We start from the raw sequence: 56,725 nt of genomic DNA, 5'->3' as shown, positions 1-56,725 counted from the left end.
AAAGGATTATGAGTCCTCTGCTCTAACCGACTGAGCTATAGGCCCTCAGTAAGTGCCCGGATTATAACGAGGGTTTTGAAAGCGTGCCATCCGAAAGATCAGACAGTGCTATGCGAAGAAACGTCGCTGCGAACTCGTCCGGTGGCAACGGCAGGCTGACGATGTAACCCTGGATCTGCTCGCAGCCCTCTGCTGCCAAGAAGCGCTGCTGCGCCTGGTTCTCCACGCCCTCGGCAATGATCGTCAGCTGCATGCTGCGCCCGAGCGCGATGATGGCGCGGGCGATGGCGGCGTCATGGGGGTCGTCCGGCAGGCCGCGAATGAACGACTTGTCGATCTTGAGGATATCCAGCGGCAGGCGCTTGAGGTAACTCAGCGATGAGTAACCGGTGCCGAAATCGTCGATCGCCAGCTGCACGCCCAGCTGTTTTAGCTGATGCAGAATGGCCAAGGCTTCTTCGGCCTGGCTCATGATGAAGTTCTCGGTAATCTCCAGTTGCAGGTCGCCCGCTTTCAGCTGATACACCTTCAACAGGTGCTCGATGCGCTTGGCGAGGTTGGGGTGGCGCAGCTGCGCGCCAGCCAGGTTGATCGACAATGGCCCGAAGGCTTGATAAGCCTTTTTCCAGCGATGCATCTGCTGGCAAGCCTGCTCCAGCACCCAGTCGCCCAGCTGCAGGATGGTACCGTTCTCTTCGGCCAGGTGAATGAAATGCTCGGGCGGTACTTCGCCGAATGTCGGGTGGCTCCAGCGAACCAGTGCTTCGGCCCCGACCAGGGTCTGGGTCTTGAGGCTCAGCTTGGGCTGGAAGCTCAGGCTCATCTCGTTGCGCTCGATGGCGCGACGCAGCTCGTGCTCCATGGCGATGCGTTCGCTGGCCTGTACGGTCAGGTCCCGGGTGTAGGCTTCCACGCGATTGCGGCCTTTGGCCTTGGAGCGGTACATGGCGGCGTCGGCGTTGCGGATCAGCGTGGCGACGTCGGTGCCATCCTGCGGGTAAAGGCTGATGCCGATGCTGGCGCTGGTAAAGAACTCATGCTCGCCGGCCTGGAACGGGGCGACGAAGCAGGCCAGCAACTTGCTGGCGATGGCATGGGCATCGCTGGGCTTATGCAGGCCGGGCAGCAGGATGATGAACTCGTCGCCACCCAGGCGGGCCACGGTGTCGACGTCGCGCACCTGCTCCTTGAGGCGCTGGGCGATGCCTTTGAGCAACAGGTCGCCGACCGGGTGGCCGAGGCTGTCGTTGATGTGCTTGAAGCGGTCCAGGTCGAGGAACAGCACAGCACCCTGCCGGTTGGACACCTGAGCGCAGGTCAGCACGGCCTGCAGCCGGCTTTCGAAGAGGGCGCGGTTGGGCAGGCCGGTCAGTGGGTCGTGGTGGGCCTGGTAGTCGAGTTTGGCCTGGGCGTGCTTGAGGCTGGAGATGTCGGCGAACACGGCAACGAAGTGGGTGATGTTGCGATCATTGTTGCGAACGGCGCTGATGGTCAGCCAGCCGGGATACAGCTCGCCATTCTTGCGCTTGTTGTAGATCTCGCCCTGCCAGTGACCTTCTGCGGTGAGCTGGTGCCACATGGCGGCGTAGAAGGCACTGTCGTGCTGGCCAGAGGCGAGCAGGCGCGGGGTCTGGCCGAGCGCCTCGATCTCGCTGTAGCCGGTGATCTCGCTGAAGGCACGATTGACTGCACTGATGCGCTGGTCGGTGTCGGTGATCAGCACGCCTTCTGCGGTGTTTTCGAACACGGTGGCAGCCAGTTGCAGTTTTTCCTGCATCAGGTGGCGTTCGGTAATGTCGCGGGCGATGGTCAGCATGCAGTCGACACCACTGATCGGCAGTGGCCGGGCCGAGAGCTCGCAGAGGCGAATCTGCCCGTCGCTGCGGCGCAGGTGGCAGCTGAAGTCACGCACAAAACCATCGCGACCCAGTTGGTCGATCAGGCGTTTGCGTTCGTTGAGGTCGACCCAGATCCCCAGGTCGAAGGAAGTCTGATCGATAGGCTGGTTGAATTCATAACCGGTCAGGCGGCAGAAGCCTTCGTTGACTTCCAGCAGCAGGCCGTCGCTTTGGCGCGACAGCAGCAGGCCGTCAGGCGACGCGTGGAAAGCCTTGGCGAACTTTTCCTCGGAGGTCTGCAATTGTTGTTGGGTTTCCTTGAGCTGGCTGATGTCGCGAACCGCCACGACCAGCGCCGGGGTACCGTCGAGCTCGAAGGTTTCGGCCGAGGTCAGGCCGGTGAACAACTGGCCGTTGCTGCGGCGGAAAGTCATTTCAAGGTTGCGGATGCCACCTTGGTGCAGGCGTTCGAGAAGCCTCGGGCCCATGCCTTCGACCCCCCACAGGTTGAGCTCGGTAGCGGTACGACCGATAACCTCGCCCGGTTTCAGGCCGATCTGTTCTTCGAAGGCTTCGTTGACCTCGAGCAGCACGCCATCACTATGCCGTGCGATCAGCAGAATGTCCGGGCACTGCTCGAACACCGAGGCGAACTTTTGCTCCGACAGACGCAGGGCGTCTTCGGTGCGTTTGGTCTCGCTGATGTCGATCATCAGGCCCCGCATCACCGGCCGGTGGCCATGTTCGATCATGCTGACGATGTTGCGTACCCAAAGCGCCTGGCCGTCGGCGCGTAGCACGCGGTAATCGAGGCTGTGATCACGCCCCGCGGCGGTTTCGCTTTCGCAGAAGGCCTGGGCCCAGAGTGCATCGTCGGGGTGCAGGATGCTGCGCCAGAAGCCGGGCTTGAGCCAATCGTGCAGCGGGTAGCCCAACAGGTCCTCGGCATGCGGCGAGACATAACTGTAGGTGAAGTCGTTGGCGTCGGCCTCCCAGGCGATTGCCGACAGGCTCTCGATCAGGCCGCGGTAATGGTACTCGCTGCTGCGCAGCTCCTGCTCCAGGGCGATACGCCTGGAAATTTCCGAGCTGAGCCGGCGATTGATACGGATGACCGCGGCGAGAATGGCGATCAGCAGCAGGACGGCGGGCAGCCCATAGAGCAGCGTGTCGTGCCAGAAGCTTCGCTGGTCGACCACGGCGCCGACCCAGCGCTGCTGGATATGGCTGATCTCTTCGCTGGACATGTCGGCCATCACTTTGTCGAGGATGCCGACCAGTACCTGCTGGTCACGGGGCGCGGCCATTGCCAATTGATAGCGATAGGGTGTGTCGCCGCTTACATACAACCCTTCGAGCTTGAGCTGGCGCAGGCTCCAGATGCTGGAGGCGAGGTCACCGACCACCGCGTCCACGGCGTCGGTGGCCAGAGCCTGCAGGGTCGAGTTGACATTCGGCATCGCCACCAGGTTCAGGTCCGGGTGGTGGGTGCGGAGCAGTTCATGGGGCGCATAGTTTTCCACCACAGCGATCTTCAGCCCGTACAGGTCCTTGAGCGTGCGCGGTTGCGGGCCGCCTTCATGGGCCAGGATGACGATGGGGAAATCGAGGTAGGGACGGGTGAACGCGAGGTAGCCCTGGCGTTCGGGTGTCGACATGATGCCGGGCAGCAAGTCGATGCGGCCTTCGCGCGCCTGCTGCAGCACTTCGGTCCAGCTGCTCGGCTCGACCGGTTTCAGTAATACGCCCAGGCGATCCTGGAGCAGGGCGATGTAATCGGCGGCCAATCCCTGGTACCGGCCCTCCTGGTCACGAAACTCGAACGGTGGCCAGGAAGCGTCGACGCCCAGTCTCAACTGCGGGTGGGCAGCGAGCCAGGTTTTTTCCTCGTCTGTCAGGGTCAGGGCGCCGGCCGTTGTGTTCCACAGCATCAGGAGCAGCAACAGAATGGCCGGCTTCGGCAGCATAGCGGCCTCGCATTCAGTTGGTCTGAAGTCGAGTGTAGACGGGCATTCAGCCAGCCGAGTAGCCGATCACAACTATTTGTCGGATAAGAAAAACCCCGGCCTGGGCCGGGGTTCGTCATCACTCGTCGAGGAAGGAGCGCAGATGCTCGCTGCGAGTCGGGTGGCGCAATTTGCGCAACGCCTTCGCTTCGATCTGACGGATCCGCTCACGGGTCACGTCGAACTGCTTGCCTACCTCTTCAAGGGTGTGGTCGGTGTTCATGTCGATACCGAAGCGCATGCGCAGCACCTTGGCTTCGCGTGCGGTCAGGCCCGAGAGCACGTCACGGGTCGCTTCCTTGAGGCTTTCGACCGTGGCCACGTCGATCGGGGACTGCATGGTCGAGTCCTCGATGAAGTCGCCCAGGTGCGAATCTTCGTCGTCGCCGATCGGGGTTTCCATGGAGATCGGTTCTTTGGCGATCTTCAATACCTTGCGGATCTTGTCCTCAGGCATTTCCATGCGCTCACCGAGCTCTTCCGGGGTCGGCTCACGGCCCATTTCCTGCAGCATCTGGCGGGAAATACGGTTGAGCTTGTTGATCGTCTCGATCATGTGCACCGGAATACGGATGGTGCGCGCCTGGTCGGCGATCGAGCGGGTGATCGCCTGACGGATCCACCAGGTGGCGTAGGTCGAGAACTTGTAACCGCGACGGTACTCGAACTTGTCCACCGCCTTCATCAGGCCAATGTTGCCTTCCTGGATCAGGTCGAGGAACTGCAGGCCCCGGTTGGTGTACTTCTTGGCGATGGAAATCACCAGACGCAGGTTCGCCTCGACCATTTCTTTCTTGGCGCGGCGGGCTTTCGCCTCGCCGATGGACATGCGGCGGTTGATTTCCTTGATTTCGGCGACGGTCAGGCCGGTCTCGGTCTCGAGGTCGATCAGCTTCTGCTGGCAAGCGACGATGGCGGCGTCCTTTTCACCCAGAGCAGCTGCCCACTTGGTGTTGCGCTTGGCCAAATCACCGGACCAGGTCTGGTCGGTTTCATTGCCCGGGAACAGGCGCAGGAAGTCCGCACGCGGCATACGGGCATCACGCACACACAGCTGCATGATCGCGCGCTCTTGCTGACGCAGGCGGTTCAGGGCATCGCGCACACGCTCGACCAGGACGTCGAACTGCTTCGGCACCAGCTTGATCGGCATGAACAGGTCAGCCAGGGCCTGCAGGGCCTCGATGCTTTCCTTGCCGTCACGGCCGTGCTTTTTCAGGACCTTGGCGGTGGCCTGGAGCTGATCGGCAACGGCACCGAAGCGCTGGGCTGCGACAACCGGATCGGGACCGCTTTCGGTCTCTTCCTCGTCATCGCCCCCTTCGCTTTCCTCGTCTTCGTCGTCCGACTCTTCCTTGGCCGCAGGCGCCTTGGCACCAGGTACTGGCACTTCGTCGGTCGGTGCGGCAATGTTGTCGTCAGGGTCGATGTAACCGCTGAGAACGTCGGACAGGCGGCCGCCCTCGGCGGTGACGCGGTCGTATTCGCCGAGGATGTAGTCGACAGTACCCGGGAAGTGAGCGATGGCGCCCATGACTTCACGGATGCCTTCCTCGATTCGCTTGGCGATTTCGATTTCGCCTTCGCGAGTCAGCAGCTCGACGGTACCCATTTCGCGCATGTACATGCGCACCGGGTCGGTTGTGCGGCCGATATCGGTTTCAACTGCCGCCAACGCAGCAGCGGCTTCTTCGGCCGCGGCTTCGTCGGTGTCGGCTTCCGCCAACAGAAGGGCATCCGCATCCGGAGCACTCTCGAATACGTTGATCCCCATGTCGTTGATCATGCGGATGATGTCTTCCACCTGTTCCGGATCTGAAATATCCTCAGGCAGGTGGTCGTTGACCTCCGCGTAAGTCAGGTAGCCCTGCTCACGACCGCGGGTGATCAACTCTTTGATACGAGACTGCTGTTGCGCTTTTCCGGACATAACACCCTATCCACTGAAGGTCTTGGCGGGCAAAAAACAAGCCGAGGATTATACCCGAGCATGGGCCTCACGCGCCAGATGAGGTCGGCGTTTGTGCGGGAACATTCCGGCTCAGCAGGGCGAGGAGCTGTGATTTTTCCTCGCTGGTCAATTCGCTTTGACGTGATTTCCTGAGCAGTTGTTCCAGGCTGCGCTCGCGTTGGCGGGCGGACAAGCTAGTTATAGTGTCGAAAAACTGTTGTTCAAGGTTGTCGGCCACGATCAACCATTCCTTTTCGGCCAGGGCCCGCAGCAGGCGGCCTTGTTCAGTGCCGTGCCAACGTGCGATCAACTGCATTGAGCTTAGCCCAGGATTCTTCTGCGCAGCTTCGATCAGGGCCACCAGCAGCTGGCTGTACAGGTGTTCTTCGTCGGCGAAGTGGCTGGCATCCTCGACCTTGCCGGCCAGCAATGGATGGTGCAGCAAGGTGCGCAGGGCGGCCAGGGTCGGTGGTTCGACCGGTGCCGGCACCCGCGGCGGTGCTTCGTCGCGCTGCTGCCATGGCTTGCCACCCTTGCGGTTCTTGTCCCAGGGCTTGTCGCCCCACTGCTTCTTGCCCCCGCCTTTGTTTGGCTTCCACTCCTGTTGCTGATGAACGGGGGCGTAGTCCGGCTGTGGCAGGTCGCCGTAGTCGGGGGTGTAGCTGGCCATGGCATCGTAGTCATAGCCTGGGTCGTAATCTGGCACGCTGCTGGTCGCCGGGGCCTGCTGCGCCAGTTGCTCGACCTGCTGAGGGTCGAGGCCGGTGATTTCCTTCAGGCGGTTGCGCATCAGCTGACGCAAGTTGGCACCGGGGATCTTTTCGATCAACGGTGCAGCCAGGGTGGCCATGTGGGCCTTGCCTTCCAGCGAGCGCGGGTCGGCTTCGTTGCTCAGTTGCTCGAAGAAATAGTCGGCCAGTGGCTGTGCGTGCTGGTTGATCCGGGCCATGAAGGCATCGGTGCCTTCGGCGCGTACCAAGCTGTCCGGGTCTTCACCTTCTGGCAGGAACAGGAAGCGCGCACGGCGGCCATCCTGCAGTGCCGAGAGGGTCGATTCCAGTGCCCGCCAGGCAGCCTTGCGCCCCGCCTGGTCGCCGTCGAAGCAGAACAGTACGCTGGGCACTACGCGGAACAGGCGCTTGAGGTGCTCTTCGCTGGTCGCGGTGCCGAGGGTGGCGACGGCATTGCGCAGGCCTTGCTGGGCCAGGGCGATCACGTCCATGTAGCCTTCGACGACGATTATCTCGTCGAGGTTGCGGTTGTGCTTGCGTGCCTCGTACAGCCCGTAGAGTTCCTGGCCCTTGTGAAACACCGGGGTTTCCGGTGAGTTGAGGTACTTGGGCTTGTCGTCGCCCAGTACCCGGCCGCCAAAAGCGATGATGCGCCCACGGCTGTCGCGGATCGGGAACATCACCCGGTCGCGGAAGCGATCGTAGCGTTTGCCGCTTTCGGCATTCTCGATCAACAAGCCGGCGTCGATCATCACCTTTTGCTGCAGGCTGTCGGCGCCCAGGTGTTTGAGCAGGTTGTCCCAGCCCGGCGGCGCGAAGCCCAGGCCGAAGTCACGGGCGATCTCGCCAGACAAGCCACGGCCCTTGAGGTAGTCCACCGCTGCCTTGCGGGTCGGATGGCTACGCAGGGCCTGGCGGTAGAACTCCGAGGCGGCATCGAGCAATGGGTACAGCGGCGAATCGGTTGGCTGGCGCGGCTTGTTGTCGCGACGGCCTTGTTCCCTGGGCACTTCCATGCCGGCTGCGCGGGCCAGTTCCTCGACGGCCTGGGGAAAGTCCAGGTTGTCGTGGTCCATGACGAAACCAAGGGCGTTGCCGCCGGCACCGCAGCCGAAGCAGTAATAGAACTGCTTGTCTGGGCTGACCGTGAATGAAGGGGTCTTTTCCTTGTGAAACGGGCAGCAGGCGGAGTAGTTCTTGCCGGTTTTTTTCAGCTGAACGCGCGAACTCACCACATCGACAATATCGAGGCGGTTGATCAGGTCGTCGATGAAGCTTTGGGGAATCAGCCCGGCCATGGCAGTCTCGTCATCTGGCAACTGGCAAGTCTAAACGCTAACGGGGCGAGTGATGCTAGGGGAAGTGCGAGGGAGTGTGTGCTCGTCGCCAGCCTCCGGCTTGCCGGGGGCTCGTCAGTCAGGACGTGCACGACTGGCCGAAACCAGATCTGACGCTTTGAAACCATTTGCCCGCTGCAAGTTGCTGCAGGCACCTTGGGCTAGCTGCTCAAGGCCAAGCAAACCGCTGCCATCGGCCCGGCAGTGAGCCGGGCAGGGCAGAAGCTCTTGCGTAGAACGTCTGTATTAGTACAGGCGAACGGCGCGGCGCTGTTCGCGCTGAACTTTCTTGGCGTGACGCTTAACAGCTGCAGCTGCTTTGCGCTTACGCTCGGCGGTCGGCTTCTCGTAAAACTCGCGGCTACGAACTTCAGCCAGTACACCGGCTTTTTCGCAGGAGCGCTTGAAACGACGCAGAGCTACGTCGAAGGGTTCGTTCTCTTTAACTTTGACGGCTGGCATCCAGGGCTACCTTAATTCATTACCGGGGTAGACGTGCTCCTGGCAAAACAAAGGTGTGCTGGAGAACGTCGGTTTTCAAGGGTTGCGGATGTTAACCCTTAGTACGCCGGAATGCAAAGCCTCTGATCGAAAACCGCTGGTCGGCACCCGGCACGGGGACTATCATGCGCGGCTTCGAATTCAGCCCCCACAAGGGACGAGCCCATGCTAGTACTGGGATTGGAAACATCCTGCGACGAAACCGGCGTCGCATTATACGACAGCGAGCGCGGTTTGTTAGCCGACGCGCTGTTCAGTCAGATCGACCTGCACCGCGTGTTCGGTGGCGTGGTGCCCGAGCTTGCCTCGCGTGACCACGTCAAGCGCATGCTGCCGCTCATCCGCCAGGTGCTGGAGGAAGCTGGCTGCGTCGCCACCGAGATCGACGCCATCGCCTACACGGCCGGCCCTGGCCTGGTCGGTGCGCTGTTGGTTGGCGCCTCGTGCGCCCAGGCCCTGGCTTTCGCCTGGGATATCCCGGCGATCGGTGTGCATCATATGGAAGGCCACCTGCTGGCGCCGATGCTGGAGGAAAACCCTCCCGAGTTTCCGTTCGTCGCTTTGCTGGTTTCCGGCGGCCACACCCAGCTGGTGCGGGTGGATGGCATCGGCCAGTACGAGCTGCTGGGCGAGAGCCTCGACGATGCTGCCGGCGAAGCGTTCGACAAGACCGCCAAGCTGATCGGCCTCAACTACCCGGGTGGGCCGGAAATCGCGCGCCTGGCCGAGCGGGGTGTGCCTGGGCGCTTCGTGTTCCCGCGGCCGATGACCGATCGGCCGGGCCTTGAGTTCAGCTTCAGTGGCCTCAAGACCTTCGCCCTGAACACCTGGCAGCAGTGCAAGAATGCTGGCGACGACAACGAGCAAACCCGTTGCGACCTGTCCCTGGCTTTCCAGCAGGCGGTGGTGGAGACTCTGACCATCAAGTGCAAGCGCGCCCTCAAGCAGACTGGCCTCAAGCGCCTGGTCATCGCGGGTGGCGTGAGCGCCAACAAGGCCTTGCGCGCCTCCCTGGAAGACATGCTGGCCGGTCTCAAGGGCAACGTGTACTACGCGCGGCCACAGTTCTGCACTGATAACGGTGCGATGATCGCCTATGCCGGTTGCCAGCGTCTGTTGGCCGGGCAGCAGCAGGACTTGGCCATCAGCGTGCAGGCACGCTGGCCCATGGAGCAGCTGCCGCCGCTGTGAAGGCGTGCGGGCGCGTCAGAAATGCCTTTCGCGCCCGGCAAACAAGTCGCGCAGATTGTTGCGGTGGCGCCAGACGATCATCACCGTCAGCACGGCGATCGGCAGCAGCGCCTCCGGCTCTCGCCAAGCCAGAAGTGGCAAGGTCAGCGGGGTTGCCACAAGCGCCGCCAGCGAGCTGGTGCGAGTGAGATAGAAGGTCAACAGCCAAGCGCCGATGGCCAGCAGTGCGGCTGGGAAATACAGGCCCATGAGCATGCCCGCGGCAGTGGCGACGCCTTTGCCGCCGCGGAAGCGGAAATACAGCGGGAACAGGTGGCCGAGCACTGCGCACACGCCGACCCAGGCTTGCTCTTGCAGGCCAAGGCCGGCAGCGCGGGCGAGCAAAACCGGCAACAGCCCCTTGCACAGGTCGCCGAGCAGGGTCAGGATCGCCAGTTTACGGCCCGCCAGGCGTAGCATGTTGGTGGCGCCGGCATTGCCCGAACCGCTGGAACGAGGGTCCGGGCTGCCCGAAAGGCGGCTGAGGACGATGGCGAAGGACAGCGAGCCGAGCAGGTAGGCGAGCAACGCCAGTAACCAAAACATGCTAACTATTCCGGGCGAGGACGCCCTGATTCTAACGGCGCCAGTCGCCCTTGTCGTGCTGTGGAGAGAAGTGCTTGGACAGAGTGTTCATCGAAGGCCTGGAAGTCGATACCGTCATCGGCGCCTATGACTGGGAACGGGATATTCGCCAGTGCCTGCGCCTGGACCTGAGTTTTGCCTGGGACAACCGCCCGGCAGCGGCCGGTGATGACCTGAACCTGGCACTCGACTATGCCAGTGTGTCGGCGCGGGTCCAGGCATTTGCCGAGCAGGCGCGCTTCGAACTGGTGGAAACCTTCGCCGAGCGCCTGGTGGCCGCGCTGATGGAAGAGTTCCATATTCCCTGGGTGCGGTTGAAGCTGACCAAGCCGGGGGCCGTTCCCGCTGCCCGCGGCGGTGTTGGCGTGGAGATCGAGCGCGGATGTCTCTGAACACCGTTTACCTGGGCCTTGGCAGCAACATTGATCGCCACCAGCACCTGTGTGCGGGGCTCGATGCGCTGGCGGCCATTCTCAGTGACATGCAGTGTTCCCCGGCATTCGAGAGCCAGGCGGTGGGGATCAAGAGCGGGCCGTTCATCAACTTCGTGGTCACCGGCAAAACCGGTCTGCCGCTGATGGAGCTGGATCGCCGGCTCAAGTTCATCGAGGCGGACAATGGTCGCTATGCCCCGGATCGCAAGGGCCTGCCGCTGGATATTGATGTGCTGATGTACAACGATTTGCACGGCACCTTCGATGGGTTGGTACTGCCCAGGGCAGAGATCCTGAAGAATGCGTTTGTGCTGTGGCCGTTGTCGCTTTTGGCGCCGGAGCTGGTGCACCCTGGGGCAGGGAAGAGCATGGCGCAGTTGTGGCAGGAGGCGCGGATCGATCAGGTGCTGGCGCCGGTCGCGTTCGAATGGCGGGGGTTGCAGCTGACTCAGGCGTGAGCCCGTGCCGGCCTCTTCGCGGCATTAGCCGCGAGGAGGCCCGCGTGGTCAGCCCTGCTTGTAAGCCTCGAGCGCTTTGAGTCGCTCGCCTTTGAGGGCCTCGCCCAAGCCCTGACCGGTCAACCCGGCTTGCACCAACGGTTTCACATCCACTGCCCGGGCTGCGTTGGCTGCCCCCCGCAGATAATCGCCCTGTGGATAACTTTCACAGGTGGCCATTGCACACGCGGCAATGAAATCCTCGAAACGCTGCGGCCGCCGATAAACGTCGAACTTCTGCAACATTTCCAGCAAATTTGCAGGTGCCAGCTGCAAAGCGTTGTCGGCCTGCGCGGCAAACTCAGCCACCAGCACGGCCAGTTCCTGGCATTCACGCGGCGCCTTGAAACGCTGATTGAGTGCTTTGATCGCCGCTGGCTCCAGCCCTCGCAACAAGCACGCCCAGCGCACAGCCAGCGGCTGTTGACGCTCTGCCGCCCGGCGCAGGGCAACCAGTGTGTGCGCAGGCTGCTCCAGCTCAGGCATCAACTCGTTCAAAGCGCCACAGGCCTGCAATACCTGGATGAACACTTGCGGCTGACTTTCCATCAGCGCCCGTTCGATCTCTTTCCAGCTACGTTCGGCTGTCAACGCCTGCAATTCGCCCGATTCGGCGATCTGGCGCATCAGCGCCAGTGTTTCATCGGCGACCTTGAAGCCCAAGGGGGCGTAACGTGCGGCAAAGCGGGCAACACGCAGCACACGTAAGGGATCTTCGGCGAATGCCGGGGAAACATGGCGCAGAATGCGTTGTGCAAGGTCGGCCTGGCCATGGTAAGGGTCGAAGACCACGCCCTGTTCATCCTCGGCCATCGCATTGATGGTCAGGTCGCGGCGGATCAGGTCTTCCTCCAGCGTGACGTCCGGGCTGGCGTGAAAGGTGAACCCGCCATAACCGCGTCCGCTCTTGCGCTCTGTGCGTGCGAGGGCATATTCCTCGCCGGTCTCTGGATGCAGAAACACCGGGAAATCAGCGCCGACCGGGCGGAAGCCCCGGGCATGCATTTCCTCGACCGTGGCGCCGACCACCAGCCAGTCGATATCACTGACCGGGAGCCCGAGCAGGCGGTCGCGTACTGCGCCGCCGACTTTGTAGATGTGCATGTGCAGCCTCCATTACTGCCCACAGGATAACCTGTTGGCAGTAATGGCGGTGCATCAGAGGTGGTGGATGACGGCGAGGTCCATGCGCCCGTAGTCGCCGCTCTCGGCATGTTCCCCGCGCGGCGGCATGTGATGGGTCTTGACCACCTGGTCACCCTGTACGGTCTCCAGGTGGATATCGAAGCCCCACAAGCGGTGCAGATGCTTGAGCACTTCCTCGGTGGAGTCGCCCAGCGGTTTGCGGTTGTGCTGCTGGTGGCGCAAGGTCAGCGAGCGGTCGCCGCGGCGGTCGATGCTCCAGATCTGCACGTTGGGCTCGCGGTTGCCCAGGTTGTACTGGGCAGCCAGTTGCTCACGAATGATCCGGTAACCCGCTTCGTCATGGATGGCCGGTACCAGCAGGTCGTCGCGCTGGTCGTCATCGAGGATGCTGAACAGCTTCAGGTCCCGCATCACCTTGGGTGACAGGTACTGCAGGATGAAGCTCTCGTCCTTGAAGCTGCTCATGGCGAACTTGATGGTAGAAAGCCAGTCACTGCCGGCAATGTCGGGGAACCAGTGGCGATCTTCCTCCGTCGGGTTTTCGCACATGCGGCGGATGTCGGTGTACATGGCAAAGCCCAGTGCATACGGGTTGATGCCGCTGTAGTACGGGCTGTCGAAACCGGGCTGGAACACCACGCTGGTGTGGGACTGCAGGAACTCGATCATGAAGCCTTCAGTGATAAGGCCTTCGTCGTACAGGTCATTCATCAGGGTGTAGTGCCAGAAGGTGGCCCAACCTTCATTCATCACTTGGGTCTGGCGCTGTGGGTAGAAGTACTGCGCGATCTTGCGCACGATGCGCACCACCTCGCGCTGCCAGGGTTCGAGCAGCGGAGCGTTCTTCTCGATGAAGTAGAGGATGTTTTCCTGCGGCTCGGAGGGGAAGCGGGCATCGTCGCGGTCACCGCCTTTGTCCGCAGTCTTTGGGATCGTGCGCCACAGGTCGTTGATCTGCCGCTGCAGGTGCTCTTCCCGGTCTTTCTGACGCCGGCGTTCTTCCTCGGCGGAGATCGGATAGGGGCGCTTGTAGCGGTCCACCCCATAGTTCATCAGCGCATGGCAGGAGTCGATCAGGTCCTCCACGGCGTCGATGCCGTGGCGTTCCTCGCACTGCGCGATGTACTGCTTGGCGAACACCAGGTAATCGATGATCGATGTGGCGTCGGTCCAGGTGCGGAACAGGTAATTGCCTTTGAAGAAGCTGTTGTGGCCATAGCAGGCGTGGGCAATCACCAGTGCCTGCATGCACATGGTGTTCTCTTCCATCAGGTAGGCGATGCACGGATCGGAATTGATCACGATCTCATACGCCAGGCCCATCTGGCCCCGGCTGTAGGACTTCTCGGTACTGAGGAACTGCTTGCCGTAGGACCAATGGTGGTAACCCAGCGGCATGCCGACGGACGCGTAGGCATCCATCATCTGCTCGGCAGTGATCACCTCGATCTGGTTGGGGTAGGTGTCCAGGGCGTAACGCTCGGCCAGCCGACTGATTTCCCGATCGTAGGTCTGGATCAGTTCGAACGTCCACTCGGACCCGGTGGATATGGGTTGGCGTCTCTGTGCTCTGGCGGTCATGTGGCTAACCTGCGCTGGAAGAGTTCACGGAAGACCGGGTAGATATCGCCGGCCGATACCAACTGCTGCTGGGCGAATGTGTCGGGGAAGGCTTCGCCGATTCGCTCGTACTCGTACCACAACGCCTGGTGCTCACGGGGGGTGATCTCAACGTAAGTGTAGTACTGCACATGCGGCATGATCTGCTTGGACAGGATCTCGCGGCAGATCGGCGAGTCGTCGTTCCAGTTGTCGCCGTCGGAGGCCTGGGCGGCATAGATGTTCCAGTCGGCGGCCGGGTAACGCTCAGCCATGATTTCCTGCATCATCTTCAGCGCACTGGAGACGATGGTGCCGCCCGTTTCCCGGGAATAGAAGAATTCTTCCTCGTCGACTTCGCGGGCGCTGGTGTGATGGCGGATGAACACCACCTCGATCCGGTCGTAGTTTCGCTTGAGGAACAGGTACAGCAGGATGAAGAAGCGTTTGGCGATGTCCTTGGTGGCCTGAGTCATCGAGCCGGACACGTCCATCAGGCAGAACATCACCGCCTTGGAACTGGGGTTGGGTTGCTTGACCAGCAGGTTGTACTTGAGGTCGAACGTGTCGAGGAAGGGCAGGCGGTTGATGCGTGCCTTGAGCCGTTCGATTTCCTGTTCGACTTCCTGGATATCGGTGAAGTTGTCGGGTTCTTCGATCTTCAGCCGGTCCAGTTCCTTCTGTGCTTCGCGCAGCAGCGCACGGCTGCTGCCGGTCAGGGCGATGCGCCGGGCGTGCGCCGAGCGCAGGGTACGGACGATGTTTATGCGTGATGGGTTGCCCTCGTTGGCGATGCCAGCACGCACGGTCTTGAAGGTGTCGGCGCCGGTCAGGTGGCGTTTGACCAGGTTGGGCAGTTCGAGGTCTTCGAACATGAATTCGAGAAACTCTTCCTGGGTGATCTGGAAGACGAAGTCGTCCATCCCCTCGCCGGAGTTGCCGGCCTTGCCGCGGCCCCCGCCGCCCCCGCCGCCTTGTGGCCGAGGGATATGCTCGCCAGCGGTGAACTCCTTGTTGCCTGGGTGGACGATGGTCTGCTTGCCGCCCCGACCATGGTGCAGCACCGGTTCATCGATGTCCCGTCCCGGAATGCTGATCTGTTCGCCATGTTCCATGTCCATGATGGAACGGCGGCTCACGGCCTCTTCGACGGCCTTCTTGATGTGTTCACGGTAACGCCGCAGGAAGCGCTGGCGGTTGACCGTGCTCTTGTTCTTGCCGTTCAGGCGTCGGTCGATAACGTAGCTCATGGTCCCTCCGGTAGCTGGGAGCAGCTGCAAGCCACAAGCTTCAGGCTGCCGGAATCAGCAGCCACCGCTGCTTGAAGCTACGGCGCCGGGCTTGCGCTCGGCGCTGGGCAGCTTGAAGCGAGCGGCTTGTAGCTTGCCGCTTTATTGCGATTTCCTGACCCGCAGGTACCATTCCGACAGCAGGCGCACCTGTTTGTCGGTGTAGCCACGTTCCACCATCCGCGTGACGAAGTCGTTGTGCTTCTGTTGGTCCTCCTTGCTGGCCTTGGCGTTGAAGCTGATGACCGGCAGCAGGTCCTCGGTGTTGGAGAACATTTTCTTCTCGATCACCACCCGCAGCTTCTCGTAGCTGAGCCAGCTCGGGTTCTTGCCGTTGTTGTTGGCACGGGCACGCAGCACGAAGTTGACGATCTCGTTGCGGAAATCCTTCGGATTGCTGATGCCTGCCGGTTTCTCGATCTTTTCCAGTTCTTCGTTGAGGGCGATGCGGTTGAGAATCTCGCCGGTTTCCGGATCGCGGTATTCCTGGTCCTGAATCCAGAAGTCGGCGTACAGCACGTAGCGGTCGAAGATATTCTGACCATACTCGCTATAGGACTCGAGGTAGGCCGTCTGGATTTCCTTGCCGATGAACTCGATGTAGCGCGGTGCCAGGTACTCCTTCAGGTAGCGCAGGTAGCGCTCGCGTACTTCGGCCGGGAACTGTTCCTGCTCGATTTGCTGTTCCAGCACGTACAGCAGGTGCACCGGGTTGGCTGCCACTTCGTGCGGGTCGAAGTTGAACACCTTGGAGAGAATCTTGAAGGCGAAGCGGGTCGACAGGCCGTTCATGCCTTCATCGACCCCCGCCGCATCGCGGTACTCCTGGATCGACTTGGCTTTCGGGTCGGTGTCCTTGAGGTTTTCGCCGTCGTAGACGCGCATCTTCGAATAGATATTGGAATTTTCCGGCTCCTTCAGGCGTGAGAGCACGGTGAACTGGGCGAGCATCTTCAGCGTGTCTGGCGCGCAATGGGCTTTGGCCAGCGAGCTGTTGATCAGCAGCTTGTCGTAGATCTTGATCTCGTCGCTCACGCGCAGGCAGTACGGCACCTTGACGATGTAGATCCGGTCGATGAACGCCTCGTTGTTCTTGTTGTTGCGGAAGGTGTGCCACTCCGATTCGTTGGAGTGGGCCAGCAGGATACCGGTATAGGGAATGGCCCCAAGGCCCTCGGTACTGTTGTAGTTGCCCTCCTGCGTGGCGGTGAGCAAGGGGTGCAGGACCTTAATCGGCGCCTTGAACATTTCGACGAATTCCATCAGGCCCTGGTTGGCCCGGCACAGAGCGCCCGAATAGCTGTACGCATCGGCGTCGTTCTGCGGGAATTCCTCGAGCTTGCGGATATCGACCTTGCCGACCAGGGCGGAGATGTCCTGGTTGTTCTCGTCGCCCGGCTCGGTCTTGGCGATGGCGATCTGGTTAAGGATCGAGGGGTACAGCTTCACTACCCTGAACTTGCTGATATCACCGCCGAACTCCTGCAGGCGCTTGGTGGCCCAAGGCGACATGATGGTGTTCAGGTAGCGCCGCGAGATGCCGTACTCCTCCTCGAGAATGGCCCCGTCTTCGGTGGCATTGAACAAGCCCAAGGGGGACTCGAACACTGGCGAGCCCTTGATTGCGTAGAAGGGCACCTTTTCCATCAACTGCTTGAGTTTCTCGGCCAGCGACGATTTACCGCCGCCTACCGGGCCCAGCAGATAGAGGATCTGCTTCTTCTCTTCCAGGCCTTGGGCGGCATGGCGGAAGTACGAAACGATCTGGTCGATGCACTCTTCCATGCCATGGAAGTCGGCAAAGGCCGGATACCGGCGAATGACTTTGTTGGAAAAGATTCGCGACAGCCTGGAGTTGGTTGAGGTGTCGATCAGTTCTGGCTCACCGATGGCCAGCAACAGCCGTTCAGCCGCCGATGCGTAGGCACTGCGATCCTCTTTGCACAGCTCGAGGTACTCCTGCAGCGAGAGTTCTTCCTGGCGCGTAGACTCGAAGCGTTGTTGGAAGTGGCTAAAAATGCTCATGACGTCACCTCGCTCGATACGTGGAGACGACGCCGGATCAGTCAGCTGATGCTGGCATGCAACCGGGTTCGCCGATTGCTGTATACCCCCCAGAACACCCTGAAACGCTACCGATGACCCGCACGCCGGTGTACCGGCTCTCCCCTTTTTTTGGATGGCCTGCGCTTAAGAATAGTTGGTTATCCGCAAGGTCAAGGGCGCGCAGTGCAGAAGTTACGAACGACCGTTCGTCAGGTGGGCTGCGAGCCCGCGTGGGGCGCGGGCTGCAGTAAATATGAAAAAATTATTCGGCAGCGCCTTGAGCGGTCTCTGCCGGGTAGGTGGCGCGCCACAGTTCGAAGCCGCCATCGACGCTGTACACGTCGGAGAACCCTTGGCCGACCAGGTAGGCCGCTGCGCTCTGGCTGGAGTTACCGTGGTAGCAGACCACCAGGGTCGGGGCATCGAGGTCGGCATTGCGGATGAACTCGGCGACCGAGTGGTTATCCAGATGCTTGGCACCGGTGATGTGGCCAGCGGCAAAGGCTTGCGGGTCGCGAATGTCGACGACTACCGCACCTTGCGCGCGCAGTGCAAGGGCCTGCTCGGGAGGGATGCGCTTGAATTCGCTCATGGTACGGCTCTCTTCAGGGTTGATCGTTCAGTGTAGTGGGTTGCGCCGGCAGACGGATATTGCCGTCGTCGGTGCAGTCGCAGCGGTGGTATTCACCGCTGTCAACGTTGTACAGGGTCATGGCGCCTCCCCACACGCAGCCGGTGTCCAGGGCGATGATGCCAGGCTCGTCGACCTGGCCCTGGAGTGCAGCCCAGTGGCCGAAAATGATCGTCACGTGGCGGGAGCGGCGGTCTTTGTGGGCATACCAGGGTTTGTACCCCTTGGGGGCGGTGCCCAGGCCTTCCTTGCTCTTGAGGTCGAGCTTGCCTGCGGGGGTGCAGAAGCGCATGCGCGTAAGGTAATTGGTGATGACCCGCAGGCGCTCGATACCGGAGAGGTGTTTGCTCCACTTGTTCGGCTCATTGCCGTACATGCCATCCAGATACAGCTGCAGACGGCCGTCGTCGCGCAGCACTTCTTCGACTTCCGCAGCGAGCTTCAGGGCCTGGCCAAGGGTCCACTGTGGCGGGATGCCAGCATGAACCAGGGCGATGCCGCGGGGCTCGTCGTAATGCAGCAGCTTCTGCTGGCGCAGCCAGTCGAGCAACTGATCGGCGTCCGGCGCCTCGATGACCTCGCGCAGGGTGTCGCTCTTCTTCAAGCGCTCGACATTTTGCCAGGCAGCCAGCAGGTGCAGATCATGGTTGCCCAGCACGCACACCAGTGACTGGCGGATCGAGTAGAGGTAGCGCAGGGTTTCCAGCGACTCGGGGCCGCGGTTGACCAGGTCGCCGACCAGCCAGAGGCGGTCGACCGCCGGGTTGAAGTTGACCCGCGCGAGCAGGCACTTGAGCGGACCAAGGCAGCCTTGCAGGTCTCCGACGGCGTAGGTAGCCATCAGTGCAGCGCTCCAGGCACCGCGAGGCGGAAGGGTGCGATGTCGGCTTCGAAGCGCTTGCCGTCTTCGGCGAACATCTCGTAGCTGCCCTGCATGGTGCCGACGCGTGTGCTGATCACCGCGCCACTGCTGTAGGTGTGGCTCTGGCCAGGTTCGATGGTCGGCTGCTGGCCGACCACGCCGGCACCGCGCACTTCCTCGACTTCGCCATCACCGTTGGTGATCAGCCAGTGGCGTGACAGCAGCTTGGCTTTGACCAGGCCGTTGTTCTGCACGGTGATGGTGTAGGCGAAGGCGAAGCGACTGCTTTCGGGGTCGGATTGGTCTTTCAGGTAACGGGTCACGACGCTGACGTCGATCTGATAGCGAGGGTCGGACATGCAAGGGCCTTGGGCGAACTGACGCAATAATGCAGTCTAGGCCATTGGCGGGGGGGAGGGCCAGCGGTGTAGGGGCTTGGGGGATTGCATCGTCATTGCCGGCCCCTTCGCGAGTAAACCCGCGATGAGGCCGGCAGCCGTATCAGGCTTGCTGGTCGGCCAGCTGATCGGCCAGGCGCACGAAGGCTGCCAGGTCGAGCTGTTCAGGGCGCAGGCTGCCATCCACGCCGGCGGCCTCGATGGCGGCGCTGTCGAGCAGGCCTTTCAGGGTGTTGCGCAGGGTCTTGCGACGCTGGTTGAACGCTTCACGCACCACCTGCTCCAGCAACCGTGCATCCTTGGCCGGGTGCGGCAGCACGTCGTGCGGCACCAGGCGCACGATTGCCGAGTCGACCTTTGGCGGCGGGTTGAACGCGCCTGGGCCGACGTTGAACAGGTGTTCCACGCGGCAGTGGTACTGGACCATGATCGACAGGCGACCCCAATCACCCCCGCCTGGGCCGGCAGCCATGCGCTCGACCACTTCCTTCTGCAGCATGAAGTGCATGTCACGGATCAGTCCGGCGTGGCTGAGCAGATGGAAGATCAACGGCGTAGAGATGTTGTACGGCAGGTTGCCGACCACCTTCAGGCTGCGTGATGGTACACCCAGCTGGTTGAAGTCGAACTTCAACGCATCGCCCTGGTGCAGGCGGAAATTATCGCGGCCAGCGAACTTATGCTGCAGGATCGGGACCAGGTCCTTGTCCAGCTCGACAACGTCCAGCTGGGCGCCACTGCCCAGCAAGCCTTCGGTCAGGGCGCCCTGGCCCGGGCCGATTTCCAGCAGGTGTTCGCCGGCCTTGGCGTTGATGGCGCGCAGGATGCGGTCGATGATGCCTGCATCGTGCAGGAAGTTCTGGCCGAAGCGCTTGCGGGCCCGGTGTTGGTATTGCTCGTTCATGGTCGGTTCTCGGCCATCTGGTAGGCGGTTTCCAGGGCTACGCGCAGGCTGCCGGTGTCGACCTTGCCGCTACCGGCGAGGTCCAGGGCAGTGCCGTGGTCGACCGATGTGCGGATGATCGGCAGGCCCAGGGTCACGTTGACGGCTGCGCCAAAGCCTTTGTACTTGAGTACGGGCAGGCCCTGGTCGTGGTACATCGCCAGCACCGCATCGCAGTGCTCCAGATATTTGGGGGTAAACAGGGTATCGGCCGGCAGTGGGCCGCGCAGGTCCATGCCTTCGGTGCGCAGGCGGGCCAGCGTCGGCTCGATGATGTCGATTTCTTCGCGGCCAAGGTGGCCGCCTTCTCCGGCATGCGGGTTGAGGCCGCAGACCAGGATGCGCGGGTTGGCGATGCCGAACTTGTCGCGCATGTCGGCGTGCAGGATGCGGGTAACCCGCTCTACACGTTCGGCAGTGATGGCGTCGGCAATGTCCCGCAGCGGCAGGTGCGTGGTCACCAGGGCAACGCGCAAGCCACGGGTGGCCAGCATCATCACCACCTGGGCGGTACGGGTAAGGTCGGCAAGAAATTCGGTATGGCCGGAGAAGGCGATACCGCTTTCGTTGATCACGCCCTTGTGCACTGGCGCGGTGATCATCCCGGCGAATTGCCCGTCAAGGCAACCTTGGCCGGCACGGGTCAGCGTTTCCAGCACGAACGCCGCGTTGGCCTTGTTCAGCTGGCCCGCCACCACGGGCGCAGCCAAGGGTGTATCCCATACGTACAGGCTGCCGGCAGGCGCAGGCTGGTCAGGCCATTGGCCTGGCGCTACCGTCAGCAGGTTGACCGCCAGCCCCAGCTGCGTGGCCCGCTCGGCGAGCAGGTCACGGCTGGTGATGGCAATCAGGGGATGGGGCTGGGCGTCGGCGGCGAGCAGCAGGCACAGGTCAGGGCCTATGCCGGCTGGTTCGCCGGGGGTGACGGCGAAGCGCAGGGGCTTCACTTCGCGGCCTGGTCAGCGCCAGGCAGCTTGATTTCAACGTAGGCTTCGTCGCGGATCTGGCGCAGCCAGGTCTGCAGCTCTTCGTCGTACTTGCGGTTGCGCAGCACGTTCATGGCCTGTTGCTCACGCGCCTGTTCGGTGCTGTCGGTAGCGCGACGGCCCAGCACTTCCAGGACGTGCCAGCCGTACTGGGTCTTGAATGGCTTGGTCACCACGCCTTGCTGGGCGTCGGCCATCTGCTCGCGGAACTCCGGCACCAGGCTGTTCGGGTCGACCCAGTTGAGGTCGCCGCCGTTGAGTGCCGAACCTGGGTCTTCCGAGAAGCTCTTCGCCAGTTCGCCGAAATCTTCGCCGTTCTGGATACGCTCGTACAGGCGCTCGGCCAGCTGCTTGGTGGCTGCTTCGCTGCGGATTTCGCTCGGCTTGATCAGGATATGGCGCACATGCACTTCGTCACGCAGCACGTTCTCGCCGCCCCCGCGCTTCTCTTCGAGCTTGAGCAGGATGAAGCCGTTGGGGATGCGGATTGGCTGGGTGATGTCGCCGACTGCCATGCTGCTCAGCATCTTGGCGAAGTCCGGTGGCAGCTGGGCCGCTTTACGCCAGCCCATTTCGCCACCTTCCAGGGCGTTTTCGCTGGCCGAGTTGGCAATCGCCACCTGGCCGAAGTCGGCGCCCTGGCGCAGTTGCTGGTACAGCTCGCCGACCTTGCGTGCAGCTTTCTGGATGTCGTCCGAGTTGGCGGCTTCCGGGGTCGGGATGAGGATGTTGGCCAGGCGGTACTCTTCCGACATCTGCATCTTGCCCATGTCCGAGGCGAGGAAGTTCTTCACTTCCTGCTCGGACACCTGGATGCGCTCGGCAACCCGACGCTGACGCACGCGGCTGATGATCATCTCGCGCTTGACCTGCTCACGGGCGTCGTCGAACGACAAGCCGTCATGGGCGAGGGCGGCGCGGAACTGCTCCAGGGACATGCCATTGCGCTGGGCAATGGTACCGATGGCCTGGTTCAGTTCTTCGTCGGTGATGCGGATGCCCGAACGCTCGCCAATCTGCAGCTGCAGGTTCTCGACGATCAGGCGTTCCAGTACCTGCTGCTCCAGTGCGCCGGTCGGTGGTACGCCACCGCCGCGCTTGGCGATGGTCTGCTGCACCTCGTGGACGCGCTGGTCCAGTTGGCTCTGCATGACCACGTCGTTGTCGACGATGGCCACCACGCGGTCGATGGGTTGTACCGCGGCATGCACCGCGCCACTCAGCAATGCAGCGCCCAGCAACACCGGGCGCAGTCGATCAATAAGCTTGGTCTTCACGTGTACGGTAACCTTGAATGCCTTGGTCGAGGAACGATTCGACTTTATTACCCACTACACCACCGAGGCCTTTCAGCACGATCTGCAGGAAGATGCCGTGGTCACCCTTTTCGTTTGTCGGGGTAGCCTGGCTAAAGTCGTCGGCGTCGATCCAGTAACGGTTGATCAGGCGCAGCTTCCAGCAGCAGTTGTCGTACTCGAAGCCACCCATGGCTTCCAGGGTACGGTTGCGGTTGTAGTCATGCTGCCAGCGGGCGATCACGCTCCATTGCGGCACGAGCGGCCAGATGACCGAGAAGTCGTGCTGCTGGATCTTGTAGTAATCCTTGATGAAGTTGTCGGTACCCGGTGTGCCATAGTCGCCGCCGCCCACTTTCCAGGTACCGGTGGTGGAGTCATAGGCGATGGTGTCATTGCGGTAGCGATAACCGAAGTTGACCACCTTGTTCGGGTTGTCTTCAGGCTGGTAGTGGAACATCGCGCTGCCCGAACGGGTGCTGCGGCTGTCCGGGTCCCAGTTGAAGTCCGAATTGAAGCGCCAGTCGCGGTTGAAGTAGTAGTTGTACAGCAACGCGTACGGCGACACGTCCGACTGCGAGTCCTTGCGGGTACGGTAGTCGATGCCGGGCAACTGGACCTTGCGGTCCTTGAAGTAGTAAGCCTGGCCGATGCTGAAGTTCTGACGCTCGAAGCCGTTGTCCTCGATCCAGCGGGTGGTCACGCCCAGCGACAGCTTGTTCTCGTCGCCGATACGGTCGGTGCCGGAGAAGCGGTTGTCACGGAACAGCGAGTCATAGCTGAACAGCGTTTCACTCGTGTCGAACAGCGGGATGTCCACCTGATCCTTGTAAGGAACGTAGAGGTAGTACAGGCGCGGTTCCAGGGTCTGACGGTAATTGGTCCCGAACAACGACGTATTGCGGTCGAAGTAGAGCCCACTGTCTACGCTGAGAATCGGGATGTCGCGGTTCTGATTGCTCTTGAAGTCGCCGAACAGGTCGCGGGTGGCATCGCTGCTGTTGGCAACGTCGGTTTTGCCCTTGCCATCCAGGTCCAGATCATAATGGGTGTACATGTACTTCAGCTTCGGCGTGATGTAGCCGTAGCTTGCGTTCATGGGCAGGCTGATCGACGGTGCGACGTTCAGGCGGGTACCGTTGGCACGGGCAACACCGAACAGGTTTTCGTCGAGTCGACGGCCTGCGGCGCCTGCGCTGAAGTCCGGGTTACCATCTTTGTCAGTGACGAAGTCGTTCTTCAGGTCACGATCAAAGCGTACCGCCTCCGTCTCGTAGCCGAAATTCAAACCGCCAGGCTGGAACGGCAGCGCACCATTGAGAGTAATCTGCGGCAGCTTGTTGTACGGGGTGATCTGCGACAGGGTCGCCATCTCGTACGCTTGCGCATTCAGGCGGGCGGTGTAGGTGTCACCACGCCAGGTCAGGGCACCTTGCTGGTTGACCACGTCCCGGCTCTTGACGCCGATCTGGTCGGTTTCCAGGTCCTGGAAGTAGAACGGATCGCTGATATCGGTGTAATCAACTTCAGTCATCAGGCGCTCGTCCAAGCCACCCTTGTGCTGCCAGTTGATCATCCAGCGTTCTTTCTTGTAGTCCGTCTGCAGCTTGCGATCGTCGTCCTCGTCGTTGAGGTAGCCGCCGCCGAACTGGCCTTCGCTGGACTTGGTCAGGTAGCGGAACTCGCCTTCCATCAGCAGGCCGCGCTTGGTCATGTAGCGCGGGTACAACGTGGCGTCATAGTTGGGCGCCAGGTTGAAGTAGTAAGGCGTGACCAGCATGAAGCCGGTGTCGCTGGTGCTGCTGAACGACGGCGGCAGGAAGCCGGACTGGCGACGGTCGTCGATCGGGAAGTAGATGTACGGTGTGTAGAGCACCGGGAAATCTTTGACCCGCAGGGTGACGTTGGTCGCGGTACCGAAACCGGTCGCCGGGTTCAGGGTGATGTTGTTGCCCTTCAGCTGCCAGGCGTTGCTGCCCGGTTCGCACGTGGTGTACGTACCGTCCTTGAGGCGGATGATGGCGTTTTCGCCACGCTTGGCGTACAGGGCGTTGCCGCGGATGTGCGACTTGTGCATCACGTATTCGGCGTTGTCGACCTGGGCTTCGCCGGTGTCGAGCTGGATCTCTGCCTGGTCACCGACGACCAGCGAGCCGTTGTCGCGGATCTTGACGTTGCCCTTGAGCTCGCCACGGTTCTCGGCCTGGTACAGGTTGGCTTCGTCGGCTTCGGCCTGCATGCTGCCCTGGCGCATGACCACGTCACCGGCGAGGGTAGCGATCTGCTGCTCCTGCTGGTACTTGGAGACCTTGGCGTTGATGTAGGTCGGCGACTCGTCCTTCGGCGTGGAGTCGGCCATGCCCGGGCGGGTCGGCTCGATGTACGCACCGCCGCAATACGGGCCGGTTTCGGCCAGCTGGGCGGCAGTGAGCTTCTCGCGTGGAACCCAGTCGAGGTGGCTGTAGTCTTCGCTGCGCGACTTCAGGCCACGGCCCTTGGCCTCGGTGACCAGCATCGGCTTGTCAGCGCTCTCGGCCTCGGCCGGCTCGGCTTCGCTGCCGGAAGTGAGCGCAGCACCTTCGTGCACCGGGCGCGGAGGCAGGTTGTTGGCTGGGGTCTTGGGCTTGCAGTCCCAACCACCGGAGGCGGACACTTGGCAGTCGAACTGCTCGGCAGCCACCACATAGGAGGTGGCAAGAGGTTGCATGGCCAGCAGACCGCCGGTTACCAGCAACGGAAACTTTCTACGAAACGCGGGGGATTTCAATGCCATCTTATTAGTCCGGGCTTCCTGCGTGCCATCTGCCCGCGTGTGGGGCCGCACGCCTCTCGATGGTCTGAAAAAGATGCTGGATAATAAAGCATGACCCGCTTGACGGCTAGGGCCGTCGGAGACCCTTGTAATGCCTGAACACGATGTACGCCTGCAACAACTGACTGTCTGGCTCCATGAGCAGCTCGATCGACTTTTCCGCGACAACGCCTGGGGCGAGGTGCCCGAGGGCAGCCTGACCGCCGCCAGCAGCGACGCCAGCTTCCGCCGTTACTTCCGCTGGCAGGGGGCGGGCCACAGTTTCGTGATCATGGACGCGCCGCCTCCGCAGGAAAACTGCCGACCATTCGTCGCCATTGACCATCTGCTGGCCAGTGCAGGCGTGCATGTGCCGCAGATCCATGCGCAGGACCTGGAACGCGGCTTCCTGTTGCTGGGTGACCTGGGCCATCAGACATACCTGGACATCATTCAGGCCGACAACGCCGATGGCCTGTTTGCCGATGCGATTGACGCCCTGCTGGCCTTCCAGCGTCTGCCAATGGACGCGCCATTGCCCAGCTACGATGACGCCTTGCTGCGCCGCGAAGTCGAACTGTTCCCGGAGTGGTACGTGGGCCGTGAGCTTGGCCTGGCCTTCACGCAAGCGCAGAAAGCCAGCTGGCAGCGCATCAGCCAGCTGCTGATCGACAGCGCCCTGGCCCAGCCCAAGGTGCTGGTGCACCGTGACTACATGCCGCGCAACCTGATGCAAAGCACCCCGAACCCAGGCGTGCTGGACTTCCAGGACGCAGTCTATGGCCCGGTCACCTACGACATCACCTGCCTGTTCAAGGACGCTTTCCTCAGCTGGCCACAGGCGCAGGTCGAAGTCTGGTTGCGCAGCTACTGGGACCAGGCGCGAGCCGCCGGTATTCCGGTGCAGCCGGCATTCGACGATTTCCAGCGTGCCAGTGACCTGATGGGCGTGCAGCGCCACCTCAAGGTGATCGGTATCTTCGCGCGAATATGCCATCGTGACGGAAAACCGCGTTATCTGGCCGACGTCCCGCGATTCTTCGCCTATATAGATGAAGTGGTCAGCCGTCGCCCGGAGCTTGCCGAACTGGGCCAGCTGATTGCCGAGTTGCAAGCCGGAGCGCGTGCATGAAGGCGATGATTCTTGCAGCAGGCAAAGGCGAGCGCATGCGCCCGCTGACCCTGCATACCCCCAAACCGCTGGTGCCCGTCGCGGGTCAGCCACTGATCGAATATCACCTGCGCGCGCTGGCGGCGGCCGGGTTTACCGAGGTGGTGATCAACCACGCCTGGCTTGGCCAGCAGATCGAAGATCATCTGGGCGATGGCGGCCGGTTCGGCCTGCGCATCCGTTACTCGGCCGAAGGGGAGCCGCTGGAAACCGGCGGCGGAATCTTCAAGGCCCTGCCGTTGCTGGGCAGCGAGCCCTTTGCCCTGATCAACGGCGATGTCTGGACCGACTACGACTTCACGCAACTGCGCACGCCGCTGCGTGGGCTGGCGCACCTGGTGCTGGTCGACAACCCAGGCCATCACGGGCGTGGCGACTTCCGTCTGCGCGAGGGTCGGGTGATCGATGGTGACGACGCCCCCGGTACGCTGACGTTCAGCGGGCTCTCGGTGCTGCACCCGGCGCTGTTCGAAGGTTGCCAGGCGGGGGCCTTCAAGTTGGCGCCGTTGTTGCGTCAGGCGATGGCGTCGGGCCAGGTGAGTGGCGAGCATTACCGTGGCCATTGGGTGGATGTCGGTACCCTTGAGCGCTTGGCCGAGGCCGAGCGCTTGATCGGCGAGCGCGCCTGACATGTGGTGGCCAGGCACGGTAATCGGGTTGGGCGCAGGCTTCGCGGTCGCCAGTATCCCCGGCGCGCTGCTCGGTGCCTTGCTGGGCCAGGCGATGGACCGGCGCCTGCGCTTGCAGGGTTGGGACGACATGTGCGAGCGCCTGGGGGCTCGCCCGGCCCTGCAGGACGATGAGTTGCTGTTCGTCTTGCTCGGGCGGCTGGCCAAGAGCGATGGTCGTGTGGCCGAGCAGCACATTCAGCAGGCGCGGCAGGAAATGGTCCGCCTGGACATGCCCGAGGCGGCGCGGTTGCGGGCCATCGCCGCGTTCAACCGGGGCAAGGCGGGCAAAGACCGGCTGTCGGGCCACCTGCGCCGGATCCGGCTGCAGCCGCATGCTGCCGAGGGTACTCTGCGTGCCTGCTGGCGCATGGCCTGGGCCGACGGCAAGGCCGGGCGCCATGAGCGCGAGCTGTTGCTGGAGTGGGGACAAAAGCTGGGCCTGAGCCGTCGCCAGGTGCAAGCAATGTCGCTGGAGTACGAGCCGCGCAAGGTGCCGGCGTCAGGGGCGGTGATGAACTATGCGGCAGCGCTGCGCTTGCTGGGCATCGAGGCCGACACGGAAGGGGACCAGGTCAAGCAGGCTTACCGGCGCCTGGTCAGCAAGCATCATCCGGACAAGCTGGCGGGCAGCGGAGCAAGCGAGGCGCAAGTGCGCGAAGCGACCGAGCGGACCCGCGAACTGCACCAGGCCTATGCCATCGTGCGCAAGCGGCGGGGGTTCTAGCAGGGGCGCACAGCGCCCCTGGCCATTCACGCTACTGTTGCGGGCTCATCCAGCCTCGAACCCTGCGGAACAGCTGCTCCTGCTCGCCGTCCTTGTTCGCCGGCATGGCAATCAGCGAGAGCTGCTTGTACTGGCTGCCCTTCTGCCGTTTGCTGGCCTGCAAGCGCTGCGCCGCCGCATTGCGGTCGCCGGTACGGGTGGCGTAGTAGAGATCGGCCGTCGGCACCTTGAGGGTTGGCGTCAGGCTTTCCAGATCGTGCTCGACCCGCGCCGGCGTCTGCGCCGCCAACATCACCAGTTTCTGCACCTGCGGCGGTTGCTTCTCGCTCAGGTAGCGCGCTGCCCAATAGGCGCCGCTGCCGTGACCGATCAGCACGATGCTGCGCGAATTGTGCTGCTGCGCATAGGCTACGGCAGCATCCAGGCGGGCGAAGATGCGTTCAGCGTCGGCCACGTCGTTCTGTTCGCTGGCTTGCTCGGCGTCGGTGCTTTCTGCGGTATCGGCATCGGCGGCCGTTGCCTGGGCGACGTTGGCGTTGGCGTCGGCGGGGGTGTCCTTGGCCGGTGCGCTTTCGCCTGCCTTCTGCTCAGGCGCTGGCGCCGGCTTGGCCTCTACCCGCGCCTGCGGGGCGTCGGCGAGCAGGTCGGGCAGGCTCACGCTCAGGCTGTGCCAGCCGATATCCGGGAACTTGCGCCGCAGCGGCCCGACTGCATTGGGCCAGTCGGCATTCTCGCCAGCGCCAGGCACGATGATCACGGCACCTTGCGGATCAGCGACGTTGGCCGGTTTCCACAGGGCCAGGAAGCTGTCCGCTCCGGCCTGCAGGGTCTGTTGTTCGGCTTTTGGTACCAGGCGCTCCAGGGCTTGCGCGCCCTCCTGGCTGCGCTCCAGCAACGGTGGGCGTGGCGCCGCGGCGGAGGGCGCCTCGCTTGCCGCCTCTGGCGTGGCCGCATCGGTGGCCAGGGCGGCGAGTGGTAGGAGCGAGGCCAGGCAGCACATTGCCAGCGTCGTGCGATAAAGTGTGGACATGAATCAACCCAAGGCCAGAATGATACCGGCAGCCTAATAGTATTTGCCCGCGGCGGCCATGCTGCATGGCCGCCCTTGCCAAGACGAGCGTGTAGATGAAGCGATTGCGTCGCCTGTTGGTTATCGGCTGGTTGTGCCTGCCCTTGATCGCGTTGGCACGGCCGCAGGTGCCGCCAGTGGTGACCTTGGAGCCTGCACAGCAGCAATGGCTCGAAAGCCATCGCAGCTTGCGTGTCGGCCTGGTGCTGCAGGCGCCCTACGCCCAGTTCGACCGGCGTCTGCAACAGCTTTACGGCGCCAACGTCGAGCTGGTGAACGGGTTGGGACAAGCGCTGGGCCTGGACCTGACCTGGCGCAACTTCACTGACCAGGCCAGCCTTGAACATGCCTTGCAGGCAGGAGAAATCGATTTTGCCCCAGGGCTGACGCAAACCCCGGCCAGCTTGCGCCTGTGGCTGTTCAGCGACCCTTACATGCGGGTACCCCAACTGGTGGTGGGAGCGCGGACGGGGGCAATGTCGGTAGAGCTGGAAAAGCTCGATGCGCAAACCCGCGTCGCGGTGCGCATGCCCAGCGCCCTTGCCGACTATCTGCGCGGTAATTACAGCGGCCTGAACGTGCAAGGCGTGCCCAGCGAACGCGAGGCGTTGCAATGGGTGGTCGGCGGCCAGGCCAGTTACGCGGTGCTGGATGAGGCTCAGCTGAGTCGGTTGTCACGCGAAAATGAGTTCGCCGAGTTGGTAGTGGTGGGTGATATAGGCTTGCCCCAGTTATTGCGGGTGGGCTCGCGGCGCGACTGGCCGATGCTCGCCGATGTGCTCGAACGCGGGCTGCAGGCCATGCCTGCCAAGGAGCTGGAACAACTTCACCAGCGTTGGTTGCAGCCTAAATACCCGCGCTTGAGCGAGTCGCCGGGCTTCTGGCAGAACCTGGCGTTGCTGTTCGGCATGTTGCTGCTGTGTACCGTGGCCACCCTGGTGTGGCAGCGTCGGCAGCAACGTCAGCTGGAGCGCAGTCTGCTGGCCACGCGCGAAAGCCTGACCGAGCGGCAGGGCCGCGAAGAGGCACTGCGCCTTAGCCAGTTCGCTATCGACCAGAGTACGGTGGGCATTCTCTGGGTCAATTGGGACAGCCATGTGCGCTACGCCAACCATGCAGTGGAGGCCATGCTCGGCTATGCCGAGGCTGAGTTGCTGGAGCGCCCGCTGAGCGACTTCGAGCCGAACCTGAGCATGGACCGCTGGCTCGAACTGTGGAAAGGGGCCCGCGCCGGCGACGGCGGTGCCCGGCAATTCGAAACCCAATGCCGGCGCGCGGATGGCAGCTTGCTCCCGGTGGAGTTGTCGCTGAGTTTCCTGCGTTTTCGCGATGCCGAATACCTGGTGGTGTACCTCGCCGATGTCACCGAGCGCCATCGCGCCCTGGCAGCGTTGCGCGAAAGCGAGGCGCGGCTCAAGGGTATCGCAGGCAACGTACCGGGCCTGGTGTTCCGCCTTGAACCGGCGCCGGCCGAAGGTGAGCCGGAATTTCCCTACATCAGCGAAGGCAGCGAGGCACTGGTGGGTTACACGCCTGCGCAGATCCAGCACCCGCTGATGGGCTTGCGCAATCTCGTTCACCCGGACGACCGGGCCGACTATCACCAGGTGCAGGATCTGGCCATTGCCAGCGATCAGGACTGGTCGTGGCAGGGGCGCATCCTCACCCGTCAGGGCGAGCAACGCTGGGCCGACATCAAGGCCAGTGCCCGACGCCTGCCCAATGGCCGGGTGGCCTGGGACGGTATCGTCTGGGACATTACCCAAGGCAAGCGCGCCGAGCTGGCGCTGGCCCAATCGCAGGAACAGCTGCGCGAACTGTCGGCGCACCTGGAGAGCGTGCGCGAAGAGGAAAAGGCCCGCATCGCCCGTGAAGTTCACGACGAGCTGGGGCAGATGCTGACCGTGCTCAAGCTGGAAGTGTCGATGTGCGAGCTGGCCTTTGCCGAACTGGATCCTGGGCTGCACGAGCGCCTGGGCAGCATGAAGCGCCTGATCGCCCAGCTGTTCCAGTTGGTGCGTGACGTCGCCACCGCGCTGCGTCCACCGATCCTCGACGCCGGCATTGCCTCGGCCATCGAATGGCAGGCGCGGCGCTTCGAAGCGCGCACGCAGATACCCTGTCTGGTGCAGGTACCGGATAATCTGCCAGCATTGAGCGATGCCAAGGCCATCGGCCTGTTCCGCATCCTGCAGGAGGCGTTGACCAACGTGATGCGCCACGCGCAGGCGCACAGTGTGGAGATCGAGCTGGTGCGTGAGGACGGGCAGTTGCGCATGACCGTCAGCGACGATGGCACCGGGTTCTGCCGGGACCAGCCCAGGCCTGCCTCGTTCGGCCTGGTCGGCGTACGTGAGCGGGTGCTGATGCTCGGCGGCAGCATGGCGCTGGACAGTGAACCAGGCGAAGGCACCAGCCTGAGCGTGGCCATTCCCTTGGAGTAGGAGAGCGAGCGTGATTCGAGTGCTGGTGGCCGAAGACCACACCATTGTCCGCGAAGGCATCAAACAGTTGATTGGCCTGGCCAAAGACATGCAGGTGGCGGGGGAGGCCGGGAACGGCGAGCAGTTGCTCGAAACCCTGCGCCACACACCCTGCGAGGTGGTGTTGCTGGACATCTCCATGCCGGGGGTGAATGGCCTGGAGGCGATCCCGCGAATCCGCGCGTTGCACGATGCCCCGGCGATCCTGATGCTGTCGATGCACGATGAGGCGCAAATGGCTGCCCGCGCCTTGAAAGCTGGCGCTGCTGGCTATGCGACCAAGGACAGTGACCCGGCCCTGTTGCTCACGGCGATTCGCCGGGTGGCAGGCGGCGGGCGCTATATCGATCCGGCACTGGCCGACCGCATGGTCTTCGAGGTAGGCCTGACTGAAACCCGGCCACTGCACACGCTGTTGTCAGAGCGCGAGTTCTCGGTGTTCGAGCGCTTGGCCCAGGGCGCCAACGTCAACGACATCGCCCAGCAACTGGCGCTGTCGAGCAAGACCATCAGCACCCACAAGGCCAGGCTGATGCAGAAGCTCAAGGTCAATTCGCTGGCGGAGCTGGTGAAGTACGCCATGGAGCACAAGCTGGTCTGATTGCGACTACGGCAGATGACGCGGTCCCTGTGGGAGCGGCCTTGCGTCGCGAAAGGGCTGCGTAGCAGCCCCAGATTTCAGCTTCGCAGCAGAGAGTGCCGGGGCCGCGATGCGGCCCTTTCGCGACGCAAGGCCGCTCCCACAAAGAACGCGCATGTCCTGAAAGCGCCATTCGTGTAGGGATTGCCCTACAGCAAATCTTCCAGCGGGATGATGGCATTCTCTCAGCAGCGCCGATTTCCGGGCGCTGGCGGCTCTTTTACTCTTTTGCCTACGCAGTCATTCCAACAAGAAGGTGCAGGCATGAGCGAGGCGAATTCGAACGCTGCCACCAGCGAGACGCTGGTCAGCTTCCGTGGTGTGCAGAAGAGCTACGACGGCGAATCGCTGATCGTCAAAAACCTCAACCTGGACATTCGCAAGGGTGAATTTCTCACCCTGCTCGGCCCCTCCGGCTCGGGCAAGACCACCAGCCTGATGATGCTGGCCGGTTTCGAAACCCCGACCGCCGGTGAAATCCAGCTGGCCGGGCGCTCGATCAACAACGTGCCGCCGCACAAGCGCGACATCGGCATGGTGTTCCAGAACTACGCACTGTTCCCGCACATGACCGTGGCCGAGAACCTGGCCTTCCCGCTGACCGTGCGCGGCCTGAGCAAGACCGACATCAGCGAACGGGTCAAGCGGGTGCTGAACATGGTCCAGCTCGATGCTTTCGCCAAGCGCTACCCCGGCCAGCTGTCCGGCGGTCAGCAGCAGCGTGTGGCATTGGCTCGGGCACTGGTGTTCGAGCCACAGCTGGTATTGATGGACGAACCGCTGGGCGCCCTCGACAAGCAGCTGCGTGAACACATGCAGATGGAGATCAAGCACATTCACCAGCGCCTGGGCGTGACCGTGGTCTACGTGACCCACGATCAGGGTGAGGCACTGACCATGTCCGACCGCGTGGCGGTGTTCCACCAAGGCGAAATCCAGCAGATCGCCGACCCGCGCACCCTCTATGAAGAACCCTGCAACACCTTCGTCGCCAACTTCATCGGCGAGAACAACCGCATCAACGGCACCCTGCTGGCCAGCGATGGCAAGCGTTGCCAGGTGCAGCTGGCCCGTGGCGAGCGGGTCGAGGCGCTGGCGGTGAATGTCGGCCAGGCCGGCGAGCCGGTGACCCTTTCGGTACGCCCCGAGCGCGTGCGCCTCAACGGCCACAGCGAAAGCTGCGTCAACCGCTTCTCTGGCCGCGTGGCCGAGTTCATCTACCTGGGCGACCACGTACGGGTGCGCCTGGAGGTCTGTGGCAAGGCCGACTTCTTCGTCAAACAGCCGATCGCCGAGCTCGACCCGGCGCTGGCCGTGGGCGATGTGGTACCCCTGGGCTGGGAGGTGGAGCACGCCCGCGCGCTCGATCCGATTGCCGAAGCCCACTGATCGATTGCTTCACCAACCCTGTACTGTGGAGAGAATAATAATGCGCAAGCAGTTGAAACTGACCGCCCTGGCCCTCGGCCTGTGCGCCGCTGGCCAGAGCATGGCGGCGGACCTGACCGTGGTCTCCTTCGGCGGTGCCAACAAGGCGGCCCAGGTCAAGGCATTCTACGAGCCATGGGAAAAGGCCGGCGAGGGCAGGATCGTCGCAGGTGAGTACAACGGTGAAATGGCCAAGGTCAAAGCCATGGTCGACACCAACAGCGTGTCGTGGAACCTGGTGGAGGTGGAGTCGCCAGAGTTGGCCCGTGGTTGCGACGAGGGCATGTTCGAAGAGCTCGACCCGGCCCTGTTCGGCGACCAGTCCGATTATGTGAAGGGCGCCATCCAGCCATGCGGCGTGGGCTTCTTCGTATGGTCCACGGTATTGGCCTACAACGCCGACAAGCTCAAGACCGCACCGACCAGTTGGGCCGATTTCTGGGACACCAAGAAATTCCCGGGCAAGCGTGGCCTGCGCAAGGGCGCCAAGTACACCCTCGAGTTCGCCCTGATGGCCGACGGCGTGGCGCCGAAGGATGTGTATCAGGTGCTGGGGACCAAGGAGGGCGTGGACCGCGCCTTCAAGAAGCTCGACGAGCTCAAGCCGAGCATCCAGTGGTGGGAAGCGGGCGCCCAGCCGCCACAGTACCTGGCCTCGGGTGACGTGGTCATGAGCTCGGCCTACAACGGCCGCATCGCCGCCGTGCAGAAAGAGAGCAACCTCAAGGTGGTGTGGAACGGTGGCATCTACGACTTCGATGCCTGGGCGATCCCGAAAGGCGCCAAGGATGTGGAGGAGGCGAAGAAGTTCATCGCCTACACCGTGCAGCCCGAGCAGCAGAAGACCTACTCCGAGAACATCGCCTATGGCCCGGCCAACTCCAAGGCCGTCCCGCTGCTGGCCGATGCGGTGAAGAAAGACATGCCGACCACGCCTGAGAACATCGCCAACCAGGTGCAGATCGACGTGGCCTTCTGGGCCGACAACAGCGAGCAGCTGGAGCAACGCTTCAACGCCTGGGCGGCGAAGAAGTAAGAAACCGGGAAGCGGGGCCGCGCTGCGGCCCCAATTTCAGCCTGTATCGCGGAGTTCGCCATGGCCATTGCAGTGCCCCTCAACGAAGGCGCAGGTCCAAGTCTCAAGCAGCGCCTCAAGCATGCCGAGCGGGTCAACCGCTGGAAGGCGCAGGCGTTGATAGCGCCGCTGGCGCTGTTTCTCCTGCTGGTGTTCCTGGTGCCGATCGCGGCGCTGCTGTACAAGAGCGTCGGCAACCCGGAAGTGGTCGGCGGCCTGCCGCGCACGGTCGAGTTGATCAGCCAGTGGGACGGCAAGAGCCTGCCCGGCGAAGACGTCTACAAGGCGCTGAGCCAAGATTTGGCCGAGTCGCGCAAGAACCAGACCCTGGGCGACCTCTCCAAGCGCCTGAACATGGAACTGGCCGGCTACCGCAGCCTGCTGGCCAAGACCGCACGGGCGCTGCCGTTCAAGGCAGAGCCTGCCTCATACAAGGATGCCTTGCAGGCACTCGATGAGCGTTGGGGCGACCCGGCGTACTGGCAGGCGATCCGCCGCAATACCAGCTCGCTGACCTCGTTCTACCTGCTGGCGTCGCTCGACCACCGCATCGATGACCTTGGCGAGCTGGCCAAAGCCACCCCCGACCAGGCCATCTACCTGGATATCTTTGCCCGCACCCTGTGGATGGGTGTGGTGATCACCGCCATCTGCCTGGTGCTGGCCTATCCGCTGGCCTACCTGCTGGCCAACCTGCCGACCCGGCAGAGCAACCTGCTGATGATCCTGGTGCTGCTGCCGTTCTGGACCTCGATCCTGGTACGGGTCGCTGCGTGGATCGTGCTGCTGCAGTCCGGCGGTTTGATCAACAGTGCGCTGATGGCGATGGGCATCATCGACCAGCCACTGGAGCTGGTATTCAACCGCACCGGGGTGTACATCTCGATGGTGCACATCCTGCTGCCATTCATGATCCTGCCGCTGTACAGCGTGATGAAAGGTATTTCGCCGAGCTACATGCGTGCGGCGATTTCGCTGGGCTGCCACCCGTTTGCCAGCTTCTGGCGGGTGTACTTCCCGCAGACCTACGCCGGGGTCGGCGCCGGTTGCCTGCTGGTGTTCATCCTGGCCATCGGCTATTACATCACCCCGGCGCTGCTCGGCAGCCCGAACGACCAGATGGTCAGCTACTTCGTCGCCTTCTACACCAACACCAGCATCAACTGGGGCATGGCCACGGCCCTGGGTGGCTTGTTGCTGCTGGCGACCGTGCTGCTGTACCTGATCTATAGCTGGCTGGTCGGCGCCAGCCGCCTGCGCCTGAGCTGAGGAACCTTGAGATGCTGAGCCCCTACATGTCGCCCGTCGAACGGGTCTGGTTCTACACCCTGCGCATCCTCTGCGGCCTGATCCTGCTGTTCCTGGTGTTGCCGGTGCTGGTGATCGTGCCGCTGTCGTTCAATAGCGGCAGTTTCCTGGTCTATCCACTGCAAGGCTTTTCGCTGCAGTGGTACCACGACTTCTTCGCCTCCGCCGAGTGGATGCGGGCATTGAAGAACAGCATCATCGTCGCGCCAGCGGCCACGGTGCTGGCCATGGTGTTTGGCACCCTGGCGTCGATCGGCCTGACCCGTGGCGATTTCCCGGGCAAATCGCTGGTGATGGCGCTGGTGATTTCGCCGATGGTGGTACCGGTGGTGATCATCGGCGTGGCCAGCTACCTGTTCTTCGCCCCGCTGGGCATGGGCAATAGTTTCACCTCGCTGATCCTGGTGCACGCAGTGCTGGGCGTGCCGTTCGTCATCATTACCGTGTCGGCGACCCTGCAGGGCTTCAACTACAACCTGGTGCGTGCGGCTGCCAGCCTCGGCGCCTCGCCGTTGTTGACCTTCCGTCGGGTGACCTTGCCGCTGATCGCCCCTGGAGTGATCTCGGGGGCACTGTTCGCCTTTGCCACGTCGTTCGACGAAGTGGTGGTGACGCTGTTCCTCGCCGGACCGGAGCAGGCGACCCTGCCGCGGCAGATGTTCAGCGGTATTCGCGAGAACCTCAGCCCGACCATTGCGGCGGCGGCGACCCTGTTGATTGCCTTCTCGGTGGTGCTGCTGCTGACCCTGGAGTGGTTGCGCGGGCGTAGCGAGAAGCTCAGGACTCAGCAACCTGCCTGATCATGCGGTATCTGTACCGGCCTCTTCGCGGCCACAGCCGCTTCCACAGGGTTCGCATCCCCTCTGTGGTCGCAGCTTGAGCCGCGAAGAGGCCAGTGCAGGTTGACGCTAATCAGCCCTCATGCGCTTCCCTGAGTTACAATGCGCGCCACCGTGATTCTGCCAACAGGTGCGCCATGCAGCCCTACGCTATTGCCCCCTCCATTCTCTCTGCCGATTTCGCCCGCCTGGGCGAAGACGTCGACAAGGTGCTGGCCGCGGGTGCCGACATCGTCCACTTCGATGTCATGGACAACCACTACGTACCCAACCTGACCATCGGCCCGATGGTCTGCACCGCGCTGCGCAAATACGGCGTGACCGCACCGATCGACGTGCACCTGATGGTCAGCCCGGTCGACCGCATCATCGGCGACTTCATCGAAGCGGGTGCCACCTACATCACCTTCCACCCGGAAGCGTCGCAGCACATCGACCGCTCGCTGCAACTGATCAAGGACGGCGGCTGCAAGGCCGGCCTGGTGTTCAACCCGGCCACCAGCCTGGATGCCCTGAAGTACGTGATGGACAAAGTCGACATGGTCCTGCTGATGAGCGTCAACCCCGGCTTCGGCGGGCAGAAGTTCATCCCTGGCACCCTCGACAAGCTGCGCGAAGCGCGTGCGCTGATCGACGCCAGCGGCCGCGACATCCGCCTGGAGATCGACGGCGGCGTCAACGTCAACAACATCCGCGAAATCGCCGCCGCTGGCGCTGACACCTTCGTAGCCGGCTCGGCGATCTTCAACGCTCCGGACTACCAGGAAGTCATCGCCAAGATGCGTGCCGAACTGGCCCAGGCCCGCCCATGAGTGGCTTCGAGCAGCTGTTCCCGGGGACGCTGCCCAGGCTGGTGATGTTCGATCTGGACGGTACGCTGATCGACTCGGTACCCGACCTGGCCGCCGCCGTGGATCGCATGCTGCTCGAACTGGGTCGCCCGCCAGCGGGTCTTGAGGCGGTGCGCCACTGGGTTGGCAACGGCGCCCAGATACTGGTGCGCCGCGCGCTGGCCGGTGGCATCGAGCATGAAGATGTGGACGATGCGCTGGCCGAAAAGGGCCTGGCGCTGTTCATGGACGCCTACGCCGAACACCATGAGCTCACCGTGCTCTACCCCGGCGTGAAAGACACCCTGCGCTGGCTGCAGAAGCAGGGCGTGGAAATGGCGCTGATCACCAACAAGCCGGAGCGCTTTGTCGCACCGTTGCTGGACCAGATGAAGATCGGGCGCTACTTCCGCTGGATCATCGGTGGCGATACCCTGCCGCAGAAAAAGCCCGACCCGGCGGCGCTGCTGTTCGTCATGCAGATGGCCGGTGTCAGCCCGCAGCAGTCGCTGTTCGTCGGCGATTCGCGCAGCGATGTGCTGGCGGCCAAAGCGGCCGGCGTGCAATGTGTGGGTCTCACCTATGGCTACAACCATGGCCGGCCAATCACCGAGGAATCCCCCAGCCTGGTGGTCGACGACCTGCGGGCTCTGCTGCCTGGTTGCGCAGACTCGGCCACTGGGATAACGTTGGCGGACCTTCAAGCCTCCCAAGACAGAGAGTCCACCGTGGCGGTCACTGGCAAATTCTGGATGAAAGTCATCAAGGCCCTGGCCCGTTGGCGCTGGCGCGCCTGACTCATGCCCGCCGGCGCCTGCCGGCCCGTCCGCTTGCCCGACCCTATTGCTGCTTGCCACGAGGCTACCCATGACCCGCGAAGAATTCCTGCGCCTGGCCGCTACCGGCTACAACCGCATCCCTTTGGCCTGTGAAACCCTGGCCGACTTCGACACGCCGCTGTCGATCTACCTGAAACTGGCCGACCAGGCCAACTCCTACCTGCTCGAGTCTGTGCAGGGCGGTGAGAAGTGGGGCCGTTACTCGATGATCGGCCTGCCGTCGCGCACCGTCATGCGCGTGCATGGCTACCGCGTGAGCATCCTGCAGGATGGCGTGGAGGTGGAAAGCCACGACGTCGAGGACCCGCTGGCCTTCGTCGAAAGCTTCAAGGACCGTTACCAGGTCGCCGACATTCCTGGCCTGCCGCGCTTCAACGGTGGCCTGGTCGGCTACTTCGGCTATGACTGCGTGCGCTATGTCGAGAAGCGCCTGGGTGCCAGCCCGAACCCGGACCCGCTGGGTGTGCCGGATATTCTGCTGATGGTTTCCGACGCGGTGGTGGTGTTCGACAACCTGGCGGGCAAGATGCACGCCATCGTGCTGGTTGACCCGGCGCAAGAGCAGGCCTTCGAGCAAGGTCAGGCGCAACTGCAGGGCCTGCTGGAGAAGCTGCGTCAGCCCATCATCCCACGCCGTGGCCTGGACCTGAGCGGCCCGATGGCTGCCGAGCCGGAATTCCGTTCCAGCTATACCCGTGACGATTACGAGAACGCGGTGGGCCGGATCAAGGAGTACATCCTGGCCGGCGACTGCATGCAGGTCGTGCCGTCGCAGCGCATGTCGATCGACTTCAAGGCTGCCCCCATCGACTTGTACCGCGCGTTGCGTTGCTTCAACCCGACGCCGTACATGTACTTCTTCAACTTCGGCGACTTCCATGTGGTCGGCAGCTCGCCGGAAGTGCTGGTGCGGGTGGAAGACAACCTGGTCACCGTGCGCCCGATCGCCGGTACCCGTCCGCGTGGCGCTACCGAAGAAGCGGACCGGGCGCTGGAAGACGACCTGCTGTCGGACGACAAAGAGATCGCCGAGCACCTGATGCTGATCGACCTGGGCCGCAACGACGTGGGTCGCGTTTCGTCGACCGGAAGCGTGCGCCTGACCGAGAAGATGGTGATCGAGCGCTACTCGAACGTGATGCACATCGTGTCCAACGTGACCGGCCAGCTGCGTGAAGGCCTGACCGCGATGGATGCACTGCGGGCAATCCTGCCAGCGGGCACCCTGTCGGGTGCACCGAAGATCCGCGCGATGGAGATCATCGACGAGCTCGAGCCGGTCAAGCGTGGTGTCTACGGTGGTGCGGTCGGTTATTTCGCCTGGAACGGCAACATGGATACCGCGATTGCCATCCGTACTGCGGTGATCAAGGACGGCGAACTGCATGTGCAGGCAGGTGGCGGCATCGTTGCCGACTCGGTGCCGGCCCTGGAGTGGGAAGAAACCATCAACAAGCGCCGGGCGATGTTCCGTGCCGTGGCGCTGGCTGAGCAGACCTCTGCCAAGTAAATCGGTTGGGGCTGCTTTGCAGCCCATTCGCGGCGAAAGCCGTCCCAGGGTATGCACCGCTTTCAATGCTGTGCGCTACCTGTAGGAGCAACTTTAGCCGCGAAAGGGCCGCAAAGCGGCCCCAACGATCTAGAAGTCCACACTCACTCCCAGGCTCACCCCCTGCTGGGTCAGTTCATCACTCTTGCGCCAGTTGTAATTACCGCGCAGATGCACCCCCGCCACCAGTTCATGGCTCACTCCCAGGCTAGCCCGGGTCAGGTCGCTGTGCGGCGTATACCCAGTCAGTGTGAAGTCATTGGCCGGCAACGTCGTCAGGTGCAAGGTCACATCCTGTTGGTCATCCTCGAACTCGTGCTCCTGCGCCACCTCGGCAAACAGCCGGGTGCTCGGCAGTACCTGCACGCTGCCTAGCAGCCCAACGCCCAGGCGCCGCGAAGTCCGCTCCTGATCATCAAGGCCCAGCGCAGTCGATCGCCCGCTTTTTTCGTCATAGCCATCCACTTTTACCCGCGCATAATCGGCACTGATAAAAGGTGCCAGTTGCCAGCTGCTGCTTTCGGCCGCCAGGTTGTAGCCCACCCGGGCAGTCACGGCCCAGGCCTCGCCATCGGTGTCACCCTTTTCACTACGGTCGTTGACGCCAAGTGCGAAGGTGCGCTTGAGGTCGTGGTAGTCCAGATGACCCGCGCTCAACGCGGCATCGGCCCACCAGCGGTCCTGCCGGAACTGGGCGAAGGCGCTGGCCAGGTAGCTGTCGAGCTTGTAGTCCGAGTCCTGTTCACCGGCCTCCAGCTTCTGCCGGTATACACCACCGGCAAGGCCCAGGCGCCAGGCGTCGTTGAAACGGTAACTGCCGCCCAAGGTCAGGTTGTAGCCGTGTCCGTCAGCGCTGGCAGCACTGCGCTGGTCATCGAAGTCCAGGTCCTGGCCACCGGTGCTGACGAAAGCTTGCCATTGGCCGACGGCCTGCCAGGGTGACTGCCACTGATTGCGCAGTTCGTCCTGGTGCGCACGCAAGCTGGCGTGAGCCATTTCCGGCAAGAGGGTCAACTCCCAAGGAGCAGAAATGATCGAGTAGGCGTAGTCGGCAATCAGTTGCTGGCCAGCAATGGTCGGGTGTACCGAGTCATTGAACAGCAGTTTGCTCGGATCTGGCGTTGTGCCGTTGATGCCATATAGCGGGTTCTCCACGCACCCTTCGCCGCTGTAGCAGGTGCCAACCAGGTTCTGGCCGGCGGCCAGGCCGAACTGACCGGGGCTGGACAGGGCCTCGCTCAGCAGCACGGGAATGTTCAGCGGGATGATTTCGGCATCGATCTGCCGCAGTTGGCTGAGCAGCGACTGGTTGAACGCACCAGACAGCAGCGACAACGGGTTTTGCTGGGGCGTGCCGCTGAAGTTCGGGGTCTGCCCGAGGTCGGGCAACAGCCAGACCATGATGTAGCGGGCCCCACCTTGCTGCAGGGCCTGGGCACTGGCAGCAAGGCGGCCACCGGCGGCGATGGCATCGGCCGGGCTGTTGACCAGGCCCTGAAGGAAGTCGTTGCCGCCGCCTGTCAGGTAGTACAGCGCGTCGGGATCAGCGCGCAGGCCATTGGCCAGGTAGCCAGGACGCTCACGCAGTACTAGGCCTGCACCTTCCCGGCCCGGCGGGATGACGGTTTCCGATGTCGTGGTGATCGAATCGAGGATCTGCTGGGTGGTGTAACCACCGACCGCCCAGTTGTTGCCATCGGCAATCCCCAGCAACGGATTGACGGGGGAGGTGGAGGGGCCGAGCGCTGTCGGGTTCACGCCCAGCCGACCGCCCAGGATCATCGGCGACACCGGGGCGTAGTCGCCATTGGCATCGCGGTTGGTGAAGCGTGCGCCACCAAACTGCCCGGCATCACTGAGGCTGTCGCCAAACACGATCAATGTGGAGTAGGGCGAAGGCGCGGCGAAGGCCTGGCTGCAGGCCAAGGCCAGCGAGGCGAGGGTAAACCGTACCATGGGTGCTTTTCGCATCGTTGAACATCCTTTTCATTGTTTTTATGAGGAGTAGCTGCTCGACCTTAGCAAATCGCTTTGCATCCCTCCCAAGTCCATTCGTTTCCCCGTGTTTACGGGCATATTGCGCCAGCCGCCCCGGTAGGCTACTGTGCCTGCAAGTATGAGCGAGACCTATCCTGTGTTGATCGTCAGCAAACTCTTGATGCGCGTAATCAAGGCCCACGCCCGTTGGCGTTGGCGCGCCTGACTTTATCTCCTGCCGGCCAGTCCGGCCTGTCCCCGTTTACCTTCCTGTCCGTTCAGCGACTGCCCTTCGTGGCCAAACCGTGCCTGCGGTGGTGTAGGAAGGTTCGTTTTTTGAAGTCAGTAGATTCAAGAGGTTTAGCCCGATGTTACTGATGATCGACAATTACGACTCATTCACTTACAACGTTGTTCAGTACCTTGGCGAGCTGGGTGCCGAGGTCAAGGTCATTCGCAATGACGAAATGACCATCGCCGAGATCGAAGCCCTCAAGCCCGAGCGCATCGTCGTCTCCCCTGGCCCGTGCACGCCGAGCGAAGCGGGCGTGTCCATCGAAGCCATCCTGCATTTTGCCGGCAAGCTGCCGATCCTGGGGGTCTGCCTGGGCCATCAGTCCATCGGCCAGGCCTTCGGCGGTGATGTGGTGCGTGCCCGTCAGGTCATGCATGGCAAGACCAGCCCGGTGCACCACCGCGACCTCGGCGTGTTCGCCGAGCTCAACAACCCGCTCACGGTGACCCGCTACCACTCCCTCGTGGTCAAGCGCGAAACCCTGCCCGATTGCCTGGAGGTCACCGCCTGGACTGCCCATGAAGACGGTTCGGTCGACGAGATCATGGGCCTGCGCCACAAGACCTTGAACATTGAAGGGGTACAGTTCCACCCCGAGTCCATCCTCACCGAGCAGGGCCACGAGCTGTTCGCCAACTTCCTCAAGCAGACCGGCGGCCGCCGCTAAGGATCGATCATGGATATCAAGAGCGCGTTGGGCCGCATCGTCGGTCACCTGGACCTCAGCACCGATGAAATGCGTGACGTCATGCGCCAGATCATGACCGGCCAGTGCAGCGAGGCGCAGATCGGCGCCTTCCTGATGGGCATGCGCATGAAGAGCGAGAGCATTGACGAGATCGTCGGTGCGGTCTCGGTGATGCGCGAGCTGGCCGACAAGGTCGAACTGAAAAGCCTCGATGGCGTGGTGGATATCGTCGGTACCGGCGGTGATGGCGCCAACATCTTCAACGTTTCCACCGCCTCCTCGTTTGTCCTCGCCGCTGCCGGCTGCAGCGTGGCCAAGCATGGCAACCGTGCCGTGTCGGGCAAGAGCGGCAGCGCCGACTTGCTGGAAGCCGCCGGTATCTACCTGAACCTGACCCCGACCCAGGTCGCTCGCTGCATCGACAGCTTGGGCATCGGTTTCATGTTCGCCCAGAGCCATCACAGTGCCATGAAATACGCCGCTGGCCCGCGTCGCGATCTGGGGCTGCGTACCCTGTTCAACATGCTCGGCCCGCTTACGAACCCGGCCGGTGTGAAGCACCAGGTGGTCGGCGTGTTCACCCAGGCGCTATGCCGCCCGTTGGCCGAGGTCCTGCAGCGCCTGGGCAGCAAGCATGTGCTGGTGGTGCACTCTAAGGATGGCCTGGACGAGTTCAGCCTGGCTGCGCCAACCTTTGTCGCCGAGCTGAAGAATGGCGAGATCACTGAGTATTGGGTCGAACCCGAAGACCTCGGCATGAAGAGCCAGAGCCTCCATGGCTTGGCTGTCGAGACGCCGCAGGCCTCGCTGGAGCTGATCCGCGATGCCCTGGGCCGGCGCAAGACCGAAAACGGCCAGAAGGCCGCCGAAATGATCGTGCTCAATGCTGGCGCGGCACTGTATGCCGCTGACCATGCCATGAGCCTGAAGGCTGGCGTGGAACTGGCCCACGACGTACTGCACACCGGGCTGGCCTGGGAGAAACTGCAGGAACTGGGCGCCTTTACTGCAGTATTCAAGGTGGAGAACGAAGCATGAGTGTGCCGACGGTGCTGGAAAAGATCATCGCCCGCAAGTTCCAGGAAGTGGCCGAGCGCAGCGCGCGCGTCAGCCTGGCCGATCTGGAGCGCAAGGCCAAGGCAGCGGATGCCCCACGTGGCTTTGCCAATGCACTTATTGAGCAGGCCAAGCGCAAGCAGCCAGCGGTAATCGCCGAAATCAAGAAGGCGTCGCCGAGCAAAGGTGTGATCCGCGAAGACTTCGTGCCGGCGGACATCGCCGTCAGCTACGAGAAGGGCGGGGCGACCTGCCTCTCGGTGCTGACCGATGTGGATTACTTCCAGGGCGCGGACGAGTACCTGCAGCAGGCGCGCGCCGCGGTTTCGCTGCCGGTGATCCGCAAGGACTTCATGGTCGACCCCTACCAGATCGTCGAGGCCCGTGCCCTGGGTGCTGACTGCGTGCTGTTGATCGTGTCGGCGCTGGATGATGTGAAAATGGTCGAACTGGCCTCGGTGGCCAAGGACCTCGGCCTGGACGTGCTGGTCGAAGTGCATGACAGCGGTGAACTGGAGCGTGCGCTGAACAACCTCGATACGCCGCTGGTGGGTGTGAACAACCGTAACCTGCACACCTTCGAGGTCAGCCTGGAAGCCACCCTCGACTTGCTGCCGCGGATCCCGCGTGACCGCCTGGTGGTTACCGAGAGCGGTATTCTCAACCGCGCCGATGTCGAACTGATGGAAATCAACGAGGTGTATTCGTTCCTGGTCGGTGAGGCGTTCATGCGCGCCCCGCAGCCGGGGCTGGAACTGCAGCGGTTGTTCTTCCCGGATCAGGTGAAGAAGACCGTTCAGACGCTGGACTGATTGAAACGAAGCCGGCTTTATGCCGGCTTTTTTGTATGCCTGTTCCGGCCTCTTCGCGGACATGCCCGTAAAAGGTCGGTGAAACCAACATCAAAGGTGGATCAATGACCGATCAACCCCTGGCCCTGACCGTCGAACAGGGCCTGCAAGCCGAGCAGGAGCTGTTGGCTGCCGTTTGCCAAGGCGAGCGCGATTGCGGCGTGTTGTTCTGGCGCCCCACCGACCACGCTCTGGTCATGCCCCGGCGCATGAGCCGGCTGGAAAACTTCGAAGCCGCATGTGCCGAGCTGGCGATTGCCGGCTGGCCGATCCTGCTGCGTGAAACGGGCGGCGAGCCAGTGCCGCAGTCGCACGCCACGGTGAACATTGCGCTGGTCTACGTGGCCCCGCGCAGCGAAGGCGACCATGGCCGTATCGAAAGCGCCTACGAGCGTCTGTGCTTGCCCTTGTGCGACGTGTTGCGCGAGTGGGGCGGCGTCGCTTCGGTAGGTGAAATCGACGGTGCTTTCTGCGATGGCCGTTACAACGTTAACCTCAATGGCCGCAAGCTGGTCGGCACGGCCCAGCGCTGGCGCCAGGGCCTGGGTGGCAAACGCCCGGTGGTGCTGGTGCATGGTGCGCTGCTGCTGGACAACGAGCGCGAGTCGATGGTCGCAGCGGTCAACCGCTTCAATGAGTGCTGCGACCTGGAGCAACGCTGCCGCGCCGACAGCCATATCGCCTTGCACGAAGTGGCGCCTGAGGCACCCTGGTTCGAGCGCCTGTCCCTGGCCTATGACGAGGTGTTGGCAGCCCTTCCCAGAGATTAACGAGTGCCGTAGACCACCATGGTCTTGCCCTTGACCTGTACCAGGCTGCGCTCCTCGAGGTCCTTGAGGACGCGGCCGACCATTTCCCGCGAGCAACCGACGATGCGGCCGATTTCCTGTCGGGTGATCTTGATCTGCATGCCGTCCGGGTGGGTCATGGCATCCGGTTGCTTGCACAGGTCGAGCAGGCAACGGGCCACGCGACCGGTGACGTCAAAGAAGGCCAGGTCGCCAACCTTTCGTGTGGTGTTGCGCAGGCGTTGGGCCATCTGGCTGCCCAGGGCGTAGAGAATCTCCGGGTCCAGGCGGGCCAGTTCGCGGAACTTTTCGTAGCTGATCTCGGCGACTTCGCACTCGGTCTTGGCCCGCACCCAAGCGCTGCGCTGTTGTTCGCCACCGAGCGGTTCGAACAGCCCCAGTTCGCCAAAGAAGTCGCCATTGTTGAGGTAGGCGATGATCATCTCGTGACCTTCGTCGTCTTCGATCAGGATGGTGACCGAGCCCTTGATGATGAACGACAGCGTTTCGGCACGGTCGCCTGCGCAGATGATATTGCTTTTGGCGGTGTAGCGGCGGCGCTGGCAATGAACCAGCAGTTTGTCGATGTTCTTGATCTTGGCGGGTAGGGCTGAGGCAACCATCACGAAATCCTGTTCGAGGCGAGGCATAGGCTCTTCTAAACCTTGTCTGACGCGACGCGCCAGTCAATTGGCGCCAGCTTATCAGACAGCGCTTGAAGTTTTGCCACTAAAGCGACTCGCATTGAGCTTTTCCGACAGGCATACAAGGCTTAAGCTGACACCCTTTTGCGAATCCAGGAGTACGGACAGATGAAGGCACGCATCCAGTGGGCCGGTGAAGCGATGTTCCTCGGTGAATCGGGGAGCGGCCACGTGGTGGTGATGGACGGCCCGCCCGAGGCGGGTGGCCGCAACCTGGGCGTGCGCCCGATGGAAATGCTCCTGCTCGGCCTTGGAGGCTGCAGCAGCTTCGACGTGGTGAGCATCCTGAAGAAGTCGCGCCAGGCGGTGGAAAGCTGCGAAGCGTTCCTGGACGCCGAGCGTGCCAGTGAAGACCCGAAGGTGTTCACCAAGATCCACATGAACTTCGTGGTCAAAGGGCGAGGGCTGAAAGAGGCTCAGGTCAAGCGTGCGGTGGAGCTGTCGGCTGAGAAGTACTGCTCGGCGTCGATCATGCTCGAACGTGCCGGTGTTGAAATCACCCATGGCTATGAAATCGTAGAGCTGGGCTGAGTCCGACGATCGGGGCCGAACAGCGGCCCCGGCGAGCCCCAGTCAGTCACGCAGGGCCGGGAAGGCGCTCAGCAACCATGCCGGCAAACTGCTTCTGACCGCCCGGCTCAACTGTTCCCGCCGCTTTTGATACCCCAACCCCAGGCCGATCACCCCCAGCCCGATGAAGGTCAGCACCAGCGGGAACAGCAGCGATTCGGCAAACACGTCGTAAGACAGATAACCCAGATAAGCTGCTACCCCCAGCGCGCCGAACACCATGAACACCGGCCGGCGCAACAACACCGCAGCCCCCATCAAGGCCAAGTTGATCAGGCAGTACAGCGCCTTGCCCAGTTCACTGTCGCTTTCCATCATCGTCAGCCCGCCCCAGAATGCCGCCAGGCCAGCCAGATAGCCCCAGTGGGCATAGTCCTCGCGGGTACGCCCGTCGACGATCAGGAATACCAGGAGCAAGCCGAGCCCGAACCACAGTGACACCGTGCGCCGCTGTTCCCAGGAGAAGGGCGAGCCGTACACCCATTCGCTCAGGTCCATCGACATGAACCACAGGGCAACGGCGATCGGCATCACCACGAAGGGGTAGGGAACCAGGCGCAGCATGAGCAGCCCGGCAACCACGGTGGCGGCCTCCATCAGCAGCCAGCCGCCCTGCACGTAGGTGTAGTACTGGTGATAGTCCGCTTGCGCATCATCCAGTGGCCACCAACCCGTCAGGCGCTCGATGGCGAACACGACCAACGGCACGATGCTGACCGCGACGGCGGCCAGTACCCCGGCGGCAACCGGTTGCTTGCGCCCCTTCAGGTTGAGGGCGAACGAGGTGAAGAGAACGACATAAAGCGTGGCGATGGCCAGCAAGGCCCCGTCACCCATGGTCATCCAGGCTTCGGTGAGCAGCCAACCCATTGCCCCCATGATCAGCAGGGCGCCGAAGTAAAAGGCGACATGGGCAAGCTGGAAACTGCCCTGGGCTGGCGTTTGCTGGCGCAGGAAACCCAGCAAGGCCTGGTCCTGGCCAGGCTGCAGAATGCCGGCTTGCACGGCGCGCGCCAGGTCCTTGGCGTCGATACGGTCCCTCATGCGTGTGTCCTTGTCAGATGCGGTAGGTACTTTTGGTCATGACCTTGGCCAGCAGGCTCATGCCGAAACGCACCGGCATCGGGAAGCGGTAGCCGCCAGCTTCAAGCGCAGACTCGGCGTGCTGTTCTTCATCCACGCGCATCTGTTCGAGAATGGCGCGGGATTTCTCGTCTTCCTGCGGCAGCTGTTCCAGGTGTTCGTCCAGGTGCTTGCAGACCTGATGTTCGGTAGCGGCGACGAAACCCAGGCTGACTTTGTCGCTGACCAGGCCGGCGAGAGCGCCAATGCCGAATGACATGCCGTAGAACAGTGGGTTGAGCACGCTCGGGTGGCTGCCCAGCTGGCGGATACGTTGTTCGCACCAGGCCAGGTGGTCGACTTCCTCTTCTGCAGCCTGTTCCATGGCCTTGCGCACTTGCGGCAGCTTGGCGGTCAGGGCTTGGCCCTGATACAACGCCTGGGCGCAGACTTCGCCGGTATGGTTGATGCGCATCAGCCCGGCAATGTGGCGGGTCTGGTTGTCATCCAGTTCCGCATCAGGCTGGATGATCGCCGGCGAGGGACGGGAGGGTTGGCCGCTGAAGGGTAGCAAGGTGCGCATGGCGGTATCGGCCTGCAGCAACAAGCGGTCGAGCGGCGAGTAGTGACGTTCGGTAGCCATCGGGCACCTCCGCTGAAGTGATGCCCGACAGTTTACCTCAATCGCTCAGGAGGAGCTTGCCTTGGGTCAGCCCGGTGGCCAGTGCATCTGGCGCTGGCCAAGCACGTGCATGTGGATGTGATAGACGGTCTGGCCGCCTTGCTCGTTGCAGTTCATGACCACGCGGAAGCCATCCTCGCAGCCCAGTTCCTTGGCCAGGCGCTGGGCGGTAAACAGGATGTGGCCGGCCAGGCCCTTGTCCTCTTCGGTCAGGTCATTTAGGGTGCGGATGTGCTTCTTCGGGATGACCAGAAAATGCACCGGCGCCTGCGGCGCGATGTCATGGAACGCCAGAACCTGGTCGTCCTCGTAAATGATCTTCGCCGGGATCTCCCGGTTGATGATCTTGATGAATAGATCTTCCACAGCACTTGCTCCATGGTGAGTGTCGGCCGAGTGTACTCAGCCGGGCGTCACTCGCCCAGTGGCTATTCCATGCCAACCGGGCAGTAACGGCGATGGATGAAGCCGGCCAGCTTGCGTGTCAACCAGCGCGGCAGCAGGCGCGGAGCGAAGGCCAGCCAGCGATTACGCCGTACCGGCATGATCACTGCGCGATTTTTCGCCAATGCGCGCACCGTGTACAACGCCACTTCTTCGGGGCTCAGGCAACGGCTGTTGCCTTCAAGCCGCGGGATGCGACGGCGCGATGAGCGTACCGGGCCGGGGCAAAGCACCGAGACCTTGATGCCAGCAGGCTTGAGCTCTTCTCGCAGCGCTTCGCTGAAGTGCATCACATAGGCTTTGCTGGCGGCATAGGTGGCCATGCCCGGCCCCGGTGCTGCAGCGGCCAGGCCGGCGACGTTGAGGATCTGCCCGCCACCTTGCACCGCCATCAGGTTGCCAATGGCGTGGCACAGTCGGCTCAGGGCAAGGATGTTGACCTCAAGCAAGTCCTGCTCGTCGGCCCACTCGTGGGCCAGAAACGGGCCATAGGTCCGCTGGCCGGCGCAGTTGGCGAGCAGGTCGATGCGTCGCTCGCCTTCTTCCAGTTCCAGCACGAAACCGGACAGCCGCAGGGGTTGGCTGAGGTCACAGGCGCGCAGCAGCACTTCGACGCCGAAGCGCTGGGCTAGCTCGAGCGCTATCGGCTCCAACGTTTCTCGATGGCGTGCCACCAGGATCAGGTTGCGCCCGCGCCGTGCCAGTGCTTCCGCCAGGGCCAGGCCCAGGCCGCTGGAAGCTCCGGTAATCATGGCGTAACGGGTCATGCAAGGCTCCTGGAGGCTGAAGAGGGCGCCTAGTGTACAGCCTGGCCGGGCGAGTTGTTGCCTTTTGCTACAAGGCCTTGTCGCGCAACGCCTGGGAACGCGCCAAGGCGGCGCGGTACTCGCCGTGCAGGCGCTCGATCAGTGTGGCGGCTGCAGGCAAGTCATGGATCTCGCCGACGCCTTGGCCGGCCGACCAGACGGTCTTCCAGGCCTTGGCTTCATCGTCGATCGGCTTGAGCTTGCCTTGTTCGTGCCCGGATTTCAGTGCCGCCATGTCATACCCGGCCTGTTCAAGGCTGGGGCGCAGGAAGCTGGCCGGAATGCCGGAGACGGCAGGCGTGTGGATGATGTCTGCGGCTTGGGCCTCAAGGAGCATCTGCTTGTAGGCTGCCTGGGCATGGCTTTCGTGGGTGGCAATGAAGCGCGTGCCCATGTAGGCCAGGTCGGCACCGAGCAATTGTGCAGCGAGAATCTCGTGGCCGTGGTTGATGCAGCCGGCCAGCAGCAGGGTCTTGTCGAAGAACTGGCGGATCTCGGCCGCCAGCGCGAACGGGCTCCAGGTACCTGCATGGCCACCGGCGCCGGCTGCCACGGCGATCAGGCCGTCGACGCCGGCGTCGGCGGCTTTCTCGGCGTGACGGCGGGTGGTGACGTCGTGGAACACCAGGCCGCCGTAGCCGTGCACTGCATCCACCACCTCCTTCACGGCGCCGAGGCTGGTGATGACAATGGGTACGCGGTGCTCGACGCACAGTGCGAGGTCAGCCTGTAACCTCGGGTTGGTCGGGTGGACGATCAGGTTCACCGCATAGGGTGCTGGCGCCTGCAACTGTGCCAGCCCCGCCTCGATTTCTTCCAGCCAGGCCTTGAAACCGGTGCTGTCACGTTGGTTCAACGCCGGGAAACTGCCGACCACGCCACTGCCACAGCAGGCCAGTACCAGCTCGGGGTTGGAAATCAGGAACATCGGCGCTGCCACCACAGGCAAGCGCAGGCGTTGTTCAAGCGAAGCGGGCAGGGACATGGATCAGGCTCCATCTGTTATGTCAGAACGGTTTGACCACCACGAGCATCACGATGCCCAGCAGGAACAGTACGGGCACCTCGTTGAACCAGCGGTAGTAGACGTGGCTGCGGGTATTGTTGCCAGCGGCGAAGCGTTTGCGCTGAGCGCCACAGATGTGATGGTAGCCGGTCAGCAGAATCACCAGGGTGAGCTTGGCATGCAGCCAGCCCTGGCTCAGCCATCCGGGTGTCAGGTAGAGCATCCAGGCGCCAAACACGTAAGTGGCGATCATTGCCGGGTTCATGATGCCGCGGTACAGCTTGCGCTCCATGGTAACGAAGCGTTCCTGGCTGATGCTGTCCTGGCTCTGGGCGTGGTAAACGAACAGCCTGGGCAGGTAGAACAGGCCGGCGAACCAGCAGACCACGCTGACGATATGCAGCGCTTTGATCCATAGGTAAAGCATGGAGGGAGTTCCTTCAGGTAATCACGGTCGTCAGATAGTAGAGCTCAAGCGCTCGAAGGGGCACCCCAAGAGTTGTTACAGCCGCTTTGCCCCCCTATCATCGTGCGCTTTCCAGACGGCTCGTTGATAAGGGGCAAGCGTTATGATCAAGGTCGGTATCGTCGGCGGCACGGGTTACACCGGCGTCGAACTGTTGCGTCTGCTGGCACAGCATCCTCAGGCCGAAGTGGCGGTCATCACTTCGCGCTCCGAAGCGGGCGTGGCGGTCGCCGACATGTATCCGAACCTGCGCGGCCACTATGACGGCCTGGCTTTCAGCGTGCCGGACAGCAAAACCCTGGCCGCCTGCGACGTGGTGTTCTTCGCCACGCCGCACGGGGTCGCCCATGCCCTGGCTGGCGAGCTGTTGGCGGCCGGCACCAAGGTGATCGACCTGTCCGCCGACTTCCGCCTGCAGGATGCAGCCGAGTGGGGCAAATGGTATGGCCAGCCACATGGCGCGCCAGAGCTGCTCAAGGACGCCGTCTACGGTTTGCCTGAGGTCAACCGTGAAAAGATCCGCCAGGCACGCCTGATTGCCGTGCCGGGTTGCTACCCGACCGCTACCCAGCTGGGCTTCCTGCCTCTGCTCGAGGCTGGCCTGGCCGACCCCTCGCGCCTCATTGCCGACTGCAAGTCGGGCGTCAGCGGCGCTGGCCGTGGTGCAGCGGTGGGTTCGCTGTTCTGCGAGGCAGGCGAAAGCATGAAGGCCTACGCGGTCAAGGGCCATCGTCACCTGCCTGAAATCAGCCAGGGTCTGCGCCTGGCCGCTGGCAGGGATATCGGACTGACCTTCGTGCCGCACCTGACTCCGATGATCCGTGGCATTCACGCCACCCTGTATGCGACCGTCGCCGACAAGTCGATAGACCTGCAGGCGCTGTTTGAAAAGCGCTACGCCGACGAGCCGTTCGTCGACGTGATGCCGGCTGGCAGCCACCCGGAAACCCGCAGCGTGCGCGGAGCCAACGTCTGCCGTATCGCCGTTCATCGCCCGCAGGGGGGGGATCTGGTGGTGGTGCTGTCGGTAATCGACAACCTGGTCAAAGGGGCTTCGGGCCAGGCGGTGCAGAACCTCAACATCCTGTTCGGCCTGGACGAGCGCATGGGCCTTTCTCATGCCGGCCTGCTGCCGTAAGCGCTCGCTGATGGAACAGGCCCGCCCAGTGCGGGCCTTTTTGTTTGTCGCGACTAAAGCCGCACAATTCTTGACCAATTTTCTCGGAGAAGCGGATAATGCGCGTCATCGAGTTTTATGGCGGCTACCGCGCCGGGAGAATCAACATGAGCGTCGAAACCTTCACCCCTACGGCTTTGGAATTCACCCACGGCGCCGCGCAAAAGGTGAAGAACCTGGTTTCCGAAGAAGGCAATGACCGCCTCAAGCTGCGCGTGTTCGTCACCGGTGGCGGCTGCTCGGGCTTCCAGTACGGGTTCACCTTCGATGAGGACGTGGCTGAAGACGACACCATTGTCGAGCGTGAAGGCGTTTCGCTGGTGGTCGACCCCATGAGCTTCCAGTATCTCGCCGGTGCCGAAGTGGACTATCAGGAAGGCCTGGAAGGTTCGCGCTTCGTGATCAAGAACCCGAATGCGGCGACCACCTGCGGTTGCGGTTCTTCGTTCTCGATCTGAGCCCAGGCTGTACGAAAACGCCGCGCTATTGCGCGGCGTTTTGCTTTCTGGCTTGGGGTCAGGCGGGGTAGATCGCGCCGAGTACGCGTAACCCCTTGGCCGCTGTCACACTGGGTCGATTGGCAGCAATGCCCTCGAGGCAACAGTGGGCGAGCCAGGCAAAGGCCATGGCCTCGACCCAGTCCGGATCCACGCCATGGGCACCGGTGCTGGTTACCCGGGCCTTGGGCAGCAGTTCGGCAAGCCGATTCATCAGGGCGCCATTGCGAGCGCCGCCGCCGCAGACCAGCAGTGCCTCGGTGCCATGCTGGGCGTTCTGCAACGATTCGACGATGCCGCGCGCAGTCAGCTCCAGCAGGGTGGCCTGGACATCTTCTTCACGGTAGCTCGGTAGACTCGCCAGGTGGCCATCCAGCCATGGCAGGTTGAACACTTCTCGGCCGGTGCTCTTCGGACCGGTGCCGGCGAAGAACGGGTCACTCAGCAGGCGGCTGAGCAGATCGCCCTGCACGATGCCGCTGGCCGCCCAGGCACCATCCGCGTCATAAGCCTGACCACGCTTGCGCTCGATCCAGGCGTCCAGCAGCACGTTGCCGGGCCCGCAGTCGAAGCCATGCACGGGCTTCTCCTCTTCGATCAGGCTCAGGTTGCTGAAACCACCCACATTGAGGACCGCCAGGCGCTGGCCGAGGTGGCCGAACAGGGTTTCATGGAAGGCTGGTACCAAGGGGGCGCCCTGGCCCCCTGCGGCTACATCGCGGCGGCGAAAATCGGCGACCACGCTGATACCGGTAAGCTCGGCGAGCAGCGCCGGGTTGCCGATCTGCACGGTGAAGCCGCGAGCCGGCTCATGGCGGATGGTCTGGCCATGGCTGCCGATGGCGCGGATGGCCCCGGCCGGCAGCCCTTGCTTGTCGAGCAACTGCCGTACGCCTTCACCTGCCAGGCTGGCCCAGTGGTTCTCTGCCAGCGCGGCGCGGGCAATCTCGTCAGGGCCGCTGCTGCAGAGGCTGAGCAGTTGCTGGCGCAGGTCGGTCGGCATGGGAAGGTAGTGAGTGGCGAGCAGCTGAAGCTGTTCGCCCTGATCGACCAGGGCGATATCCAGGCCATCGAGGCTGGTACCGGACATCACCCCCAGATAAAGCGCCATGGGTCAGCGCTTGTTGGCCGCGAGCATGGTGGCCTTTTCCTGGTCCATGCGGGCAATCAATGGTTGGCTCTGTTGCATGAAGCGCTGGCGTTCGTTCTTGGCGATCGGATCAGCCATCGGCACCTTCTGGCTCAGCGGGTCGACGTGCACGCCGTTTACCTGGAACTCGTAGTGCAGGTGCGGGCCGGTCGACAGGCCAGTAGTACCGATGTAACCAATGATCTGCCCCTGTTTCACGTTGCTGCCGGTCTTGATGCCCTTGGCGAAGCCCTGCATGTGACCGTAAAGGGTTTTGTAGCTGTTGCCGTGGGCAATGATCACGGTGTTGCCGTAACCGCCGCGGCGGCCAGCCAGTTCGATGCGGCCATCACCGGCTGCCTTGATCGGCGTGCCACGCGGGGCGGCATAGTCCACGCCCTTGTGCGCGCGAATCTTGTTCAGGATCGGGTGCTTGCGGCCGGCGGAAAAGCGCGAGCTGATGCGGGCGAAGTCGACCGGGGTGCGGATGAAAGCCTTGCGCAGGCTGTTGCCGTCAGCGGTGTAGTAGCTGGTGTTGCCCTGCTTGTTGGTGTAGCGCACGGCGGTGTAGGTCTTGCCGCGGTTGGTGAAGCGTGCGGACAGGATGTTGCCGGTGCCGACCACCTTACCGTCCATGACCTTTTGCTCGTAGACCACGTCGAACTCGTCGCCCGGGCGGATATCCTGGGCGAAGTCGATGTCGTAGCCCAAGACCTTGGCCATGTCCATGGTCATGCTGTGGGAAAGTCCTGCGCGCTGGGCAGATGCCGACAGCGAGCTTTTGATCACGCCATGGGCGTAAGCGGTGCGGACCACCGGCTTGCTGATCTCGCGATCGAAGGTGTAGCCCTTGGCGGTCCTGGTCAAGCGGATGGTTTCGAGGTTGCTGACCTTACTGTGCAGGCTGGCCAGTTGGCCATCCTTGTCGAGTTCGAACTGCAGCACCTGGCCATGCTTGAGCTGACTGAACTGCTTGGCTTGCTTGTTGCTGGCCAGCAGGTCGTGCACGGCATTGGCCGGTAGACCTACCTTGGCGAACAGGGTGGACAGGGTGTCGCCACGGGATACGGTCACTTCGCGGTGACCTGGCTCCTTGGCCTCAGGCGTTTTCTCGGTGGCCGGCGCTTCTTGTGCTGCCTGCTCGGTGCTGGTCTCGGCACCGTCGATCTGTGCGAAGGGGGAGCCCTGATCGCCTTGAGCCTGGACCAGCGGCGTGGTGCTGGATTCGTCCTTCAACTGCTCGGCCGGGCTTTCCAGCTCCAGGCTGAGGGTGGTCTTTTTGGCTTCGACCTCGCTGGAGGGAAATACCAGCAGTGCCAGGCTGAGCAGGGCGGCAATACCGCTGGCGGCCAACAGATGGCTTTTCGGATAAAGCGGGGGCGCTTTAGGCGTTTCGTTGGTCATAGGTAAGGTGACTTTGAAGAAAAATGAATATGGAAAAGATGAATGACATGATGAAGATGAAATAACTGTATAAAATATAACCAAATCCGCTTTCGCGCAAGGGCGCGTAGACGCCGTGACGCGTCGGTCGGGTCACATTTCATTTCGAAACTTGTAATTGATGGCCGATCTTGTATGGTTGGCTCCCTTTGAATCTGAGCCTTGCGGGTCTGTCTATGAAGTCGGTTGAAGAGCAGCTGGCGCTTATCAAGCGCGGTGCGGAAGAGGTATTGGTCGAGTCGGAACTGGTCGAGAAGCTCAAGCGTGGCCAGCCTCTGCGTATCAAGGCAGGCTTCGACCCGACTGCGCCTGACCTGCACTTGGGGCACACGGTGCTGATCAACAAGCTGCGCCAGTTCCAGGAGCTGGGGCATCAGGTCATCTTCCTGATCGGTGACTTCACTGGCATGATCGGTGACCCGAGCGGCAAGAGTGCCACGCGCCCACCGCTGACCCGCGAGCAGGTGCTGGAGAACGCCGAGACCTACAAGCAGCAGGTCTTCAAGATCCTCGACCCGGCCAAGACTGAAGTCGCGTTCAACTCGACCTGGATGGACCAGCTGACCCCGGCGGACTTCATCCGTCTGGCATCGCAGTACACCGTTGCACGCATGCTCGAGCGTGATGACTTCGACAAGCGCTACACCACCAACCAGCCGATCGCCATTCATGAGTTCCTTTACCCGCTGGTGCAGGGTTACGACTCCGTGGCGCTGAAGGCGGATGTGGAGCTGGGAGGGACCGATCAGAAATTCAACCTGCTGATGGGGCGCGAGCTGCAGCGTTCCTATGGGCAGGAAGCACAGAACATCGTGACCATGCCATTGCTCGAAGGGCTTGATGGCGTGAAGAAGATGTCCAAGTCGCTGGGCAACTATGTCGGCATCCAGGAGGCGCCGGGTGTGATGTACAGCAAGCTGGTGTCGATCCCGGACACACTGATGTGGCGTTACTTCGAGCTGCTGAGCTTCCGCTCGATGGAAGAGATCGATCAATTCCGGGCCGACGTGGCCAATGGCGCGAACCCGCGTGACATCAAGATCAAGCTGGCCGAAGAGATCGTTGCGCGTTTCCATGGCGAGGAAGCGGCGGCCAATGCTCATCGCGCGGCGGGCAACCGCATGAAAGAGGGCGAGTTGCCGGAAGACCTGCCGGAGATTGAAGTGGCTGCTGCCGAGGACCTGCCGATAGCTGCGGTACTGAACCGTGCGGGCTTGGTCAAGAATTCGGCCCAGGCGCGTGACCTGCTCAATGGTGGGGCAGTGAAAGTCGATGGTGCGGTGGTCGACAAAGACTTCATCTTTGTCCTCGGCGCGACCCATGTGTGCCAGGCGGGTAAGAAGTCGTTTGCGCGGGTTACCC

The 56,725-nt window shown here is 62.6% G+C and carries 50 protein-coding genes and 1 tRNA gene (1 of these 51 cut by a window edge); 23 read left to right on the top strand and 28 right to left on the bottom strand.

The window, feature by feature from the left end:
* The 5 genes from HU738_RS16550 to rpsU form a co-directional block, all read right to left on the bottom strand.
* A tRNA-Ile gene (locus HU738_RS16550) sits at positions 1-45 on the bottom strand; it reaches 32 nt to the left of the window's first position.
* Positions 46-61: 16 nt separating this feature from the next.
* The gene (locus HU738_RS16545) at positions 62-3,805 is read right to left on the bottom strand and encodes a bifunctional diguanylate cyclase/phosphodiesterase (protein WP_186602901.1); all 3,744 of its coding nucleotides are present in this window, start codon (positions 3,803-3,805) and stop codon (positions 62-64) included.
* A 118-nt stretch (positions 3,806-3,923) separates the two neighbouring features.
* On the bottom strand, positions 3,924-5,774 hold the full coding sequence (gene rpoD, locus HU738_RS16540; RefSeq protein WP_186602902.1) for an RNA polymerase sigma factor RpoD: 1,851 nt from the start codon (positions 5,772-5,774) through the stop codon (positions 3,924-3,926).
* A gap of 67 nt (positions 5,775-5,841) precedes the next feature.
* The gene (gene dnaG / locus HU738_RS16535; protein ID WP_186602903.1) at positions 5,842-7,824 is read right to left on the bottom strand and encodes a DNA primase; all 1,983 of its coding nucleotides are present in this window, start codon (positions 7,822-7,824) and stop codon (positions 5,842-5,844) included.
* A gap of 285 nt (positions 7,825-8,109) precedes the next feature.
* Entirely contained in the window at positions 8,110-8,325 is a 216-nt protein-coding gene (rpsU, locus tag HU738_RS16530) for a 30S ribosomal protein S21 (protein WP_003255575.1), read from the bottom strand.
* A gap of 204 nt (positions 8,326-8,529) precedes the next feature.
* Between rpsU and tsaD the strand changes: the two genes are divergently transcribed.
* The gene (gene tsaD / locus HU738_RS16525; RefSeq protein ID WP_176506071.1) at positions 8,530-9,555 is read left to right on the top strand and encodes a tRNA (adenosine(37)-N6)-threonylcarbamoyltransferase complex transferase subunit TsaD; all 1,026 of its coding nucleotides are present in this window, start codon (positions 8,530-8,532) and stop codon (positions 9,553-9,555) included.
* Between the two features lie 15 nt (positions 9,556-9,570).
* Here tsaD and plsY read toward each other — a convergent pair whose 3' ends face one another.
* Positions 9,571-10,140 (bottom strand): glycerol-3-phosphate 1-O-acyltransferase PlsY, encoded by a 570-nt coding sequence (plsY, locus tag HU738_RS16520; protein WP_054885227.1) that lies wholly within the window; start codon positions 10,138-10,140, stop codon positions 9,571-9,573.
* A gap of 74 nt (positions 10,141-10,214) precedes the next feature.
* Here plsY and folB point away from each other — a divergent pair, with 74 nt between their 5' ends.
* Both folB and folK read left to right on the top strand, forming a co-directional pair.
* Positions 10,215-10,571 carry a dihydroneopterin aldolase gene (gene folB, locus HU738_RS16515; protein WP_103448718.1) on the top strand — a complete coding sequence of 119 codons (357 nt, stop codon included), beginning with the start codon at positions 10,215-10,217 and terminating at the stop codon, positions 10,569-10,571.
* The gene (gene folK / locus HU738_RS16510) at positions 10,562-11,071 is read left to right on the top strand and encodes a 2-amino-4-hydroxy-6-hydroxymethyldihydropteridine diphosphokinase (protein WP_176506072.1); all 510 of its coding nucleotides are present in this window, start codon (positions 10,562-10,564) and stop codon (positions 11,069-11,071) included. The genes folB and folK overlap by 10 nt, the downstream gene beginning before the upstream one ends.
* A gap of 48 nt (positions 11,072-11,119) precedes the next feature.
* Here the strand turns inward: folK and HU738_RS16505 are convergent, their stop codons facing one another.
* The 11 genes from HU738_RS16505 to HU738_RS16455 all read right to left on the bottom strand — a co-directional run bounded on the left by HU738_RS16505 (position 11,120) and on the right by HU738_RS16455 (position 25,078).
* Positions 11,120-12,214, bottom strand: coding sequence for a multifunctional CCA addition/repair protein (locus HU738_RS16505; protein WP_186602904.1), 1,095 nt, complete (start codon positions 12,212-12,214; stop codon positions 11,120-11,122).
* 54 nt (positions 12,215-12,268) lie between these two features.
* The gene (locus HU738_RS16500; protein WP_186602905.1) at positions 12,269-13,837 is read right to left on the bottom strand and encodes a SpoVR family protein; all 1,569 of its coding nucleotides are present in this window, start codon (positions 13,835-13,837) and stop codon (positions 12,269-12,271) included.
* Positions 13,834-15,105: a YeaH/YhbH family protein gene (locus HU738_RS16495; protein WP_099813724.1), complete on the bottom strand. Its 1,272-nt coding sequence runs from the start codon at positions 15,103-15,105 to the stop codon at positions 13,834-13,836. The genes HU738_RS16500 and HU738_RS16495 overlap by 4 nt, the downstream gene beginning before the upstream one ends.
* Before the next feature lie 141 nt (positions 15,106-15,246).
* A complete protein-coding gene (locus HU738_RS16490) occupies positions 15,247-17,169 on the bottom strand; it encodes a PrkA family serine protein kinase (RefSeq protein ID WP_054885222.1) in 1,923 nt (640 codons plus the stop codon).
* A gap of 283 nt (positions 17,170-17,452) precedes the next feature.
* Positions 17,453-17,782 (bottom strand): thiosulfate sulfurtransferase GlpE, encoded by a 330-nt coding sequence (gene glpE / locus HU738_RS16485; RefSeq protein WP_186602906.1) that lies wholly within the window; start codon positions 17,780-17,782, stop codon positions 17,453-17,455.
* A 13-nt stretch (positions 17,783-17,795) separates the two neighbouring features.
* Complete coding sequence (locus HU738_RS16480; protein WP_186602907.1) at positions 17,796-18,662, bottom strand: symmetrical bis(5'-nucleosyl)-tetraphosphatase; 867 nt, start codon at positions 18,660-18,662, stop codon at positions 17,796-17,798.
* Positions 18,662-19,042, bottom strand: coding sequence for a Co2+/Mg2+ efflux facilitator ApaG/CorD (gene apaG, locus HU738_RS16475; RefSeq protein ID WP_054885219.1), 381 nt, complete (start codon positions 19,040-19,042; stop codon positions 18,662-18,664). The genes HU738_RS16480 and apaG overlap by 1 nt, the downstream gene beginning before the upstream one ends.
* 142 nt (positions 19,043-19,184) lie before the next feature.
* The gene (rsmA, locus tag HU738_RS16470; protein WP_186602908.1) at positions 19,185-19,985 is read right to left on the bottom strand and encodes a 16S rRNA (adenine(1518)-N(6)/adenine(1519)-N(6))-dimethyltransferase RsmA; all 801 of its coding nucleotides are present in this window, start codon (positions 19,983-19,985) and stop codon (positions 19,185-19,187) included.
* On the bottom strand, positions 19,982-20,971 hold the full coding sequence (gene pdxA / locus HU738_RS16465; protein ID WP_186602909.1) for a 4-hydroxythreonine-4-phosphate dehydrogenase PdxA: 990 nt from the start codon (positions 20,969-20,971) through the stop codon (positions 19,982-19,984). Before pdxA ends, rsmA begins: the two co-directional genes overlap by 4 nt.
* A complete protein-coding gene (locus HU738_RS16460) occupies positions 20,968-22,287 on the bottom strand; it encodes a peptidylprolyl isomerase (protein ID WP_176506078.1) in 1,320 nt (439 codons plus the stop codon). Before HU738_RS16460 ends, pdxA begins: the two co-directional genes overlap by 4 nt.
* Positions 22,268-25,078, bottom strand: coding sequence for an LPS-assembly protein LptD (locus tag HU738_RS16455; protein WP_186602910.1), 2,811 nt, complete (start codon positions 25,076-25,078; stop codon positions 22,268-22,270). The genes HU738_RS16460 and HU738_RS16455 overlap by 20 nt, the downstream gene beginning before the upstream one ends.
* A 130-nt stretch (positions 25,079-25,208) precedes the next feature.
* Here HU738_RS16455 and HU738_RS16450 point away from each other — a divergent pair, with 130 nt between their 5' ends.
* From HU738_RS16450 to HU738_RS16440, 3 genes are read left to right on the top strand one after another with little or no spacing between them, the layout of a single operon-like run.
* Positions 25,209-26,228, top strand: coding sequence for an aminoglycoside phosphotransferase family protein (locus tag HU738_RS16450; RefSeq protein ID WP_176506080.1), 1,020 nt, complete (start codon positions 25,209-25,211; stop codon positions 26,226-26,228).
* Positions 26,225-26,896 carry an N-acetylmuramate alpha-1-phosphate uridylyltransferase MurU gene (murU, locus tag HU738_RS16445; protein ID WP_186602911.1) on the top strand — a complete coding sequence of 224 codons (672 nt, stop codon included), beginning with the start codon at positions 26,225-26,227 and terminating at the stop codon, positions 26,894-26,896. The genes HU738_RS16450 and murU overlap by 4 nt, the downstream gene beginning before the upstream one ends.
* A 1-nt stretch (position 26,897) precedes the next feature.
* Entirely contained in the window at positions 26,898-27,662 is a 765-nt protein-coding gene (locus HU738_RS16440; RefSeq protein ID WP_186602912.1) for a TerB family tellurite resistance protein, read from the top strand.
* Positions 27,663-27,693: 31 nt separating this feature from the next.
* On the opposite strand, the gene HU738_RS16435 is transcribed toward HU738_RS16440, so the two are convergent.
* A complete protein-coding gene (locus HU738_RS16435; protein ID WP_186602913.1) occupies positions 27,694-28,692 on the bottom strand; it encodes an alpha/beta hydrolase family protein in 999 nt (332 codons plus the stop codon).
* 95 nt (positions 28,693-28,787) lie between these two features.
* Here HU738_RS16435 and HU738_RS16430 point away from each other — a divergent pair, with 95 nt between their 5' ends.
* The 9 genes from HU738_RS16430 to trpE all read left to right on the top strand — a co-directional run bounded on the left by HU738_RS16430 (position 28,788) and on the right by trpE (position 39,683).
* Positions 28,788-31,175 carry a PAS domain-containing sensor histidine kinase gene (locus tag HU738_RS16430; RefSeq protein WP_186602914.1) on the top strand — a complete coding sequence of 796 codons (2,388 nt, stop codon included), beginning with the start codon at positions 28,788-28,790 and terminating at the stop codon, positions 31,173-31,175.
* A 10-nt stretch (positions 31,176-31,185) separates the two neighbouring features.
* On the top strand, positions 31,186-31,815 hold the full coding sequence (locus HU738_RS16425) for a response regulator (protein WP_054885209.1): 630 nt from the start codon (positions 31,186-31,188) through the stop codon (positions 31,813-31,815).
* A gap of 303 nt (positions 31,816-32,118) precedes the next feature.
* Positions 32,119-33,243: an ABC transporter ATP-binding protein gene (locus HU738_RS16420; RefSeq protein WP_054885208.1), complete on the top strand. Its 1,125-nt coding sequence runs from the start codon at positions 32,119-32,121 to the stop codon at positions 33,241-33,243.
* A 40-nt stretch (positions 33,244-33,283) separates the two neighbouring features.
* Positions 33,284-34,318: an ABC transporter substrate-binding protein gene (locus HU738_RS16415; RefSeq protein ID WP_186602915.1), complete on the top strand. Its 1,035-nt coding sequence runs from the start codon at positions 33,284-33,286 to the stop codon at positions 34,316-34,318.
* Between the two features lie 60 nt (positions 34,319-34,378).
* On the top strand, positions 34,379-35,626 hold the full coding sequence (locus HU738_RS16410) for an ABC transporter permease (RefSeq protein WP_176506086.1): 1,248 nt from the start codon (positions 34,379-34,381) through the stop codon (positions 35,624-35,626).
* Between the two features lie 11 nt (positions 35,627-35,637).
* Positions 35,638-36,465, top strand: coding sequence for an ABC transporter permease (locus tag HU738_RS16405; RefSeq protein ID WP_054885205.1), 828 nt, complete (start codon positions 35,638-35,640; stop codon positions 36,463-36,465).
* Between the two features lie 176 nt (positions 36,466-36,641).
* Complete coding sequence (rpe, locus tag HU738_RS16400) at positions 36,642-37,316, top strand: ribulose-phosphate 3-epimerase (RefSeq protein ID WP_027917448.1); 675 nt, start codon at positions 36,642-36,644, stop codon at positions 37,314-37,316.
* Positions 37,313-38,131, top strand: a complete 819-nt coding sequence (locus tag HU738_RS16395; protein WP_186602916.1) for a phosphoglycolate phosphatase — start codon at positions 37,313-37,315, stop codon at positions 38,129-38,131. The genes rpe and HU738_RS16395 overlap by 4 nt, the downstream gene beginning before the upstream one ends.
* Before the next feature lie 70 nt (positions 38,132-38,201).
* On the top strand, positions 38,202-39,683 hold the full coding sequence (gene trpE, locus HU738_RS16390; RefSeq protein WP_186602917.1) for an anthranilate synthase component I: 1,482 nt from the start codon (positions 38,202-38,204) through the stop codon (positions 39,681-39,683).
* 129 nt (positions 39,684-39,812) lie between these two features.
* Here trpE and estP read toward each other — a convergent pair whose 3' ends face one another.
* The gene (estP, locus tag HU738_RS16385; protein ID WP_186602918.1) at positions 39,813-41,693 is read right to left on the bottom strand and encodes an esterase EstP; all 1,881 of its coding nucleotides are present in this window, start codon (positions 41,691-41,693) and stop codon (positions 39,813-39,815) included.
* Between the two features lie 374 nt (positions 41,694-42,067).
* On the opposite strand from estP, the gene HU738_RS16380 reads away from it, so the two are divergent.
* The 4 genes from HU738_RS16380 to HU738_RS16365 all read left to right on the top strand — a co-directional run bounded on the left by HU738_RS16380 (position 42,068) and on the right by HU738_RS16365 (position 45,359).
* A complete protein-coding gene (locus HU738_RS16380; protein ID WP_186602919.1) occupies positions 42,068-42,661 on the top strand; it encodes an aminodeoxychorismate/anthranilate synthase component II in 594 nt (197 codons plus the stop codon).
* Between the two features lie 9 nt (positions 42,662-42,670).
* Positions 42,671-43,720, top strand: coding sequence for an anthranilate phosphoribosyltransferase (trpD, locus tag HU738_RS16375; RefSeq protein ID WP_176506091.1), 1,050 nt, complete (start codon positions 42,671-42,673; stop codon positions 43,718-43,720).
* A complete protein-coding gene (gene trpC / locus HU738_RS16370; RefSeq protein ID WP_176506092.1) occupies positions 43,717-44,550 on the top strand; it encodes an indole-3-glycerol phosphate synthase TrpC in 834 nt (277 codons plus the stop codon). The genes trpD and trpC overlap by 4 nt, the downstream gene beginning before the upstream one ends.
* A 104-nt stretch (positions 44,551-44,654) precedes the next feature.
* Positions 44,655-45,359 carry a lipoate--protein ligase family protein gene (locus tag HU738_RS16365; RefSeq protein ID WP_186602920.1) on the top strand — a complete coding sequence of 235 codons (705 nt, stop codon included), beginning with the start codon at positions 44,655-44,657 and terminating at the stop codon, positions 45,357-45,359.
* On the opposite strand, the gene crp is transcribed toward HU738_RS16365, so the two are convergent.
* On the bottom strand, positions 45,356-46,000 hold the full coding sequence (crp, locus tag HU738_RS16360; protein ID WP_186602921.1) for a cAMP-activated global transcriptional regulator CRP: 645 nt from the start codon (positions 45,998-46,000) through the stop codon (positions 45,356-45,358). The genes HU738_RS16365 and crp overlap by 4 nt on opposite strands.
* A 189-nt stretch (positions 46,001-46,189) precedes the next feature.
* Between crp and HU738_RS16355 the strand changes: the two genes are divergently transcribed.
* A complete protein-coding gene (locus HU738_RS16355) occupies positions 46,190-46,612 on the top strand; it encodes an OsmC family protein (RefSeq protein ID WP_039602515.1) in 423 nt (140 codons plus the stop codon).
* Positions 46,613-46,654: 42 nt separating this feature from the next.
* Here the strand turns inward: HU738_RS16355 and HU738_RS16350 are convergent, their stop codons facing one another.
* The 6 genes from HU738_RS16350 to hemJ all read right to left on the bottom strand — a co-directional run bounded on the left by HU738_RS16350 (position 46,655) and on the right by hemJ (position 51,078).
* On the bottom strand, positions 46,655-47,695 hold the full coding sequence (locus HU738_RS16350) for a DUF2157 domain-containing protein (protein WP_186602922.1): 1,041 nt from the start codon (positions 47,693-47,695) through the stop codon (positions 46,655-46,657).
* A gap of 13 nt (positions 47,696-47,708) precedes the next feature.
* Positions 47,709-48,356: a 2-polyprenyl-3-methyl-6-methoxy-1,4-benzoquinone monooxygenase gene (gene coq7, locus HU738_RS16345; protein WP_176506096.1), complete on the bottom strand. Its 648-nt coding sequence runs from the start codon at positions 48,354-48,356 to the stop codon at positions 47,709-47,711.
* Positions 48,357-48,422: 66 nt separating this feature from the next.
* Entirely contained in the window at positions 48,423-48,761 is a 339-nt protein-coding gene (locus tag HU738_RS16340) for a histidine triad nucleotide-binding protein (RefSeq protein ID WP_054885194.1), read from the bottom strand.
* Between the two features lie 62 nt (positions 48,762-48,823).
* The gene (locus tag HU738_RS16335; RefSeq protein WP_186602923.1) at positions 48,824-49,606 is read right to left on the bottom strand and encodes an SDR family NAD(P)-dependent oxidoreductase; all 783 of its coding nucleotides are present in this window, start codon (positions 49,604-49,606) and stop codon (positions 48,824-48,826) included.
* 67 nt (positions 49,607-49,673) lie between these two features.
* Positions 49,674-50,630 (bottom strand): NAD(P)H-dependent flavin oxidoreductase, encoded by a 957-nt coding sequence (locus HU738_RS16330; RefSeq protein WP_186602924.1) that lies wholly within the window; start codon positions 50,628-50,630, stop codon positions 49,674-49,676.
* Positions 50,631-50,652: 22 nt separating this feature from the next.
* On the bottom strand, positions 50,653-51,078 hold the full coding sequence (hemJ, locus tag HU738_RS16325; protein WP_176506100.1) for a protoporphyrinogen oxidase HemJ: 426 nt from the start codon (positions 51,076-51,078) through the stop codon (positions 50,653-50,655).
* A gap of 142 nt (positions 51,079-51,220) precedes the next feature.
* Here hemJ and argC point away from each other — a divergent pair, with 142 nt between their 5' ends.
* Together argC and erpA are read left to right on the top strand one after the other, a co-directional pair.
* Positions 51,221-52,255 (top strand): N-acetyl-gamma-glutamyl-phosphate reductase, encoded by a 1,035-nt coding sequence (argC, locus tag HU738_RS16320; protein WP_099813712.1) that lies wholly within the window; start codon positions 51,221-51,223, stop codon positions 52,253-52,255.
* 146 nt (positions 52,256-52,401) lie between these two features.
* Positions 52,402-52,752 (top strand): iron-sulfur cluster insertion protein ErpA, encoded by a 351-nt coding sequence (gene erpA / locus HU738_RS16315; protein ID WP_015268740.1) that lies wholly within the window; start codon positions 52,402-52,404, stop codon positions 52,750-52,752.
* A 58-nt stretch (positions 52,753-52,810) separates the two neighbouring features.
* Here erpA and HU738_RS16310 read toward each other — a convergent pair whose 3' ends face one another.
* On the bottom strand, positions 52,811-53,902 hold the full coding sequence (locus HU738_RS16310) for an anhydro-N-acetylmuramic acid kinase (protein WP_186602925.1): 1,092 nt from the start codon (positions 53,900-53,902) through the stop codon (positions 52,811-52,813).
* Between the two features lie 3 nt (positions 53,903-53,905).
* Complete coding sequence (locus HU738_RS16305; protein WP_176506102.1) at positions 53,906-55,324, bottom strand: peptidoglycan DD-metalloendopeptidase family protein; 1,419 nt, start codon at positions 55,322-55,324, stop codon at positions 53,906-53,908.
* A gap of 215 nt (positions 55,325-55,539) precedes the next feature.
* On the opposite strand from HU738_RS16305, the gene tyrS reads away from it, so the two are divergent.
* A partial coding sequence (gene tyrS, locus HU738_RS16300) for a tyrosine--tRNA ligase (RefSeq protein WP_217871473.1) occupies positions 55,540-56,725 on the top strand: 1,186 nt, incomplete at its 3' end.

Origin of the sequence: Pseudomonas vlassakiae (assembly GCF_014269035.2) — a bacterium.
Taxonomy (GTDB): domain Bacteria; phylum Pseudomonadota; class Gammaproteobacteria; order Pseudomonadales; family Pseudomonadaceae; genus Aquipseudomonas; species Aquipseudomonas vlassakiae.
Note: the sequence above shows the minus strand (reverse complement) of the source record. Positions and strands in the feature narration are given on the sequence as shown.

Bases quoted from the DNA above. Each gene is read 5' to 3' on its own strand.
- dnaG (WP_186602903.1), bottom strand. From the start codon at position 7,824: ATGGCCGGGCTGATTCCCCAAAGCTTCATCGACGACCTGATCAACCGC.
- HU738_RS16420 (WP_054885208.1), top strand. From the start codon at position 32,119: ATGAGCGAGGCGAATTCGAACGCTGCCACCAGCGAGACGCTGGTCAGC.
- HU738_RS16505 (WP_186602904.1), bottom strand. From the start codon at position 12,214: ATGCACATCTACAAAGTCGGCGGCGCAGTACGCGACCGCCTGCTCGGG.
- plsY (WP_054885227.1), bottom strand. From the start codon at position 10,140: ATGTTTTGGTTACTGGCGTTGCTCGCCTACCTGCTCGGCTCGCTGTCC.
- argC (WP_099813712.1), top strand. From the start codon at position 51,221: ATGATCAAGGTCGGTATCGTCGGCGGCACGGGTTACACCGGCGTCGAA.
- HU738_RS16330 (WP_186602924.1), bottom strand. From the start codon at position 50,630: ATGTCCCTGCCCGCTTCGCTTGAACAACGCCTGCGCTTGCCTGTGGTG.
- HU738_RS16450 (WP_176506080.1), top strand. From the start codon at position 25,209: ATGCCTGAACACGATGTACGCCTGCAACAACTGACTGTCTGGCTCCAT.
- HU738_RS16490 (WP_054885222.1), bottom strand. From the start codon at position 17,169: ATGAGCATTTTTAGCCACTTCCAACAACGCTTCGAGTCTACGCGCCAG.
- estP (WP_186602918.1), bottom strand. From the start codon at position 41,693: ATGCGAAAAGCACCCATGGTACGGTTTACCCTCGCCTCGCTGGCCTTG.
- apaG (WP_054885219.1), bottom strand. From the start codon at position 19,042: ATGTCCGACCCTCGCTATCAGATCGACGTCAGCGTCGTGACCCGTTAC.
- murU (WP_186602911.1), top strand. From the start codon at position 26,225: ATGAAGGCGATGATTCTTGCAGCAGGCAAAGGCGAGCGCATGCGCCCG.
- trpE (WP_186602917.1), top strand. From the start codon at position 38,202: ATGACCCGCGAAGAATTCCTGCGCCTGGCCGCTACCGGCTACAACCGC.
- rsmA (WP_186602908.1), bottom strand. From the start codon at position 19,985: ATGAACGAGCAATACCAACACCGGGCCCGCAAGCGCTTCGGCCAGAAC.
- HU738_RS16335 (WP_186602923.1), bottom strand. From the start codon at position 49,606: ATGACCCGTTACGCCATGATTACCGGAGCTTCCAGCGGCCTGGGCCTG.
- HU738_RS16415 (WP_186602915.1), top strand. From the start codon at position 33,284: ATGCGCAAGCAGTTGAAACTGACCGCCCTGGCCCTCGGCCTGTGCGCC.
- erpA (WP_015268740.1), top strand. From the start codon at position 52,402: ATGAGCGTCGAAACCTTCACCCCTACGGCTTTGGAATTCACCCACGGC.
- HU738_RS16430 (WP_186602914.1), top strand. From the start codon at position 28,788: ATGAAGCGATTGCGTCGCCTGTTGGTTATCGGCTGGTTGTGCCTGCCC.
- HU738_RS16500 (WP_186602905.1), bottom strand. From the start codon at position 13,837: ATGACCGCCAGAGCACAGAGACGCCAACCCATATCCACCGGGTCCGAG.
- hemJ (WP_176506100.1), bottom strand. From the start codon at position 51,078: ATGCTTTACCTATGGATCAAAGCGCTGCATATCGTCAGCGTGGTCTGC.
- HU738_RS16480 (WP_186602907.1), bottom strand. From the start codon at position 18,662: ATGGCTACCTACGCCGTCGGAGACCTGCAAGGCTGCCTTGGTCCGCTC.
- crp (WP_186602921.1), bottom strand. From the start codon at position 46,000: ATGGTTGCCTCAGCCCTACCCGCCAAGATCAAGAACATCGACAAACTG.
- rpsU (WP_003255575.1), bottom strand. From the start codon at position 8,325: ATGCCAGCCGTCAAAGTTAAAGAGAACGAACCCTTCGACGTAGCTCTG.
- HU738_RS16495 (WP_099813724.1), bottom strand. From the start codon at position 15,105: ATGAGCTACGTTATCGACCGACGCCTGAACGGCAAGAACAAGAGCACG.
- HU738_RS16435 (WP_186602913.1), bottom strand. From the start codon at position 28,692: ATGTCCACACTTTATCGCACGACGCTGGCAATGTGCTGCCTGGCCTCG.
- trpC (WP_176506092.1), top strand. From the start codon at position 43,717: ATGAGTGTGCCGACGGTGCTGGAAAAGATCATCGCCCGCAAGTTCCAG.
- HU738_RS16440 (WP_186602912.1), top strand. From the start codon at position 26,898: ATGTGGTGGCCAGGCACGGTAATCGGGTTGGGCGCAGGCTTCGCGGTC.
- HU738_RS16355 (WP_039602515.1), top strand. From the start codon at position 46,190: ATGAAGGCACGCATCCAGTGGGCCGGTGAAGCGATGTTCCTCGGTGAA.
- HU738_RS16310 (WP_186602925.1), bottom strand. From the start codon at position 53,902: ATGGCGCTTTATCTGGGGGTGATGTCCGGTACCAGCCTCGATGGCCTG.
- coq7 (WP_176506096.1), bottom strand. From the start codon at position 48,356: ATGGCTACCGAACGTCACTACTCGCCGCTCGACCGCTTGTTGCTGCAG.
- HU738_RS16410 (WP_176506086.1), top strand. From the start codon at position 34,379: ATGGCCATTGCAGTGCCCCTCAACGAAGGCGCAGGTCCAAGTCTCAAG.
- glpE (WP_186602906.1), bottom strand. From the start codon at position 17,782: ATGAGCGAATTCAAGCGCATCCCTCCCGAGCAGGCCCTTGCACTGCGC.
- folK (WP_176506072.1), top strand. From the start codon at position 10,562: ATGTCTCTGAACACCGTTTACCTGGGCCTTGGCAGCAACATTGATCGC.
- HU738_RS16405 (WP_054885205.1), top strand. From the start codon at position 35,638: ATGCTGAGCCCCTACATGTCGCCCGTCGAACGGGTCTGGTTCTACACC.
- rpoD (WP_186602902.1), bottom strand. From the start codon at position 5,774: ATGTCCGGAAAAGCGCAACAGCAGTCTCGTATCAAAGAGTTGATCACC.
- HU738_RS16350 (WP_186602922.1), bottom strand. From the start codon at position 47,695: ATGAGGGACCGTATCGACGCCAAGGACCTGGCGCGCGCCGTGCAAGCC.
- HU738_RS16305 (WP_176506102.1), bottom strand. From the start codon at position 55,324: ATGACCAACGAAACGCCTAAAGCGCCCCCGCTTTATCCGAAAAGCCAT.
- HU738_RS16545 (WP_186602901.1), bottom strand. From the start codon at position 3,805: ATGCTGCCGAAGCCGGCCATTCTGTTGCTGCTCCTGATGCTGTGGAAC.
- tsaD (WP_176506071.1), top strand. From the start codon at position 8,530: ATGCTAGTACTGGGATTGGAAACATCCTGCGACGAAACCGGCGTCGCA.
- HU738_RS16380 (WP_186602919.1), top strand. From the start codon at position 42,068: ATGTTACTGATGATCGACAATTACGACTCATTCACTTACAACGTTGTT.
- HU738_RS16455 (WP_186602910.1), bottom strand. From the start codon at position 25,078: ATGGCATTGAAATCCCCCGCGTTTCGTAGAAAGTTTCCGTTGCTGGTA.
- rpe (WP_027917448.1), top strand. From the start codon at position 36,642: ATGCAGCCCTACGCTATTGCCCCCTCCATTCTCTCTGCCGATTTCGCC.
- trpD (WP_176506091.1), top strand. From the start codon at position 42,671: ATGGATATCAAGAGCGCGTTGGGCCGCATCGTCGGTCACCTGGACCTC.
- HU738_RS16365 (WP_186602920.1), top strand. From the start codon at position 44,655: ATGACCGATCAACCCCTGGCCCTGACCGTCGAACAGGGCCTGCAAGCC.
- HU738_RS16395 (WP_186602916.1), top strand. From the start codon at position 37,313: ATGAGTGGCTTCGAGCAGCTGTTCCCGGGGACGCTGCCCAGGCTGGTG.